The 56,391-nt window shown below is 30.3% G+C and carries 67 protein-coding genes, 1 tRNA gene and 1 pseudogene (2 of these 69 only partly in view); 52 read left to right on the top strand and 17 right to left on the bottom strand.

All coding sequences use genetic code 11. The features are described 5' to 3' along the window. The 14 genes from CSPB_RS08450 to CSPB_RS08380 form a co-directional block, all read left to right on the top strand. Positions 1 to 829: the 3' portion of a PepSY-associated TM helix domain-containing protein gene (locus tag CSPB_RS08450; protein ID WP_089193881.1), read on the top strand. The gene continues 722 nt to the left of window position 1, outside the view; the window shows 829 of its 1,551 coding nt (coding positions 723-1,551); its start codon lies beyond the left edge, outside the window; its stop codon occupies positions 827 to 829. Between the two features lie 202 nt (positions 830 to 1,031). Continuing rightward, positions 1,032 to 3,557, top strand: coding sequence for a TonB-dependent receptor plug domain-containing protein (locus CSPB_RS08440; protein ID WP_089193879.1), 2,526 nt, complete (start codon positions 1,032 to 1,034; stop codon positions 3,555 to 3,557). A gap of 13 nt (positions 3,558 to 3,570) precedes the next feature. Continuing rightward, positions 3,571 to 4,005, top strand: coding sequence for a TonB-system energizer ExbB (gene exbB, locus CSPB_RS08435; RefSeq protein WP_033917175.1), 435 nt, complete (start codon positions 3,571 to 3,573; stop codon positions 4,003 to 4,005). After that, a complete protein-coding gene (locus tag CSPB_RS08430) occupies positions 3,989 to 4,372 on the top strand; it encodes an ExbD/TolR family protein (protein ID WP_052137729.1) in 384 nt (127 codons plus the stop codon). The genes exbB and CSPB_RS08430 overlap by 17 nt, the downstream gene beginning before the upstream one ends. Beyond that, positions 4,369 to 5,163 (top strand): energy transducer TonB, encoded by a 795-nt coding sequence (locus tag CSPB_RS08425; RefSeq protein ID WP_089193878.1) that lies wholly within the window; start codon positions 4,369 to 4,371, stop codon positions 5,161 to 5,163. Before CSPB_RS08430 ends, CSPB_RS08425 begins: the two co-directional genes overlap by 4 nt. Beyond that, entirely contained in the window at positions 5,160 to 6,002 is an 843-nt protein-coding gene (locus tag CSPB_RS08420) for an ABC transporter ATP-binding protein (protein WP_033917177.1), read from the top strand. The genes CSPB_RS08425 and CSPB_RS08420 overlap by 4 nt, the downstream gene beginning before the upstream one ends. Beyond that, positions 6,002 to 6,682 (top strand): hypothetical protein, encoded by a 681-nt coding sequence (locus CSPB_RS08415; RefSeq protein ID WP_089193877.1) that lies wholly within the window; start codon positions 6,002 to 6,004, stop codon positions 6,680 to 6,682. The genes CSPB_RS08420 and CSPB_RS08415 overlap by 1 nt, the downstream gene beginning before the upstream one ends. After that, entirely contained in the window at positions 6,679 to 7,845 is a 1,167-nt protein-coding gene (locus CSPB_RS08410) for a DUF4857 domain-containing protein (RefSeq protein WP_033917179.1), read from the top strand. Before CSPB_RS08415 ends, CSPB_RS08410 begins: the two co-directional genes overlap by 4 nt. 287 nt (positions 7,846 to 8,132) lie before the next feature. Further along, complete coding sequence (pstS, locus tag CSPB_RS08405; RefSeq protein ID WP_033917180.1) at positions 8,133 to 9,155, top strand: phosphate ABC transporter substrate-binding protein PstS; 1,023 nt, start codon at positions 8,133 to 8,135, stop codon at positions 9,153 to 9,155. Positions 9,156 to 9,231: 76 nt separating this feature from the next. After that, the gene (pstC, locus tag CSPB_RS08400; RefSeq protein WP_033917181.1) at positions 9,232 to 10,113 is read left to right on the top strand and encodes a phosphate ABC transporter permease subunit PstC; all 882 of its coding nucleotides are present in this window, start codon (positions 9,232 to 9,234) and stop codon (positions 10,111 to 10,113) included. Next, positions 10,110 to 10,967, top strand: coding sequence for a phosphate ABC transporter permease PstA (pstA, locus tag CSPB_RS08395; RefSeq protein WP_089193876.1), 858 nt, complete (start codon positions 10,110 to 10,112; stop codon positions 10,965 to 10,967). Before pstC ends, pstA begins: the two co-directional genes overlap by 4 nt. A 3-nt stretch (positions 10,968 to 10,970) precedes the next feature. Continuing rightward, positions 10,971 to 11,756 (top strand): phosphate ABC transporter ATP-binding protein PstB, encoded by a 786-nt coding sequence (gene pstB, locus CSPB_RS08390; RefSeq protein ID WP_089193875.1) that lies wholly within the window; start codon positions 10,971 to 10,973, stop codon positions 11,754 to 11,756. A gap of 68 nt (positions 11,757 to 11,824) precedes the next feature. Further along, positions 11,825 to 12,406 (top strand): NAD(P)H-dependent oxidoreductase, encoded by a 582-nt coding sequence (locus tag CSPB_RS08385; protein ID WP_089193874.1) that lies wholly within the window; start codon positions 11,825 to 11,827, stop codon positions 12,404 to 12,406. Between the two features lie 6 nt (positions 12,407 to 12,412). Continuing rightward, positions 12,413 to 12,856 carry a nucleotidyltransferase family protein gene (locus CSPB_RS08380; protein WP_089193873.1) on the top strand — a complete coding sequence of 148 codons (444 nt, stop codon included), beginning with the start codon at positions 12,413 to 12,415 and terminating at the stop codon, positions 12,854 to 12,856. Here CSPB_RS08380 and CSPB_RS08375 read toward each other — a convergent pair. Then, entirely contained in the window at positions 12,833 to 14,077 is a 1,245-nt protein-coding gene (locus tag CSPB_RS08375; protein WP_089193872.1) for an MFS transporter, read from the bottom strand. The genes CSPB_RS08380 and CSPB_RS08375 overlap by 24 nt on opposite strands. 69 nt (positions 14,078 to 14,146) lie before the next feature. On the opposite strand from CSPB_RS08375, the gene CSPB_RS08370 reads away from it, so the two are divergent. Then, a complete protein-coding gene (locus CSPB_RS08370) occupies positions 14,147 to 16,060 on the top strand; it encodes an FUSC family protein (RefSeq protein WP_089193871.1) in 1,914 nt (637 codons plus the stop codon). A 494-nt stretch (positions 16,061 to 16,554) separates the two neighbouring features. Here the strand turns inward: CSPB_RS08370 and CSPB_RS08365 are convergent, their stop codons facing one another. From CSPB_RS08365 to CSPB_RS08300, 14 genes are all read right to left on the bottom strand, one after another. Beyond that, positions 16,555 to 16,764 carry a hypothetical protein gene (locus CSPB_RS08365; protein ID WP_089193870.1) on the bottom strand — a complete coding sequence of 70 codons (210 nt, stop codon included), beginning with the start codon at positions 16,762 to 16,764 and terminating at the stop codon, positions 16,555 to 16,557. Positions 16,765 to 16,838: 74 nt separating this feature from the next. Next, positions 16,839 to 17,060 (bottom strand): hypothetical protein, encoded by a 222-nt coding sequence (locus CSPB_RS08360; RefSeq protein ID WP_151899148.1) that lies wholly within the window; start codon positions 17,058 to 17,060, stop codon positions 16,839 to 16,841. 76 nt (positions 17,061 to 17,136) lie between these two features. Next, a complete protein-coding gene (locus tag CSPB_RS08355; protein WP_089193868.1) occupies positions 17,137 to 17,982 on the bottom strand; it encodes a DmsC/YnfH family molybdoenzyme membrane anchor subunit in 846 nt (281 codons plus the stop codon). After that, positions 17,969 to 18,631, bottom strand: coding sequence for a DMSO/selenate family reductase complex B subunit (locus CSPB_RS08350; protein WP_089193867.1), 663 nt, complete (start codon positions 18,629 to 18,631; stop codon positions 17,969 to 17,971). The genes CSPB_RS08355 and CSPB_RS08350 overlap by 14 nt, the downstream gene beginning before the upstream one ends. 3 nt (positions 18,632 to 18,634) lie before the next feature. Next, the gene (locus CSPB_RS08345; RefSeq protein WP_089193866.1) at positions 18,635 to 21,013 is read right to left on the bottom strand and encodes a DMSO/selenate family reductase complex A subunit; all 2,379 of its coding nucleotides are present in this window, start codon (positions 21,011 to 21,013) and stop codon (positions 18,635 to 18,637) included. Between the two features lie 214 nt (positions 21,014 to 21,227). Continuing rightward, positions 21,228 to 21,315 (bottom strand) — tRNA-Ser (locus CSPB_RS08340). Between the two features lie 333 nt (positions 21,316 to 21,648). Further along, positions 21,649 to 23,562, bottom strand: a complete 1,914-nt coding sequence (gene tkt, locus CSPB_RS08335; RefSeq protein WP_089193865.1) for a transketolase — start codon at positions 23,560 to 23,562, stop codon at positions 21,649 to 21,651. 3 nt (positions 23,563 to 23,565) lie between these two features. Then, positions 23,566 to 24,411: a polyprenyl synthetase family protein gene (locus CSPB_RS08330; protein ID WP_089193864.1), complete on the bottom strand. Its 846-nt coding sequence runs from the start codon at positions 24,409 to 24,411 to the stop codon at positions 23,566 to 23,568. After that, positions 24,408 to 25,532 (bottom strand): DUF7488 domain-containing protein, encoded by a 1,125-nt coding sequence (locus tag CSPB_RS08325; protein ID WP_089193863.1) that lies wholly within the window; start codon positions 25,530 to 25,532, stop codon positions 24,408 to 24,410. Before CSPB_RS08325 ends, CSPB_RS08330 begins: the two co-directional genes overlap by 4 nt. Beyond that, positions 25,533 to 25,844 carry a YbaB/EbfC family nucleoid-associated protein gene (locus CSPB_RS08320; RefSeq protein WP_033917190.1) on the bottom strand — a complete coding sequence of 104 codons (312 nt, stop codon included), beginning with the start codon at positions 25,842 to 25,844 and terminating at the stop codon, positions 25,533 to 25,535. It lies immediately after the preceding gene. 2 nt (positions 25,845 to 25,846) lie between these two features. Beyond that, positions 25,847 to 26,194: an aspartate 1-decarboxylase gene (gene panD, locus CSPB_RS08315; protein ID WP_089183240.1), complete on the bottom strand. Its 348-nt coding sequence runs from the start codon at positions 26,192 to 26,194 to the stop codon at positions 25,847 to 25,849. A gap of 3 nt (positions 26,195 to 26,197) precedes the next feature. Then, positions 26,198 to 27,481 carry a UDP-N-acetylmuramoyl-L-alanyl-D-glutamate--2,6-diaminopimelate ligase gene (locus CSPB_RS08310; protein WP_089193862.1) on the bottom strand — a complete coding sequence of 428 codons (1,284 nt, stop codon included), beginning with the start codon at positions 27,479 to 27,481 and terminating at the stop codon, positions 26,198 to 26,200. Beyond that, positions 27,465 to 28,013: a hypothetical protein gene (locus CSPB_RS08305; protein WP_033917193.1), complete on the bottom strand. Its 549-nt coding sequence runs from the start codon at positions 28,011 to 28,013 to the stop codon at positions 27,465 to 27,467. Before CSPB_RS08305 ends, CSPB_RS08310 begins: the two co-directional genes overlap by 17 nt. Next, the gene (locus CSPB_RS08300) at positions 28,003 to 28,269 is read right to left on the bottom strand and encodes a NifU family protein (protein ID WP_033917194.1); all 267 of its coding nucleotides are present in this window, start codon (positions 28,267 to 28,269) and stop codon (positions 28,003 to 28,005) included. The genes CSPB_RS08305 and CSPB_RS08300 overlap by 11 nt, the downstream gene beginning before the upstream one ends. Before the next feature lie 290 nt (positions 28,270 to 28,559). On the opposite strand from CSPB_RS08300, the gene rpsJ reads away from it, so the two are divergent. The 37 genes and pseudogenes from rpsJ to CSPB_RS08115 all read left to right on the top strand — a co-directional run bounded on the left by rpsJ (position 28,560) and on the right by CSPB_RS08115 (position 55,056). Next, positions 28,560 to 28,871 (top strand): 30S ribosomal protein S10, encoded by a 312-nt coding sequence (gene rpsJ, locus CSPB_RS08295; RefSeq protein ID WP_033917195.1) that lies wholly within the window; start codon positions 28,560 to 28,562, stop codon positions 28,869 to 28,871. An 18-nt stretch (positions 28,872 to 28,889) separates the two neighbouring features. Then, entirely contained in the window at positions 28,890 to 29,468 is a 579-nt protein-coding gene (rplC, locus tag CSPB_RS08290; protein WP_033917196.1) for a 50S ribosomal protein L3, read from the top strand. After that, positions 29,465 to 30,115 carry a 50S ribosomal protein L4 gene (gene rplD, locus CSPB_RS08285; RefSeq protein WP_033917197.1) on the top strand — a complete coding sequence of 217 codons (651 nt, stop codon included), beginning with the start codon at positions 29,465 to 29,467 and terminating at the stop codon, positions 30,113 to 30,115. Before rplC ends, rplD begins: the two co-directional genes overlap by 4 nt. 1 nt (position 30,116) lies before the next feature. Continuing rightward, positions 30,117 to 30,398 (top strand): 50S ribosomal protein L23, encoded by a 282-nt coding sequence (locus CSPB_RS08280; protein WP_089183234.1) that lies wholly within the window; start codon positions 30,117 to 30,119, stop codon positions 30,396 to 30,398. A gap of 2 nt (positions 30,399 to 30,400) precedes the next feature. Next, on the top strand, positions 30,401 to 31,231 hold the full coding sequence (gene rplB, locus CSPB_RS08275) for a 50S ribosomal protein L2 (RefSeq protein ID WP_089183233.1): 831 nt from the start codon (positions 30,401 to 30,403) through the stop codon (positions 31,229 to 31,231). 1 nt (position 31,232) lies between these two features. Beyond that, positions 31,233 to 31,514, top strand: coding sequence for a 30S ribosomal protein S19 (gene rpsS, locus CSPB_RS08270; protein WP_033917200.1), 282 nt, complete (start codon positions 31,233 to 31,235; stop codon positions 31,512 to 31,514). A gap of 8 nt (positions 31,515 to 31,522) precedes the next feature. Beyond that, positions 31,523 to 31,852: pseudogene (gene rplV / locus CSPB_RS08265) on the top strand (50S ribosomal protein L22); the annotation flags it as partial. A 4-nt stretch (positions 31,853 to 31,856) separates the two neighbouring features. Next, positions 31,857 to 32,555, top strand: a complete 699-nt coding sequence (gene rpsC, locus CSPB_RS08260) for a 30S ribosomal protein S3 (RefSeq protein WP_089183232.1) — start codon at positions 31,857 to 31,859, stop codon at positions 32,553 to 32,555. Between the two features lie 2 nt (positions 32,556 to 32,557). Beyond that, positions 32,558 to 32,983, top strand: a complete 426-nt coding sequence (rplP, locus tag CSPB_RS08255) for a 50S ribosomal protein L16 (RefSeq protein ID WP_089183231.1) — start codon at positions 32,558 to 32,560, stop codon at positions 32,981 to 32,983. Beyond that, positions 32,970 to 33,155: a 50S ribosomal protein L29 gene (gene rpmC / locus CSPB_RS08250; RefSeq protein WP_033917204.1), complete on the top strand. Its 186-nt coding sequence runs from the start codon at positions 32,970 to 32,972 to the stop codon at positions 33,153 to 33,155. Before rplP ends, rpmC begins: the two co-directional genes overlap by 14 nt. 10 nt (positions 33,156 to 33,165) lie before the next feature. Next, entirely contained in the window at positions 33,166 to 33,417 is a 252-nt protein-coding gene (gene rpsQ / locus CSPB_RS08245; protein ID WP_033917205.1) for a 30S ribosomal protein S17, read from the top strand. Next, positions 33,417 to 33,785, top strand: a complete 369-nt coding sequence (rplN, locus tag CSPB_RS08240) for a 50S ribosomal protein L14 (protein WP_033917206.1) — start codon at positions 33,417 to 33,419, stop codon at positions 33,783 to 33,785. The genes rpsQ and rplN overlap by 1 nt, the downstream gene beginning before the upstream one ends. After that, positions 33,782 to 34,015: a 50S ribosomal protein L24 gene (gene rplX, locus CSPB_RS08235; RefSeq protein WP_089193861.1), complete on the top strand. Its 234-nt coding sequence runs from the start codon at positions 33,782 to 33,784 to the stop codon at positions 34,013 to 34,015. Before rplN ends, rplX begins: the two co-directional genes overlap by 4 nt. 5 nt (positions 34,016 to 34,020) lie before the next feature. Further along, a complete protein-coding gene (gene rplE / locus CSPB_RS08230; RefSeq protein WP_033917208.1) occupies positions 34,021 to 34,566 on the top strand; it encodes a 50S ribosomal protein L5 in 546 nt (181 codons plus the stop codon). A 1-nt stretch (position 34,567) separates the two neighbouring features. After that, entirely contained in the window at positions 34,568 to 34,753 is a 186-nt protein-coding gene (locus CSPB_RS08225) for a type Z 30S ribosomal protein S14 (protein ID WP_033917209.1), read from the top strand. Positions 34,754 to 34,762: 9 nt separating this feature from the next. Further along, positions 34,763 to 35,158, top strand: a complete 396-nt coding sequence (gene rpsH / locus CSPB_RS08220) for a 30S ribosomal protein S8 (RefSeq protein WP_033917210.1) — start codon at positions 34,763 to 34,765, stop codon at positions 35,156 to 35,158. A 103-nt stretch (positions 35,159 to 35,261) separates the two neighbouring features. After that, the gene (gene rplF / locus CSPB_RS08215) at positions 35,262 to 35,798 is read left to right on the top strand and encodes a 50S ribosomal protein L6 (RefSeq protein ID WP_089193860.1); all 537 of its coding nucleotides are present in this window, start codon (positions 35,262 to 35,264) and stop codon (positions 35,796 to 35,798) included. 9 nt (positions 35,799 to 35,807) lie between these two features. Further along, entirely contained in the window at positions 35,808 to 36,164 is a 357-nt protein-coding gene (rplR, locus tag CSPB_RS08210; RefSeq protein ID WP_033917212.1) for a 50S ribosomal protein L18, read from the top strand. A gap of 11 nt (positions 36,165 to 36,175) precedes the next feature. Continuing rightward, positions 36,176 to 36,619, top strand: a complete 444-nt coding sequence (rpsE, locus tag CSPB_RS08205) for a 30S ribosomal protein S5 (protein ID WP_033917213.1) — start codon at positions 36,176 to 36,178, stop codon at positions 36,617 to 36,619. Positions 36,620 to 36,630: 11 nt separating this feature from the next. Continuing rightward, a complete protein-coding gene (gene rplO, locus CSPB_RS08200) occupies positions 36,631 to 37,032 on the top strand; it encodes a 50S ribosomal protein L15 (protein ID WP_089193859.1) in 402 nt (133 codons plus the stop codon). Further along, positions 37,032 to 38,297: a preprotein translocase subunit SecY gene (gene secY / locus CSPB_RS08195; RefSeq protein WP_089193858.1), complete on the top strand. Its 1,266-nt coding sequence runs from the start codon at positions 37,032 to 37,034 to the stop codon at positions 38,295 to 38,297. The genes rplO and secY overlap by 1 nt, the downstream gene beginning before the upstream one ends. Then, a complete protein-coding gene (gene map / locus CSPB_RS08190; RefSeq protein ID WP_033917216.1) occupies positions 38,297 to 39,055 on the top strand; it encodes a type I methionyl aminopeptidase in 759 nt (252 codons plus the stop codon). The genes secY and map overlap by 1 nt, the downstream gene beginning before the upstream one ends. 164 nt (positions 39,056 to 39,219) lie before the next feature. Continuing rightward, complete coding sequence (locus tag CSPB_RS08185) at positions 39,220 to 39,609, top strand: NAD(P)H-quinone oxidoreductase subunit 3 (protein ID WP_033917217.1); 390 nt, start codon at positions 39,220 to 39,222, stop codon at positions 39,607 to 39,609. Further along, on the top strand, positions 39,591 to 40,100 hold the full coding sequence (locus CSPB_RS08180; RefSeq protein WP_033917218.1) for a NuoB/complex I 20 kDa subunit family protein: 510 nt from the start codon (positions 39,591 to 39,593) through the stop codon (positions 40,098 to 40,100). The genes CSPB_RS08185 and CSPB_RS08180 overlap by 19 nt, the downstream gene beginning before the upstream one ends. Next, positions 40,100 to 40,888: an NADH-quinone oxidoreductase subunit C gene (locus CSPB_RS08175; protein ID WP_089193857.1), complete on the top strand. Its 789-nt coding sequence runs from the start codon at positions 40,100 to 40,102 to the stop codon at positions 40,886 to 40,888. The genes CSPB_RS08180 and CSPB_RS08175 overlap by 1 nt, the downstream gene beginning before the upstream one ends. 2 nt (positions 40,889 to 40,890) lie before the next feature. Further along, on the top strand, positions 40,891 to 42,117 hold the full coding sequence (gene nuoD, locus CSPB_RS08170; protein WP_089193856.1) for an NADH dehydrogenase (quinone) subunit D: 1,227 nt from the start codon (positions 40,891 to 40,893) through the stop codon (positions 42,115 to 42,117). Further along, positions 42,114 to 42,338: an NADH-ubiquinone oxidoreductase subunit E family protein gene (locus CSPB_RS08165; RefSeq protein ID WP_033917221.1), complete on the top strand. Its 225-nt coding sequence runs from the start codon at positions 42,114 to 42,116 to the stop codon at positions 42,336 to 42,338. Before nuoD ends, CSPB_RS08165 begins: the two co-directional genes overlap by 4 nt. A 3-nt stretch (positions 42,339 to 42,341) precedes the next feature. Further along, entirely contained in the window at positions 42,342 to 43,046 is a 705-nt protein-coding gene (locus CSPB_RS08160; protein WP_089193855.1) for a hypothetical protein, read from the top strand. Between the two features lie 3 nt (positions 43,047 to 43,049). After that, positions 43,050 to 45,404 carry an NADH-quinone oxidoreductase subunit G gene (locus tag CSPB_RS08155; protein ID WP_089193943.1) on the top strand — a complete coding sequence of 785 codons (2,355 nt, stop codon included), beginning with the start codon at positions 43,050 to 43,052 and terminating at the stop codon, positions 45,402 to 45,404. Next, positions 45,397 to 46,392 carry an NADH-quinone oxidoreductase subunit NuoH gene (gene nuoH, locus CSPB_RS08150; RefSeq protein ID WP_089193854.1) on the top strand — a complete coding sequence of 332 codons (996 nt, stop codon included), beginning with the start codon at positions 45,397 to 45,399 and terminating at the stop codon, positions 46,390 to 46,392. The genes CSPB_RS08155 and nuoH overlap by 8 nt, the downstream gene beginning before the upstream one ends. Before the next feature lie 10 nt (positions 46,393 to 46,402). Then, complete coding sequence (nuoI, locus tag CSPB_RS08145; protein WP_089193853.1) at positions 46,403 to 46,972, top strand: NADH-quinone oxidoreductase subunit NuoI; 570 nt, start codon at positions 46,403 to 46,405, stop codon at positions 46,970 to 46,972. Positions 46,973 to 46,980: 8 nt separating this feature from the next. Further along, positions 46,981 to 47,508, top strand: coding sequence for an NADH-quinone oxidoreductase subunit J (locus CSPB_RS08140; RefSeq protein WP_089193852.1), 528 nt, complete (start codon positions 46,981 to 46,983; stop codon positions 47,506 to 47,508). Further along, positions 47,505 to 47,807 carry an NADH-quinone oxidoreductase subunit NuoK gene (gene nuoK / locus CSPB_RS08135; protein ID WP_033917226.1) on the top strand — a complete coding sequence of 101 codons (303 nt, stop codon included), beginning with the start codon at positions 47,505 to 47,507 and terminating at the stop codon, positions 47,805 to 47,807. The genes CSPB_RS08140 and nuoK overlap by 4 nt, the downstream gene beginning before the upstream one ends. A gap of 1 nt (position 47,808) precedes the next feature. Next, a complete protein-coding gene (nuoL, locus tag CSPB_RS08130; protein WP_089193851.1) occupies positions 47,809 to 49,638 on the top strand; it encodes an NADH-quinone oxidoreductase subunit L in 1,830 nt (609 codons plus the stop codon). Positions 49,639 to 49,647: 9 nt separating this feature from the next. Then, positions 49,648 to 51,186 carry a complex I subunit 4 family protein gene (locus CSPB_RS08125; RefSeq protein WP_089193850.1) on the top strand — a complete coding sequence of 513 codons (1,539 nt, stop codon included), beginning with the start codon at positions 49,648 to 49,650 and terminating at the stop codon, positions 51,184 to 51,186. Next, positions 51,173 to 52,651 carry an NADH-quinone oxidoreductase subunit NuoN gene (gene nuoN, locus CSPB_RS08120; protein ID WP_227484175.1) on the top strand — a complete coding sequence of 493 codons (1,479 nt, stop codon included), beginning with the start codon at positions 51,173 to 51,175 and terminating at the stop codon, positions 52,649 to 52,651. The genes CSPB_RS08125 and nuoN overlap by 14 nt, the downstream gene beginning before the upstream one ends. Positions 52,652 to 52,677: 26 nt before the next feature. Beyond that, positions 52,678 to 55,056, top strand: a complete 2,379-nt coding sequence (locus tag CSPB_RS08115) for a DUF7494 domain-containing protein (protein ID WP_089193849.1) — start codon at positions 52,678 to 52,680, stop codon at positions 55,054 to 55,056. Positions 55,057 to 55,062: 6 nt separating this feature from the next. Here the strand turns inward: CSPB_RS08115 and CSPB_RS08110 are convergent, their stop codons facing one another. Together CSPB_RS08110 and CSPB_RS08105 are read right to left on the bottom strand one after the other, a co-directional pair. Beyond that, positions 55,063 to 55,302, bottom strand: a complete 240-nt coding sequence (locus CSPB_RS08110; protein ID WP_227484176.1) for a hypothetical protein — start codon at positions 55,300 to 55,302, stop codon at positions 55,063 to 55,065. An 88-nt stretch (positions 55,303 to 55,390) separates the two neighbouring features. Further along, a protein-coding gene (locus CSPB_RS08105) for a heavy metal translocating P-type ATPase (protein ID WP_404813368.1) crosses the window boundary here: on the bottom strand, positions 55,391 to 56,391 show its 3' portion. 1,069 nt of this gene lie beyond the right edge of the window; the window shows 1,001 of its 2,070 coding nt (coding positions 1,070-2,070); the start codon falls outside the window, past its right edge — the gene reads right to left on this strand; it ends in the stop codon at positions 55,391 to 55,393.

The following is a 56,391-nucleotide window of genomic DNA, read 5'->3' as shown; positions in this document are numbered from 1 at the left end:
AGCTAGACGAAAGATCAAGCAAAATAAAGAACAAAATGCTACTGAGACTGTTTCTGAAATTGTTGTAAAGCAAAATCAAAGCTCATATATTCCAACTTTAAGTGATATAAAAAATATAATCGATAAAAAATTAAATGGTAGAGAGCTAAAAAATATTTTAATCCAAAAAGATGCAGTTGATACGGCTTATATCCAACTAAATTTTGATACCAAAAACCCTTTTAGCGAAAATGGACTTTCGTTTAGTGCCGAGCTTTACAACATAAAAACTGGAAAACTAGTAGATATGATGAGTCAAAGAGAGCTAAATACTGAGCAAAAAATATATCAGTTTATGAAAATTTTTCACACAGGAAATTTCAGTGATGAGATGGTTAAATTTATATTTTTTGTTTTTGGAATTTTGGGACTTTTCATGTGCTTTGGCGGGGCTTTGCTTTGGCAAAAAAACTCAAATTCTACATTAACATTTTATCTTGGTAGGTTTTTAAACGGCTCTATTTTTATAGGTTTATTTACAGGCTTTGGGATGTATCTGCTAAGTAATCAGCTTATTAAATTTAACACTCCACTAAGACACAATTTAGAAGTAAATGCATTTTTTATAGCTCTTATTATATCGACTTTACTCTCGGCTATTTTAGTTAAAAGATACGCTTATACCATCTTATCTTTTATAACTTCATTTTTATTTTTAGTAAGTGCGATTATGGCTTTAAAGGCTGGAAGTTACGCAAATTTTAGCTCTTTAAAAGTAACTTTGTTTTGCTTTGTTTTAGTAACTTTTTTTGGATATTTAGGAAAAAAATTTTTAAAAGGTAAAAAATGAGTTTTGTTTTAGGAATTTTGACCATTACATTTGGTTTTTTAAATTTTAATCACAAGAACTATTTTATTGCAGGATGTATGGTTTTAGATTTATATCTTATGCTTTTTAGTAATAACAAATTTTATAGTTTTGTTTATTATTTTTTTGCCTTAGGACTTACCCAGCTCTTTTTTACTGCATACACAACGATAAAGGGAAAATTATGAAAAAAATCATCTGCGTCTTGACCACTTTAACAGCGTTTTCTTATTCAGATGAGATAAATTTACAAGATGTAAATATAGATGCAAGTCTATATAGTTCTAGTGGAATGATTTCGCAGGGTAAATATGGAAGTTCTGTTGTCTACGATAAAAACTATCTAAATAACTCAACCAAGGGCGATGGAACAGTATCTGATGTAATCAAGAGAAACCCAAATGTGAGAGTTAGCAGAGGCGAGAGAACTTCTAAAAATGGAGGTGAGATAACCCCACAAAATATTTCTATAAACGGAGCTTCTTTTTACCAAAATAACTTTATGATTGATGGAGTAAACATTAACAACGATATAAATCCACTTGGTGGCGTTCTTACAGTTGGCGGAGCTGCAAATATCACACCATTTTTATCAAACCCATCTCAAGGTATAAATGTCGATATTGATATTTTAGAAAATATAGAAGTTCAAGATAGTTCAGTTTCAGCAAAGTATGGAAATTTCCAAGGTGGTGTTGTAAATGCTAAAACAAGAGATCCAAGAGCTGGATTTCACGGAAAAGTAAGCTTTCGCTATACATCAGATAGCCTTCAAAAATTTCATATTGCAAAAGAGCATCAAGATGATTTTGAATTTGCAACAACTCCAGATTATCAACCAGACTTTAAAAAATATAAAACAAGCGTGTTGTTTGAGGGATATATAACTGATAACTTTGGACTTATATTTAACTATAATCAAACATACTCTGAAATTTTACAACAAAAATATCATAAAGAATATGTTGATCCAAGCAAAGTTGGAGAAAAAAGAAAATTAAAAAGAAAAAATGAAAATTTCTTTTTAAAAGGTGTTTGGTTTGCAAATGATAATCTAACTATTAGACCAAGCATAATCTATGCACCTTACGAGGCAACTTACTATAGCATGGGTGGAGAAAACGCAAAAGCTGAAGTTGAAGGTGGTGGTTTAACGACAGCTATTGAGTTTGATTATGACTTTGGCTTAGGAAATTTAAAACAAAACTTAAGCTACACGACTAATGAGATGACAAGAAACACAAACACAAACAAAATGTTAGTTTGGAATAAAACAAAAAATCACATGGGATATTCAAGTGCTAAAACGAGAACTTATATAGATGGAATTGGTGGCGATGTTGAACAAGAACAAGAGAAATTTAGCTACAGTGCGGATATGAAATTTAATGAGTTTGATATCGGTATGACTAAACACAATGTCATAACTGGATTTAGCTTAGAAAAAACAGACGCTGCTTATGATATAGCAAAGCCATATTATCGTGCAATTAGTACAAAAAATTTAGGAGCTTTTAGTTGTAATCCAAATGATATATTTTGCACCACAGATAGACCATTAAGCTTTCCAACTTGGACAGGACAGTATTTTGACAAACACTACTATTACTCAGGTAAAACTGATGTGGATATGAAATATTTTAGCTTTTATCTAGAAGATGAGATAAAAATAGATAGATTTACCATAAGACCAGGGATTAGATTTGATAAAAATGACTATATGGGGGATTTAAATGTTGCACCTAGAATTACAGCAAATTTAGACCTGTTTAATGATGATAGAACAAATATCTTTGGTGGATATAATAGATACTATGGAAGAAGTATCTTTGCATATAAATTAAGAGAAAATATGAGTTCTTTAATGCAAACATATACAAGGAATAATCCAAATGATCCTTGGAAATATGATAGTACAAAAGAAAATAACTACAACTTTAGTGAACTTGATGTGCCTTATGATGATGAGTATGCTATTGGGATTTCACAAAAACTTGGAAATTTTGAACTAAGTGCAAAATACTTAAGAAGAGAAGGAAAAGATCTGATAAGAAAATCTAATGCAAAGGCCATGGGATTACCTGAGGGAGATGGTAAAACTTTAGCTAAAAATTACAGTCTCTATACAAACACAGGTAGAAGCAAATCAGATATCTATACTTTAAATCTAAGAAGCTTAAATGAATTTGATATTTTGGGCTCTAAAAATAACTTTGAAATTTCATTTAACTACACTGATACAGATAGAAACTTTAATGACTATGATGATTTATATGATGAGCTTTATCAAAATGCTGGCAAAGTCGTTTATAATGGAAATCTCATCCATAGCTCACAGCTTCCAAATAACTCAAATGACACACCTTGGACGCTAACAGCATCAACTTTTACAAAATTTTCATCTGCGAATTTAACATGGACAAACTTCTTTACACTACAAGGTGGATTTGATGGTGTTGTAAGAGATGGCAGTGTTTATGTAAATAGTAAAAAATATTCAAATTATAAAAGCAAAGATTTTGATGAAGCTTTTGTTTGGGATACTAAATTTACACTAGATATCCCAACTCAAAAAAGACAAGAAGCTTATGTGAGTTTAGATATTTATAATGTTTTAAATACTAAAAATGCTATAACTATTGACAATAACGGTGTTACAGACTATGACAACGGCAGACAATTTTGGTTAGAAGTCGGATATAAATGGTAATTAGGAGGAGAGTTTGGAATTTTTAAGCAGACACATTGACTTTATAATCTTTGGAACGCTTGGTTTTATGGGTTTTGTTGTCATAACACTTGGTATTGAAAGAGTACTATTTTTCTTGATGATAAAAGTAGAAAAATATAAAACATTGCAAGATTTGCAAATAGATGTTAGTAGAAATTTAACAACTATCGGTGTTATTGGTTCAAATGCACCTTATGTTGGTCTTTTAGGTACAGTTGTTGGTATTATCATTGTTTTTTATGATATGGGCAGAAGTGGAAATTTTGAAACAGCGACCATAATGACAGGTCTTTCAACTGCACTTTATGCGACAGCTTTAGGACTTGTGGTTGCCATTCCTAGTCTTGTTATTCATAGTTTTTTTATTAGAAAAGCTCAGCTTAAAATAACTATTTTTGAAAGAGATTGTCTTGAAAATAGAAAATGATTTTAAGCTAAATGTAGTCCCATTAATTGATGTTATGTTGGTTTTGCTCACTATTGTTTTGTGTGCAGCTAGTTTTATTGAGTATAGCAAAGTGGATATGAATCTGCCAAAAAGTGGTACAAGTTCTGATGAGTTTCCAAAACAAAGAGTTGAGATTTCACTTTATGCTGATGGGACTATGAAATTTGATGGCAATTTGGTTGATATCGAAACACTTGAGCTAAATTTAGGAGCTCTTGATAAAAAGACTCCATTAATATTTAAAGGAGATGAGAAGTCGGAATTTAAATATTTTATTGATATTGTTCAGCTTTTAAAAAAGCATGAACTCTCGAATTTTATCATCATGACAGAGGTAAAAAAATGAATAATAATAAAAAAAGACTTTTTGTTTCTATTTTTATCTCGACTTGTATATATGTATCGGCTTTTGCAGCATATCATTATGGAATACAAAATGAAAAAACTAATATTAGCTTTTCTGATAATATAGAAACTAGAAGTGCTTTTAGTGTATCTTTTACTCAAATAGCTAGCAATGATACAAATAAGGATTCTAGTGCAAATTCTGATATAGTAAGTGATGAAATGTCAAACATTGAAAGCATACAAGATGATGTTGTAGAAATATCTGATTCGCAAGAGAGTTCTAAAATTATAGAGTCATCCAAAGATATAATAAAAGAACCAGTTATTATCAAAAAAGAAGTAACAAACAAAAAAATGCAAAAAGAGATAAAAAAAGAGATTCACAAATGCAAAAATGGATGCAAAAAAAGCAGTATTAATCAGAAAAAAACCTCTCTTGTTAAAAGCTCAAATAATGTAAATATAGCAGGTGGTAATACGGCAAGTGGTACAAAAAAAGACAATGATGGAACTAATATAGCTGGGCTTATTTATAAGGCTATTTTAAAATACAAAACATATCCTAAAAAAGCAGAAATTATGGGTATTCAGGGCAGGGTTGTGGTAAGTTTTAAACTTAAAGATAAAGATAACTTTGAAATTTTGCAAGTATCTAGCAGTAGTGGAGCTAATATCCTCGATAAACACGCTCTTGCCATAATAGATAAAGCAAAAGTTGATTTTCCTATTGAAGTTATCGGTACTCAAATAAATGTACCTATAAATTTTAACTCAAAGGAACTAAGATGAATGTGATAGAATGTATAAATTTAACGCATTATTATGGTAAAAAAAAGATATATGAAAATCTAAATTTCAGTGTAGAAAAAGGCAAAGTCGTAGGTCTTTTAGGTAAAAATGGCGTCGGCAAAAGCACAACTATAAATATTTTGATGGGAAATTTAACACCGACTTCAGGAAAATGCTTGATTTATGGTGAAGACAGCACAAATTTAAGTCCTAAAGCAAGAGCAAAGATAGGGCTTTTATATGAAGGATATATAACTTACGATTATTTAAAAGTTAAAAATTTATATGAAATTTACTCAACTCAGTATAAAACAAAATTTAAAAAAGAGTGTTTTTTTGACCTTTTTAAAAAACTTGGAGTTGATATGAATCAAAAAATTTCAACATTATCTTGTGGACAGCGATCGCAAGTCGTTTTAGGACTTATCTTTGCTAGCTCTCCTGAGCTTTTAATCCTTGATGATTACTCTCTTGGGCTTGATACGGGATATAGACGGCTTTTTATTGAATATTTAAGTGATTATTTAAAAAATGGTGAAAAAAGCGTTTTGATGACAACCCATATTGTAAATGACTTGGATAAATTGCTTGATGATATAGTTATCATACAAAAAAATGAGTCACCTCTTATAATGAAATACGATGAATTTAGAGCAAATTTCAAAGGCTACTCGCTTCCAAAAAATGCAAATTTAAATGAAATTTCGGGCATAAAAAGTACTGTTGAGCTTAACAATGAAGTACAAATTTATGGTTTTTTAGACGGTGTTTCAAAGGATGCAAAAGAGTTAAATTTAAGCTTTGAAGATGCATTTTTGGGTTATACAGGGAGATATTGATGTTTAAAAAAGAGTTTTATAAATTTAGAGAATTTTTATATGTATTTATAGCTTTAATTATAAGTTTTTTAATATACATAGCTTTTATTTTTAGAAATTTTGTCATTTCAAATGATGCTGTTGTCTTAAATTTAGGGGTTTTATATACAAAAAACTTTTCATTTTTTGGGCTTGATGTTTTAAACATCATCTTTGCTTTTGTTGTAGGGGTGCTTGTATTTTCAAAAGAGAGGATTAGTGCAAGACTTAGAATAAGTTTGCACTTTCCAAATAGCATTTTAAAAAACATCTCTTATATAGTCCTTGTGGGCTTTTTTTGTATCATATTGGTTTATTTATTAGAATTTATAGTTTTTAACCTGATTTGCAAAATATATTTTCATAATGAACTTATAAAACTTATAAACTCGCACTTGATTTTTAGCTGTTTATTTGGTCTAAATTTATATCTTATGTGCGGTAGTGTCATAATTGAGCCGATTAAAAAAAGAGCCATTGTAAACGCACTTTTTACTCTTGCTGTGTTTTTTTTATATAGCGAGTTCAATCCAAACATTAGCAAAATTCCAAGTTTTTATTATAATCAAAACAGTGGTTTTTATCTTTTGCTTTCATTTATTTATGCGATTTGCACTTTATCTATAGCTTTTGAAAATTATAAAAAAGGTTATATAAAATGAGAAAAATCATACAGATTGTTATACTATCTTTTATTTTGGCTATTTTTTTGCCAAGAGGTATTGATGCACTTTTAAAATCTCCAAAAGAGAGTGCAAGCATAAATTATTCGGAAGTTTATAATGACTTTATAATTCAAACATCAAAGCAAAAAGAGGTGTTGTATTTTAAAGGCAAAGATAAAAATTTAAGCCTTGATGAGTATTTAGACTCTTTGCCATTTTCTTTTTATACATACCTTATCGCAAATAACCGTTTTCCTTATGATGAGTGGAGAAATGCAGATAAAATAAGAGCAAATTCACAAAAATTTAGTATAAAACCTGAAAATTTTAACCAAAAATATCCACCTATCTTTACTATTTTTGAGTCAAATCCGAAATATTTAAAATTAGGATACAACGAATTTGCCATTACTAGTGATAAATCAGGTATTATTTTTACAAATTTAAACACTCTTAAAAAGGATGAAAATTTAAGCAAGGAATTTACAACCACTCTTTTAAATTTGGATTTTAAGTTTCCCATTCAAGCCCATTTTACAAACCCAACTACCAAAAAACCATTTGATGAGGGAGTATTTTTAAAAGATAGTAAAAATGAGCTCTTTCATATAAAAATGAAAAACTTGGCCCCATTTGTCAAAAAAACCAAAATAAAAGATGTAGATTTTATGCTTATTAGTGAAAATGAAAGACGTGAATTTTATGGTGCTATTATTGATAAGAACGGCGTTAGTTTGGTAAGTTATGATAATTATAGTCTTATAAATTTACCAAGCAAACATTATGATCCAGCTACAGATAGGCTTGAGATCTCTATAACACCGATGAGTAAAAGCATGAGTATTAAGAAAAATGACATAGTTTATGTATATTATTTTGATAAAAATTACAATGTTTTAAGGACTTTTGAGTATAAATTTGGCACATTAAACGGACTAAAAATGATAAAAAAGATTGTTTTGCCTTTTGAAATTTTTTTAGCAGATAGTTATGCTTATAAATTTAATATTTCAAATATTAACTTTAAAGTTTTTTGGTTAAATTTATTGCTTTTTGTTTTTGCGTTGTATATTTTTAGAAACAAAAAAGAGAGATTTGCAAAATCAATCCTTGTTTTAATCTTTGGAATTTACGGCTTTTTGAGTGTTTTAGTGGTATAGTTCATATAATAATTGCTTTAAACACTCTTGCTACAAACATCAACATTTTATACTCTTAAAATTTTTAGTTTTTTCAATCAAAGCAACCTTTTCCCAAGATTTGCCATTTTATCAGCTTTCCCAAAACCAATTATTGCTATATCATAGTTCATTGTTAAGATGAAATATTTTATGTATAGAATTAAGGTATACAATAAATAAAATAAAAATATTTTTTTCAAATTGTTTTCAATTTGTAATAAATCTATAATAGAATAATCTGCAAATATCTCAGAAAGGATGTAAAAATGTTAAAAAAATTAACAGGTTTAGTAATAGCGTCAATGGTTGCTGTGGGTAGTGCAAATGCTGCCGATAAAATAATGGGTCAAGGAGCAACTTTCCCGCTTCCAGTTTATAAAGATTGGGCAAAAGGTTACTATAGTGATACAAAAAATCAAGTTACTTATAGTGGCGGTGGAAGTGGAAAAGGCGTGAGTGCAATTACAGACAGAAATGGAGATTTTGGTGGAACAGATTCAGCTTTAAAAAAAGATGAGTTAAAAGATAAAAAATTACTTCAATTTCCAACAGTTATAGGAAGTATAGTTTTAGCTTATAATCTAGATGATATAAAGGATCATGCTCTTAAACTAAATGGTAAAGCAGTTGCTGGTATATTTTCAGGTAAGATAACAAAATGGAATGATCCTGTTTTAACAAAATTAAATCCAGATATTAAACTCCCAGATGCAGATATAGTGCCAGTTGTTAGAAGTGAATCAAGTGGAACGACATTTAATTTTACAAGTTATATTTCAAAAGCAAATGAAGATTGGGCAAAAAATTTCGGTGCACAAAAGACAATAAATTGGGGTGCAAAAGTTACTCCCGCTCAAGGAAATCCACTTGTTGCTAAGACAATTAAGCAAACAAAAAATTCAATTGGTTATATAGAATATGCTTATAAAGTAAAAGAAAATCTAGATGCTGCTACTTTGCAAACAAAAGATGGCGATTGGGCTGAACCAACTGAAGAGAATTTTGCAAAAGCTGCATTAAATTCAAACTTTAGCATTGATGAACATTTTTATGATGTTTTAGCTTATGGAAAAGGTGCAAAATCATATCCTATAGCAGCTGCAACATTTGTTCTTGTTCCTAGTGATAATGTGGAGTCAGCAAAAAAAGTAACTAGATTTTTCAGCTGGGCTTTTGAAAGTCAAAAAGGACAAAAAATGGCTAAAGATTTAGGTTATTTACCTCTTCCTGAAGATACTGTTAAAATGATTAATGAGTATTGGAAAAAATACGGTATTTCTCCAAAATAAGTTTAAGTTTTATCTTAAAATACAAAAACCCTAAATTAAATTTAGGGTTTTTAAATTTAATAACAAAGAATAATTCATGACAAATATTCAAAAAAATGCAAGATTTAGAGAACTTATATTTTGTAGTTTTACTAAAACAGCTTCTATTTTAGTTCTTGTGATACTATTTGCTATTTTTATCGCACTTGTTTATTACTCAATACCTGCTATAAAAGAGTTTGGATTTGAATTTTTGATAAATTCAACTTGGGATGTAAATAAAGGTGAATTTGGAGGTTTTGCTTCCATTTATGGTTCTATTGTATCAACTATAATTGCTATGTTATTAGCAACTCCTGTTGCGATTGGAATAGCTATATTTTTAACTCAAATTGCTCCATTTAGAATTAGAAATTTTTTCAGTATAAATATAGAACTTTTAGCTGCCATTCCTTCTATTGTATATGGTATGTGGGGATTTTTATATTTTGTTCCAATAATACAAAAACTCTTTGGCGGAACAGGCATGGGACTTTTAACTGGTGGAATTGTGCTTTCTATAATGATACTACCATTTATTGCCTCAGTTACAAGAGATAGCATGGAAGCAACTCCTGAAATTTTAAAGGAATCTGCTTATGCCTTGGGTGCAACTCAGTTTGATGTGGTAAAAGATATAATTTTCCCATATTCTAAAGCTGGCATTATAGGTTCAATAATTTTAGCTTTAGGCAGAGCTTTTGGAGAAACAATGGCTGTTGCATTTTTGCTTGGAGGAATTTCTGTTGTGCCAAATAGCATTTTTGATCCAGCAACTAGTATACCAGTTACATTAGCTACGCAATTTGGCGAAGCAATGGGTAATGAAATTTATGAAAGCAGTTTATTTTATCTAGCACTCATACTTTTTGTTATTAGTTTTATAACTATAGCCATAGCTAAATTTGTGTTTTTAAGAGAAAAAAGGGTTATAAAATGAGTGAAGACAGATTTTTGAAATTAAGGCTTCAAGCTACTAAAAAAAGAGTATTTATAAATAATATTGTAAGTACTTTTTCTATATTTTTTGCAATAATTGGTCTTTTATTTCTTTTTTGGATAATATTAACACTAGTTATAAAAGGCATTGATGGTTTTAGTTTTAGGATGTTTTTAACTGATACTATAGAAGGCGGTATTAGAAACGCTTTAGTAGGTCATGCAATTTTGATAACTATAGCTTCTTTAATAGGTATTCCCATTGGGTTATTAGCAGGAACATATTTAAGTGAATATGGTGGTCCAAATGATAAAAAATCAAATTTCGTTAGAAATATGAGCGATATTATGATGAGTACCCCATCTATTGTAATTGGTGCTTTTGCATATGCAATATTAGTAAGTCCTATGAATAGTTATAGTGGTTTAGCTGGATCTATAGCACTTTGTATAATGATGATACCTGTTGTTTTAAAAACAACTGATGATATGTTGACACTTGTGCCACAAACTTTAAGAGAAGCAGCTATTGCACTTGGTGCACCTAAGTATAGAGTCATAGTAGATATAATTTTTCGTGCTGCTAAAAATGGATTAGTAACTGGTATAATACTTTCTATTGCAAGAGTTGCAGGAGAAACAGCACCACTTTTATTTACATCATTTCATAGTGATTTTTTTGTATTAAACCCATTAGAGCCTATGCCATCTCTTACAAATACAATTTATGAGTTTACACAATATCCAGATGAATATCAAAATATAATTGCATGGTCAACAGCGTTTTTATTAGCTGTATTTGTTTTAGGTATAAATATAGTGTGTAGATTTTTAATCAAACAAAAGAAAAGGTAACATATGTCAACTATAACTGAAATTCATGACAAAAAGATTTTAACTATCAAAGATTTTTCATTTTGGTATGCAAGTTCTCAAAGTCCAAATTTAAGGAATATAAATATGCCTGTTGCTATAAATAAAGTAACAGCACTCATTGGGCCAAGTGGATGTGGTAAATCAACACTTATTCGTTCCATAAATAGAATTCACGATCTTTATCCAGGCAATAGATATGAAGGAGAGATACTGTTTCATGATAAAAATATATTAGATCCAAAAACAGATTTAATAGATCTTAGAATAAAAATAGGAATGATTTTTCAACAACCTACAGCTTTTCCTATGAGTATAAAAGATAATGTTGAATATGGTTTAAAACTTCAAGGCATTAAAGATAAAAAAGTTTTATCTGAAATTACTGAAAAATCCCTAAAAGGTGCAAATATCTGGGATGAGGTTAAAGATAGATTAAATGATGATGCTGGCGGTTTGAGTGGTGGACAAAGGCAAAGACTTTGCATTGCTAGAGCGATTGCAGTTAGTCCAGATGTTTTGCTTTTTGATGAGCCAACTTCTGCACTTGATCCAATCTCAACTATAGCTATAGAAGAACTTATTAATAGACTAAAAGAAAAATACACCATAGTTATAGTTACGCACAATATGCAACAAGCTACTAGAATTAGTGATTATACTGCATTTATGTATCTTGGGGATTTGGTTGAATTTGGAGAAACTAAACAGATATTTGAAAATCCTAGAGAAAAACTGCTTCAAGAATATGTTGGTGGTAAATTTGGTTGATAGGTATTTAAAAAATTTTAAAAAATGTATTATATAATCTCTTTAGTATAAAGCTAAGGGTATAGTTTATGAAAAATATTTTACTTATAAATGGTGCTAAATTTTTTGGAAATTCTAGCGGAAGATTAAACCAAACACTTCATGATGTAGCAAAACAAACACTAACAAAAATGAAAAAAAATGTTAGTGAAACTATTATTGATAGTGGTTATGAAGTTTGTGATGAAGTAAAAAAATATTTAAAATCAGATCTTGTTATTTATCAAATGCCTGGCTGGTGGATGGGTGAGCCATGGATTGTAAAAAAATACATCGATGAGGTTTTCTCTAGTAGCGATGGAAAGTTTTTTAAAAATGATGGTAGAAGTAGTGCAAATCCTGCGAAAAACTATGGAAAAGGCGGTTTGCTAAAAAATAAAAAATATATGTTTAGTTTAACTTGGAATGCACCAATTGAAGCATTTAATGATAAAGATGAATTTTTTGGCGGCATTGGCGTAGATAAGGTATATTTACATTTGCATAAAGCTCACGAATTTATAGGTATGAGTGCACTTCCTACATTTATATGCAATGATGTTGTAAAAAATCCTAAAGTAGATGTTTTTATACAAAACTATAAAAAACATCTTATAAAATTTGTTGTGTAAATCAAAATGAATAGTCAAAATAATAGCAGTTTGCCAAGTGATATACAAAAAGAACTTATAGAAGAATTATTGGCTATAAAGCCAAAAGAAATTTGGCTTTTTGGAAGTTATGCAAAAGGTAATCCAAAACCAAGTAGCGATGTAGATCTTTTTGTAGTAAAGAAAAATTTAAAAGAAGAGTTTCACAGGGATTTTGTAAATTTAAGAAATGATCTTAAAAAATTTCAAGATAAATATGGCATAGATATAGATATATTTGTAGATACTAAATCAGGGATTAAAGAAAAAATTGCAAAAGGAGATAGTTTTTATACTTCAGTTTTTGATGGTGCGACTAAAATTTATAGCAAAAAAAGGCAAACCATAAATACTATAAAGAAACAATCAAAACAAAAAAATAAAATAGGTCTTTGGCTTAAACAAAATTTATTTAAAGAAGATGGATTTTAGTATAGGTTTATTTTTATTATATTTGCTATAAAACATTAAAACTAACAAACAAACAATAGCAGATATAGCACAAACAAACAACCCAGCATTTGCTCCAAACTTATTAGTGAAATATCCTGTAAATATAGCTCCAAACGGAACACTTCCTTGAAAAAACAGACTATAAATACTCATAACTCTTCCTCTAAATTCATTTTTGGTATTAAGCTGTATTGTTGAGTTTATGCTAGCTGCTGTTATAACAAAACAAAATCCTGTTAGTGATAAAAATAGTGCAATCACCCAAAAAATTTGCCATATTCCTATGCAAAATAGACTAAAAGCAGTTATGAAAGGTATTGTATTTATAAGTCTTAAGCTAAGTTTTCCATACATTGCTATAAAAAATGCTCCAAAAAATGAGCCTATGCCAAGAAAAGACATTAAATATCCAAAAGTTTGTTCCCCTCCGTCAAGGATAAATTTAGAAAGTGCTGATATGGTTATATTATAATGTGGTATAAACATAGTCATAATTAAAGTTATGAAAAGATTATGTGATATTATTTTTTGATTTTTTACATAATTAAAACCATCTTTAATAGACAATAATACATTGCCTTTATTTTCTTGTTTTGAAATTTTGCGATTTGGTTTTATAAAAAATAAACTTACTATGATGGCTGCAAAACTTATAGCATTAAATATAAAGCAGTATTTTACTCCAAAACTCATCATAACCATACCAGCAAGTCCTGGTCCTAAAACTCTTGCTACATTAAAAGCCATTGAGTTTAATGCAACTGCATTTTGTATATAATCATCGTTATCTACTAGCTCATAAACAAATGAGTGTCTAGCTGGTGCGTCAATACATGAGAAAATACCATTAGCAGTAGCCAACATAAGTATATTTATATATAACGCTTTATCTAAAATCGTCATGATACTAAAACCTATTGCAACTAACATTAGTCCAATTTGTGAAATAAATAGTATATATTTTGTATTAATTTTATCAACTAAAACACCAGAAAATAGCGATAAAATTAGTATTGGTAAAAATTGAGCAACTGCAACAATACTAACTAAAAACGGATCATCTGTTATAGTTAGTGCTAACCAAGGCTGAGCAATGCTTTGCATCCAAGAACCAATCAGTGATATATTCATACCAAACCAATAGTATCTGAAATTTTTGTATTTTAATGATATAAATGGATTTTTAAAATTTTTACTCATTTTGTTATGATATCAAAGTATACTTAATAAAAAAATTTAAGATATAATACGGATTTTGGAGTAAATTTTATGACAAGATTTTTTAATATTATAAAACAAAATGATCCTGCCAATTTTAGTTTTTTATGCTATAAAAGCTGTTGTTGCTGTGCTTTTGTGGCAAATATTTTTTATGGATTTGGTGGGCTTATATGGGCAAGTGCCGCGTCTGTAGGGATATTTTTCCTTATAAATATAAAAGGAAGCACAAAAGATGAAGTTTTTGCTTTTTTTTCTTATATAGCAACTTCCATCGCTTTTGTATATTTTATGGATAATTTTAGAAATCTTGGTTTATATCTTTTTATCCCGACATTTTTTTGGCTCTTTTTCATATCTTTTTGTTCGTGTTTTAATAAAAATTTAAGCTTAGCTTTAATCCAGACAACTTTTGGCGGATTTTTCTTGCTTATTGCTATAAAATATGAAAGCGATAAAACTGCCGTTATGATAGGATTTTTGATAGGTGGCTTAATATCAACATTTTTAAGAGTTGTTAGTTTTACATCACATGGAAAATTTACAAAAAAAGCATTTAGTGCGATTTTAGATGATTTGATAAATTTAAATGTAAATTTATTTGATAACAAATTTAGCAAATTTCAGCAAAAAAGCCTATTACACATAAGTAAATTAAAAGAATTATTTTCCTTAAAAAGTGTTCAGTTTAAAGATCAAAACTTAATAAAAAATCATTCAAGGGCTTTGTTTTATCTATATAAATGTGAAGAAATTTTACATCTTTTAAGCATTATTAGAGCGAGTTATAAACAGGTAAAAGATGATAAGATTATACAAGAATTACAAGATGAAATTTCTTTAAATCTAAAAAATTTAAAATTACTTTTTTTGGACAAAGATATTAAAGTAAAAAACGATGTATTTCTTAAACTAAAAGAGGAAAATAAAGAAGTTATATCATCTTTAGAAATTTTATACCATACATTTAATCTTTTTATATTAGGCGGAGAAAGAAAAATTAGCCTAGAAATAAAGCAAAAAAATAGTATTTTATCGCAAATAAAAAAATCATTTGATTTTACAAATTTGACTTTTAGATATTCGGTAAAATTTGCTTTTGCTGTTTCTTTGGGTGTGTTCATGGCTTTGTATTTTAATGTGGATCATGGATTTTGGATAGCACTTGGTGTTATGACTGTTATGAGATTTAGTGTTGATGATATTAAAAACGCTACAAAAGATACAATTATTGCTACTATTATAGGAATGGTTATTGGAGTTGGTTTGCTTTTGTTATTTGGTGTTAGTTTGATGTTTTATGTTATTGGTTTTATTATGCTGTTTTTAGTATTTTATATTAAACCTTTTAGCTTCTTTTTTTGGATGATTAATTTTATAATTTTACTAACAATGTATTTTGCTCTTGTTAGTGCAGACTATGAGGGACTTATGTTGCTTAGATTTGAAGATATGGCTGTTGGATTTTTAATCTCTATTATAATATCAAGTATATTTTGGAGACATAGATTAAAAGATGAAATAAGACCTATAATAGACAAAATATTAATAAATTTTTCAAATCTCTTATATACAATTATAAATAAAAATTTAGATAACTTCACTAACAATCAAAGTTTGTTGTTATTAAATTTAAAAGATTATAAAAATTCTATAAAAACTACTAAAAGCAAAATATTTGATGATATTTTATGTGAGTTTGAGCATATTGATGTAATGATTTTAAATTTAAAAACTTATTTGCAAAAGCATGATTTTGATGATGAGTTTGTAAATAATGATTTGTTAGCTATAAAAAGTCGATTTGATATGTTAAAAAGCTTAAATGACTATCTTCCATCTTATTTTTTTAGTGATTTTATGAATGATGATAAGAAACTGCTTACTATGATGAATAAAATAACGAATTATCAAGAAAATCTTTATGGTTATATTGACGATGCGAAAAATACAAAAATATGGTGAAATTTTAGTTATATTTATGCTTTTTAAAATAGTATATAACTTTAAAAATTTAATTAGGCAAAATTGTAAGAGATTTGTTAATTATACTCTACTAAAACTACAGCACTACAATGCCTTTATCTGCTTTATTAAATAATAATCTTTTGAGAAAAATTTTGCTTTACGGACATATTTATATTCACAATCAAATTTTATATTTTTAAAATATAACACTAAAATTTCAAATAATCAACAAAAAATATTTTGAAATTTTTGGTTTCTTCCTTTGAACTTATAAACTTTAAATCAACAAACTCTATAAATTTATTTTTAAATTTTCTAAATCTCATGTAAAAATACTTCTCATATGTTTGGTAACATTGCTTATTTTTCATTATACAAATTAAACTGAAATTTAATAATTTAACACCATTAAAGTAGGGGTCGATAAGTTCTCGTAACACAAAGAGAGTTTCTAATTTTTTTTGAGTTGTCGTATAATGTGTTCTTCAATTTTAAGCCAAATTTACATATCTTTTTTTAATTTTTAAGCATAACTCATCTTTTAACAAATTCATATAATCTTCAAATAAATATCCAGATGCCTTGTAGTAAGTTGTGTTAGCACTATCTTGGATTCTTTTGCTAAATTTAAAAGCGTAAGGTAAAATCTCATCTTCTAAAAATTCTTTTGCAATACAAATTCTTATGATTTTTAAAAGCAAATTTCAAAAATAAAAGTTCATTTGAAACACTATCAGATGGAAGCTCTGTAAAATAAGAGTTAAATTTTTTATCTTTATAAATTTGAGCTATTTCTACTGAATTTTGAGTATAAATTTGTGGCAATCTGTTGAGTAGTAAATGAAGCAAAGGGAGAGGCTTTTGTTTCATCTAAATTAGCTATAAAAAGTCTTGTAAAATCAGCATTTATATCTTTAAAGTCATCAAATTTACTTAATAACTCAACCTCTTTTCTAAATGATTCGCTATATCTTTCATAAAAATAATTTTTATGCAAATATAGGCTTTTTATTTTATTAAAAAGCCTTTCATTTGCACTATAAAATATTTGCGCGAAAAATCCCGCACAAAAACTATAACATAACATGAGTATTTACTAATCCATAAAAAATAGCTCTAATTGCTAAGATTCCAAGTATTCCTATAATTAAAGCTAGTCCTGCTATGATTTTGCTTTTGTTTCTAAGATAGATATTAAAATACCAAATTGTCATAGCAAGTCCTACAAGCATAGCACCCAAAAAAATAAACTTAGAGTAGTTTCCTTGAAGCAGATCAAATGGATTTATAATACCTGCTACTTGAACATTTCCTAAATGCAGAGTTTGAAATACTATTGCAACTAAAAGCATACCACCGCCAAATAGTCCAACTAAAAATGCCATCTTTTCTTCATGCTCTTCTTTTGCAAAAAATGTGTGATACATCAATCCGCCTAAGAAAAACATACAAGCATAGAAGTTGATTAATGTTACATCAAATCTCCAAGTTGTAACGGTGCGTTGCATACTTCCATAGGCTCCTGCCATAAAAAATATACATAAAATTCCACTTATTAAAGCTAGATATAAAAATATCTTATTATTTTTATACCAAAGTAAAAGAGCAAAAAGCAGCACAAGTCCTGCAAAAGCAACTTCATTATTCATCCAGCCTATATGCCACTCATGATTTGCATAAAACACTCCCATTCTTCTTATGAAATTTAGTGAGTGAGTTATATCTCCTAAGTGAAATAGTGATGGAAGCATAGCTATACCCATAGCAATAGTAGTAAATATGCCAAATTTTTTAATGTTTGTTCTAATTCCTTGATAATAAGCAGGAGTATAAACAAAAACTAACCCTATAATAGCTTGTGCAAATACTGTAAAAAATAGAAGTGGAATTTCAGCAGCTATAATATCAAACAATATCATCTTTTACTCCTTGATAGCGATGTGGCAGATGCATAACTCCACCTTTATCACCACTTTTTCTAGTGTTTTTCTCAGGTTTTATAACTAAATTTGGTAGTGTTGCACTCTCTTTTATCAAAGGTGCAACGCTTGCTAAATAGCCATGTTTAGCTCTTAAATCAGATATATTTCCATAATCTAGCGCCCTAAATGGACACGAGGCAACGCAGATTGGATCAAGTCCCTCATCAAGTCTATCTATACAGCCATCGCATTTATTCATATGTTTTTCAGTAGCGTTAAATTGTGGTGCACCATATGGACATGCCATAGCACAAGCTTTACAGCCAACACAAATTTTATCATTTACCATAACAATGCCATATCTTGTCTTCATCATAGCACCAGTTGGACAAGCTTTTAAACAGGCTGGATCTACGCAGTGATTACAACTTATAGATGTGTAGTAAGCAAAAACATCATTTGAGATGATAGTGCCTTCTTCATTCATACTATATCCACCACCTTCATACTCATAAACTCTTCTAAAATTTACTCCCACTGGTCTATCTTTGTAATCTTTGCAAGCCATTTGACAGGTTCTGCAACCTACGCACCTGCTTTGATCTATCATAAACCCAAATTGATCATCTTTATTTAATTTACTCATTTATTAAGCCTTTCTTATCTCTACTAAAACAGAATGAACGCCATTTCCCTTAGCTATCGCTGTTGGTTGATCTGATGTTAGAGTATTTATACATCCGCCTACATCAATACCATTTTCAAATTTAGCCCATCCGCCTTGATATGTTAAAGCAGCACCTGGTATTACTCTTGAAGTTACCTTTGCAATTCCACTTATCTTTCCTATGTGATTTTCCACTATAACCTTATCGCCTGTTTTAATATCTCTATTTTTAGCATCAAATTTGCTAATTAAAATTTCTTGTGGATTTAGTTCTCTAATAGCAGGACTATCCCAAAAACTTGAATGTGTTCTTCCCTTGTAATGATATCCATAAAACTGAATTGGATATTTTTCTCTCATTGGATCTCTTGGCCCCATTAGAACATCTTCAAATACCGGAACAGGCTCTATTTGTTGACCTGGTAAAAGTTTCCAAGTTTTTTTCATCTCAGCCAACTTTGTTGAATAAATTTCAATCTTTCCTGTTGGAGTGTTTAGTGGGTTTGATTTGGGGTCTTTGATAAAATTTTCAAGAGCTATTCTTGGTTTTACGGGCTTATCAATTTTCCAAAAACCTTTGGTTTTTATTTCATTATAAGAAGGTAAAAAGCTATATTTTTTTGTTGTGTCATTCCATAACCATTCAAGCCATTCGTCCCAAGTTCTCTTTTCTGTAAATTGTGCTTCAAATTCACGACCACCAAGCTTATTTGCTAAAAGAGTGCAAATTTCATATGGTGTTTTAGTTTCACCAAGTGGCTCTATGGCTTTTTGAGCAAATATTGCATACGGTCTCGTGCTACAATCGCCCATTGTAACTCTAACAATATCATTGTATTCAAAAGACAAAGCGCTAGGCAAAATTATATCTGCATATGAATTTGAGTGAGTTCTTGTAATATTAACATCTATAATTAACTCGCACAAGCTTTCATCTTCTAAAATTTTGCTAGTTGTTTGAATATCTGCATGTTGATTTGTTAGACAATTTCCACCTAAATTAAAGATTATTTTAATAGGAGCTTTCAAGTGGTCTGCATTTCTAACGCCGTGTTCTAGGGCAGTCATCTTTTCACCAAGCCTAACTCCCTCATACCATAAAAAGCATGGAATAGAAGTTTTAACTGGATTATTAAAAGGCAGTGGAGTTGTATCAAAATTCCAACTGCTTCCGCCTCTACCACCTGTATTTCCACCTAAAATACCAACATTTCCTGTCATACAGGCTAGTGTCGCGATAGCTCTACTTGATTGTTCGCCGTTTGCATGGCGTTGTGGTCCCCAACCTTGTTCTATAAAACATGGCTTTGTAGAGGCTATCTCTCTTGCAAGTTTTATAATCCTTGAAGTTGGTATTCTTGTAATTCTCTCTGCCCATTCTGGAGTTTTTGGAGTTTTATCATAGCCTGTTCCTAAAATATAATCCATATAAGAGCTATTCTCTGGGGCATCTTCTGGCAAGGTTTCTTTGCTAAATCCTATACAATATTTATCTAAAAACTCTTTATCATATAAATTTTCTTTGATCATAACATAAGCCATACCTGCTATTAAAGCAGCGTCGGTTCCTGGAGCTATTGGGATCCACTCATCGCTATTTCCTATCATAGTGTCGTTATATTGTGGATCTATACAAATAATTCTTGTGCTATTTTTTTCTCTCATTTGTTGCAAAGAATATCCAATCGATGAGCCACCCATTCTGGTTTCTGCATGATTTGAACCAAATAAAACAGCAAGTTTTGCATGAGCTAAATTTTCAATATCAGACCCTGCACTTGTGCCATAAAAACAAGTTAAACCATTAGCTATTTGAGCGGTCGAATAGCTATTGTGATAATTTAGATAACCGCCAAAAAAACTGAGCAATCTATGATAACTACCATCCAACCAACCTGCCATAGTTGAACCAATAGTGCCTGTGTGATAAAGTATATAAAGTGCTTCATTTCCATACTTTTCTTTTACTTCTTTCATCTTAGAAGCTATTGTATTAATAGCCTCGTCCCAACTAATTCGTTCAAATTTACCCTCTCCTCTTTTTCCAACTCTTTTTAACGGATAAAGAAGTCTATTTGGGTTATAGTATCTATATCTTGTAGAGCGTCCTCTAATACAGGCTCGTATTTGACGATTTTCGTAGGTGTCATCACCATCATCATCTGTTGTCATATGAGTGATGATACCATCTTTTACATGAGCTTTTAGCATACATTTACTGCCACAATTTACTGGACAGCCGCCAATAAAGGTTTTTTCTTCATCATTTTTTAGTGGATTTAGCTCATTTGCTGATGCGCTCATAACATAAGCACCGGTAAGTCCGCTAAGTTTTAAGAAATTTCGTCTATTTACTCTCAAATTATCTCCTTTTCTCAAAATAAAATAATTATACCTCTCACTTATTAACTTAAGCTTAAATTAATTTTTTATATCTAAGTATCTTTGTCGAAGTTAACTTATAGATAGAAGTATAAATGTGTCGTTAAGTTTTTAAATTACGAAATATTTTTAAAATCTAAAATCGAAATTTAAACTTTTTTATTTGGTATTAAGCTAGATTTATTAATTATTGTGGCGGGCAGAGAGAGATTCGAACTCTCGGTGAGTTTCCCCACACACGCGTTCCAGGCGTGCTCCTTCAACCACTCGGACATCTGCCCTACAAGTGGCACATTCTAGCAAATTTAATCTTAAATTAAAATTTTTATAATCTAGCTAATACTTTAGGTTTATGTTTTATAAGTTAGTTTTGATTTAAATAAATGTTATTTTATGAGTTATTAAATTTTGTATTAAAGCCAATAAATCAATGATAATTCTTTATAATAACAATATATAAATTTTTTAATGATTATGCCAATAAGGCATTGTTATCGCAAAATTTGTTGCAAACTAATAACAATATTTCTTGTTTTGTTAGTAGTGTTGTTTTTTAAATTTAGCTAGCAAAAACAAAATTTAATGCTTTTGCTAGCTATAAAGAATATAATGTTTTATTTAATTAAATTTTTTGCAATATCTGCTATATTTTTAGGAGTAAATCCAAAGTGTTCGAATAAATCCTCGGCTTTTGCACTTTTTCCAAAACTTTTCATACCAAAAACTTCATCTGCAAATTTATACCATTCATTGGAATTTGCAGCTTCAACGGCTAAAATGAAACTATGTTCATCAAAAATTTCTTTTATATAGCTTTGTTCTTGTTCGCAAAGCAGATCAAAACAAGGTGCGCTAACAACATTTACGCTTATATTTTCACTCTCTAAAATTTCAGCAGTCTTTAAACATAAACTAACTTCGCTTCCGCTTGCAACAAGTGTTAGTTTTGGTTTGTTTGATTTTTTAAGCAAATAAGCACCATTTTTTACATCTCCGAAAATCGGCTCTCCTATATATTCTAACCCTTGGCGAGAACATACAAAAGCACTAGGCGAGTTTAAACTAAGTGCTTTTTGCCAAGATTTTACATTTTCATTTCCATCAGCTGGTCTAAAAACATAGAAATTTGGCATAGCTCTTAGCATAGATAGTTGTTCTATAGGTTGATGAGTTGGTCCATCTTCTCCTACGCCAATGCTGTCGTGAGTAAATATAAAAAAGTGCTTTAAACCCATTAAAGCAGCCATTCTAGCTGAGTTTTTAAGATAATCGCTAAAAATGAAAAATGTAGCTGAAAAAGGCAAAAATAGACCATATCTTGCAAAGGCGTTATTTATAGCTGCCATTGCATGTTCTCTTATACCAAAGTGTAAATTTTTGCCATGTGGAAAATCACCCATTTCTTTAAGCTCAGTTTTATTTGATGGTGCTAAATCAGCACTCCCACCTAAAAATCCAGGAAGTGCTGCGGCAATAGCGTTTATTATCTCTCCATTGCTATCGCGAGTTGCAATTTTTTTGTTTTTAAAATCAGGATAAGTTATTTTAGAAAAATCAGGATTTTTTAGCTCGTTTAATAATTTTTTCTTATCTTCACTTATGGTTGACACTTCTTTATCCCATAAAGATTGTGCCAAATCACCCTTTTCAACAGCACTTCTAAATCTTATTAATACATCATCACTTACAAAAAATTTCTCATCAGGATTAAATCCTGCGAGTTTTTTTGCTTTTTTTATAAGCTCTTCTCCTAGCGGCGAGCCGTGAGATTTGTGTGAACCTTCTAAATCTGCAGCACCTTTAGCGATAGTTGTATTTGCAATGATTAGATATGGTTTTTCTTTATTTTTGGCTTCATTTATAGCAAATTCTATCTCATCGTAATTATGTCCATTTATCCTTGCAACCTCAAATCCTTGTGCTTCAAAACGAGCTTTTACATCCTCATTCCAAGAAATACTAGTTGAGCCTTCGATTGTTATACAATTTGAGTCATAGATGATAACAAGATTATCTAGGCAGTATCTACCAGCTAACGCACATGCTTCATAACTAATTCCTTCTTGTAAGTCTCCATCACCGCATAAACAATAAATCTTGTGATCTATAATTTTTTTGTTTTCATCATTTAGTAAATTTGCTGCATATTTTGCTGCCATTGCAAAACCAACAGCATTTGCAACACCTTGCCCCAAAGGTCCTGTTGAAATTTCAACTCCATTAGTTTCTATTTCAGGGTGTCCTGGGGTTTTTGAGTTGAGTTGGCGGAAGTTTTTAAGATCATCCATATCTAAATCATATCCACTTAGGTATAAAAAGCTATAAACTAACGCACTTGCATGTCCGCCTGAAAAGACTAATCTGTCGCGGTTTAACCATTTTGGATTTTTAGGGTTGTGCTTTAAATGTTTTGCTAAAACAACCATAATATCTGCAAGTCCCATAGGTGCGCCAGGATGTCCAGAGTTTGCTTTTTGAATCATATCAGCACTTAAAAATCTTATAGTATCAGCCATTTTTTGATACATTTATTATCCTTTTATATATTTGTTTATTAAATTTTTTATCATATTTTGAAATTTATCATCAAATTTAGAAATCTGAGTATAAATTTCATCTATAAGTGAGTTTTTAGCTTCTATTGCACCGTTTAATCCAAGTAAATTTGTAAATGAATTTTTATTAGTATCGTTATTTGTAGGTTTTCCAGCTTCATTGCTCGATGATGTTGCGTCTATTATATCATCTTGAATTTGAAAAGCAAGCCCTAATTTTAGCCCTATGTCATAAATTTCTTTTGTGTTGCTTTGTCCGCTTATGATAGCACCCATTTCAAGTGAAGATGCTATCAATGCGCCTGTTTTGTGTTTATGAAGAAATTTAAGTTCATTTATATCTAAGTGTTTGTTTTCAAAAAAACAATCTATTGCTTGACCCAAAACCATACCATAAATTCCTGCATTTTTCGATAAACTCTGTATACACAAAATTTTCGTTTTATCATCTAAATTTGCATTCGATAATACAAAAAAAGCATGAGTGTTTAATGCATCTCCTGCTAAAATAGCAGTAGCTTCATCATATGTTGTATGAAGAGTTGGCACTCCCCTTCTAAAAGGTGCATTATCCATAGCTGGTAAATCATCATGTATTAGTGAATAAGTGTGGATCATTTCAAGAGCTAAAGCTACATCCATAGCACTATCTAAAAGTTCTGATTTGTAAGCTTCAACCATACTAAGTAAAAGTTGAGCTCTAAAATGTTTTCCGCCAGCTTTTAACATAGTTTTTAATGATTCATCAAAATGAGGATGAAAACTATCAGTGCACGGTAAATTGCTATCTAAGTGTTTAATAAATTTATCTAATACACTCATCTTTTTACCCTTATAAAAAAATGAAAATCATTTCTAGATACTAAGAAATAATATGTATTTCTATCTGCTTTTGCTATAAAATCATTTACGGCTGATAAGTTTTTAAAATTTTGTTGATCTATTTGAATTATTTTATCGCCCCGCTTAAATCCATCTTTTTGTGCCATAGAATCAGATCTAACAGATTTTATTGTAAGGTTATTATTTAGAATTAATCCGTATTTATTTAAAAACTCTAAACCAACATTTTTTGGTTTTGGTGTTACTATTTTTTTAGGTGACTGTTTATCTTGCTGTTGTGCTAAATTTAAATCAAACATAGAAATAAGAGTTTGGTTGGTATCTTCTTTGTTGTTTTCTTCATTTTGAGGTGAAATTTTTATATCAAATTTTATTTTTTCTCCATCTCTTAAAACTTCTACTTTTATGATTGAATCTTTATCTGAAAAAAGTATGATTTCATTCAATTCTCTAAGTGATTTTGGTTTTATATCATTTATACTTAAAACCTCATCGTCTTTTAATAACATTTTACCTTTACCAAATGGATTTACTTCACTTACTATAAATTTATCATCTTTGGTTTTATCAAATTTAACACCTATGTCCCCATAAAACACTTCACTTGATTTAACAAAATGTTCTAAATATCTTGAACCTATAAATTTATCTTTACCAACACTAATTCCCATTACACCGCAACAAGGAGCCGATAAAATTCCAGTTTTATTTGCTTCAAAGCTAAGAGTATCGAGAATTCCAAGATTTTCGCCAAGCTCTTTTATATGCCCCATTTGAGTGTTATTATGCTCTAAAATTCCAACCCAATTACTTTTATCTAACTCTCTTTCATTACCAAGTTTAGCAGGAGCAAGGGCTGTATCGCTAGAAACTAGATAAAGTTGTAAATAAGGATCAAATTTGAGATACTTTTTTGGAGCTTTTTCACCAGTTCTAGGAACTGCAATGAGATTTGGCTTGATAACAAGTCCAAACATCCCATCTATATATACACCAGAATCTTTTAGTTTTTCATAGCAAACATTAAAATCATCTTGAGTAGGTCTAGCCTCTCCAAACAATAAGTTAATACACACAATTAACAATAAAAGCTTTTTCATTTATCCTCCAAATCCGCCTAATCCTCCAAGCATTTTGCTTGCAAGCTGTTTTTTGTTGTCTTCTACCATTTTCATAACATCGTTTATTGCAGATATTATCAAAATTTGCATACTTTCTTTATCTTCAAGTAAACTATCATCTATACTTAAGTCTATGATTTCGCCTTTTCCGTTCGCACTAATATTTACTAATCCACCACCACTTTTTGCACCAAAAGTAAGATTTTCGTTTTCTTTTTCAAATTCTTGTGCCTTTTTTTGAACTTCATTTAATACATCACCCATTTTTGAAAAATCAAATCCCTCAAACATATTTAGCCCTTTATTTCGTTATTTTCATCTACATGTACTATTTTTGGTTTAAATGTTTTTGCTTCGTTGTAATCCATACTTCCATAAGCTATAATTATAACCAAATCATCCTTGCAAACTTTTCTTGCAGCTGCACCATTTAGGCAAATTTCTCCTTTTTTATCACTTTTTATAACATATGTTGAAAATCTCTCGCCGTTGTTTATATTTACAATATCTACTTTTTGATATTCAAGTAAATTTGCTTCTTTCATCAAATTTACATCTATTGAAATAGATCCGACATAGTTTAAATCAGCATCTGTAACCTTAGCTCTATGAATTTTGCTTATCATTACATCTATATTCAAATCTTATCCTTTTACTAAATTTAAAATGGTTTCTTGATCGCTATAATGGTATTTTACACCTTTTATCTCTTGATAATTTTCATCGCCCTTGCCAAGCACGACTACAATTTCGCCATTTTTTGCCATATCTATAGCCATTTTTATGGCTTTTGTTCTATCTTCTTCGCAAGTTGCATTTTTGCTCATATCCATACCAGAACAAATATCGTTTATGATATCAAGTGGTTCTTCAAAGCGCGGATTATCGCTAGTTACTATGCTATATTTTGCATAGTGTTGCACGATTTTGCCCATTAATGGTCTTTTTGTTTTATCTCTGTTGCCACCAGCCCCAAATACTACTATTAGTTCATTATCTTTAAGAGCGTCTAAAACCTTTTCTATTCCATCAGGTGTATGAGCAAAATCAACTATAACTGTTGGGTTATCACAAATTTTTTGAACCCGTCCTTCTACACCTGCGAAATTTGATAGAGCTTTTGAAATCTCTTTGCAAGAGTGTTTTGTTAGCATTTTTATAGCTCCAAGTGCCGCTAATAGGTTATAAAGATTAAATTCTCCTTGTAAGTCGCTACTTAGCTCAAATTTCTCACTTCCATTTTTTAAAACAGCTTCTATTCCGCCTCTTAATGAGTAAGCTTCAACTCCAAAAGTAGCAGGTCTTTTTATAGCATATGTTAAAGCTTCTTTTGGATTGTAAACTATATGTTCATCATCACTATTAATGAGTTTTGGTGTATCATCTGCAAAAAAACTGCTTTTTACCCTTGCATATTTGACCATACTTCCGTGATAATCAAGATGATCTTGTGATAAATTTGTAAATACTTTTAAAGCAAAATTTAACCCTTCTATACGGTTTTGTGCTATTGCATGAGAACTAACTTCCATAACAAAAAAATTACATTTTTCTTCACTTGCTTTTTTTAAATAACTTAGAGTTGTTAAGATTGGCATTGTTGTAAGAGATTTTTCATCTATTCTTTTGTCATTAACAAAGGCACCTCTTGTTCCACAAAGTCCGCATCCATAGCCAAGATCTATTAAAGCAGAATATATGGCAGCTGCAGTTGTAGTTTTGCCATTTGTTCCAGTTATTCCTATAATTTTTATATCTTTATCTATACCAAGTAGCTTTTTAGCTTCGTCTAATGATATAATGCTAGCACCATTTTTTATAGCGTCATTTTCAAATTTAGCATTCATTTGTGTTTTTACAAATTTACAACCTTTTTCGCATTCATTTGAATTATCTGTTATAAAAAAATTATCAAATTCTATTTTCATTTTCTTGCCTTTGTGAAATTTGCTTTATGAGTATATGAAGTCTTTCGTCATCTGGGAAAATTTGTGCAGCACTTTCTAAATAATTAAGCCCAAGCTCTATAAATCCATTTTTTATAAGATTATCTAAAAATTCAAGTAAGTCATCTCTGTTTGATATCATAACTTTACTTGAAAACATGATATTTTCAAATGTATTTTTAAAATCGCCATTATCTTTTACCAAAGACATAAATTCACTATATGAAATCGCATTTTGCATCATTAAATTTAAAGTGGTATTTTCAAATTTTGATTCTAAAATTTCTATAATACTATTTAAATCATCAGTATTTTCTTTATTTTTCATTTTTTTTAAAACTATGTCAAATATCGTTTGGGCTTCATTTTTGTTGGTTTTTGCTAGCTCGCAAATATTTATAAGCATCAATATAAATTTAGAATCCATTGTTTCATAAAGCATAGAAAAACAAGTTTTTGCAAGTTCATAGTTTCCATCATAAAAAGCTTTGATTGCAATATTTTTATATTTCAAATTTCTCACCTACTGGTATATTTACAACTTCTATTTCTGGGTGAATGTCTATTTTTAGTTGTCTTTCAACACCATATTTTAATGTTTGTCCGCTTGATGGGCAACCATGACAGGCACCAATCAATCTAACATAGACTTTTGCATTTTTTATTCCTAAAAATTCCATTCCTCCGCCATCTTTTTCAAGCATAGGAAGTATTTTAGCTAAGCTTATTTTTACTGGTTTTAAAAGCTCTTCATCGCTAAATGGTATCATAATTTTTCCTTACCCATAAAAATAACCTATATAATAGCAAAAATTTCATAACATTTTTATAAACACATTTTATAAGGTTATATACAGAAGATAAAAAATGATTTTTTTGATTTAAAATTTAATTTGATTTAACTATTTTATTTCCTTTTTTTAAGGAAATAAATATGTAAATTTTAGCAAAAAAACACTATATTCCTTGACTTTTGATACTTAATCTTGATAATATACAAATCTTTTTTTAATAAAAAAGGTCGCATGTTCGCGACAAGTTCTTTGTAAAAGGAAAAATCATGGAAAGAATAAGGTTAAAGCTAAAAGCTTACGACCATAGAGTTCTAGATCGCACAGTTGCAGCCATTGTAGAAGCTGTTAAGAGAACAGGTGCGGACGTTAGAGGTCCTGTGCCAATGCCAACAAAAATCAAACGCTACACAGTCTTAAAATCTCCACATGTAAATAAAGATTCACGCGAGCAGTTTGAGATGAAAATTCATGCACGTATGCTTGATATTGTCGCAGCTACGCCGGATACGGTCGATTCACTTACAAAACTTGACCTTGCTCCAGAAGTAAATGTCGAAGTTCGTGCAATGGGCAAGTAAGAAAACAAGGATTAAGTTATGGAATACATTGTAGAAAAAATCGGTATGAGCCGAACTATAGCAACTATTAGCACTCCTGTTACCTTGCTTAAACTTGTAAATACTAAAGTTTGTGAGTTAGCAGAAGGCGGAAAAGCACTTGTAGCTTATGCACAAGGTAAAGCAAACAACAAAGCTATAGCTGGGCAACAAAAAAAATATAATTTAACAGCAGAATTTAATAAATTTGCAACTATCGAAGTAGCAAATAATGAAGCTGGTGATTTAGATGTTTCGCCATTAAGTGAAGCTAAAGTTATAAAAGTAAGTTTTAATGATAAAGGTCGCGGTTATCAAGGTGTTATGAAAAGACACGGATTTGCAGGCGGTCCAAAATCTCATGGTAGTAGATTTCATAGAAGACATGGATCTATCGGTAACTGTGAATGGCCAGGTAGAGTTCAACCAGGTATGAAAATGGCAGGACATATGGGTAATAAAAAAGTAAGCGTTAAAAACGAGTTAATGAGCTTTGATAAAGAAAACGGAATTCTTGTATTAAAAGGCTCAGTTCCTGGATTTAATGGTGCTATGGGTAGAATAAGGATAGTAAAATGAGTAAAATAACCATTTTAGATGATAAATTCAAAAAATCAGGCGAACAAGAGCTTCCTGCATCTTACGCTGAGGTAAACCCACACAACCTATATCTTTATGTAAAATCTTATCTATCATCTGTTCGTGCAAATACAGCACATTCAAAAGGTAGATCAGAAGTAAGTGGTGGAGGTAAAAAACCATGGAGACAAAAAGGTCGTGGTGGTGCAAGAGCTGGCTCAACTAGAACAAATGTTTGGGTAGGCGGTGCTGTTGCATTTGGTCCTACAAACGAGAGAAATTATAATCAAAAAATAAATAAAAAACAAAAAAGATTAGCATTAGAATTTGCTTTAGCACAAAAAGCTGAGTCAAATAGTATTTTTGCAGTTGAAAGCATTTTAATTCCATCTGGAAAGACAAAAGATGCAGTTAGTATGCTAAAAAAACTAAATGTTCGTGATGCACTTATAGTAGGCGATTTTTCAAATGAGAAAAATTTCACTGAAGGTAAAGCAGTAGAAATAGAAAATACATTTTTAGCTTATAGAAATTTACAAAATTGCTATATAGTAGATAAAAGTGAGATAAATGCTTATCTTGTTTCAGTATTTAAAACAGTGATTTTTGAAAAATCAGCACTTGAATCAATAGTAAAAGAGGGCTAAGATGGCAGATATAACAGATATAAAAACAATTATTTATACAGAAAAAACTCTCTCACTTCAAGAAAATGGTGTTGTTGTTATCCAAACTTCACCTAAAATGACTAAAAATGGTTTAAAGGCTGTTTTGAAAGAGTATTTTGGGATTACGCCACTTAGAGTTAATTCCCTAAGACTTGATGGCAAAGTTAAGAAATTTAGAGGAAGAACTGGTGTTAGAAATGACATCAAGAAATTTTATGTCAAGTTGCCTGAAGGCGTAAGTCTTGAAAATATGGAGGCTTAATTATGGCTATAAAAACATATAAACCTTATACTCCAAGTCGTAGATTTATGACAGGACTTAAAAATGATGATATAACAGCTAAACCTAGTGTTAGATCTTTGCTTGTTAAAATACCTGCAACAGCTGGTAGAAATCATAATGGTAGAATAACATCTCGCCATAAAGAAGCAGGTGCTAAAAAGCTTTATCGTATAATAGACTTTAAGCGTCGTAAATTTGGTATAGAAGGCGTAGTTGAAGCTATTGAATATGATCCAAATAGAAATTGTAGAATAGCGCTTATTAGCTATAAAGATGGCGAAAAAAGATATATTATTAAACCAAATGGATTAAATGTTGGAGATGTAGTTGCTTCTGCTGAATCTGGATTAGATATAAAACCAGGAAATGCTATGAAATTAAAAAGCATTCCAATTGGTACAATTATCCACAATATAGAGTTAAAACCAGGAAAAGGTGCTCAAATGGCAAGAAGTGCTGGTGGTTATGCACAACTTATGGGTAAAGAAGATAAATATGTAGTTCTTAGATTACCAAGTGGTGAAATGAGACAAGTTTTAGCCGAATGTATGGCAACCGTAGGTGTTGTTGGTAATGAAGATTGGTCAAATATATCTATAGGTAAAGCAGGCAGAAATCGTCATAGGGGAATTCGTCCTCAAACTAGAGGTTCAGCTATGAACCCAGTAGATCACCCACATGGTGGTGGTGAAGGTAAGAAAAATTCTGGTAGAAATCCTGTTACGCCTTGGGGTCAACCAACTAAAGGTTATAAAACAAGACGCAAAAAAGCAAGTGATAAGCTTATAATTTCAAGAAAGAAAGGAAAATAAGATGGCACGATCACTTAAAAAAGGTCCTTTCGTAGATGATCATGTAATGAAAAAAGTTGTAGCTGCAAAAAAAGCAAATGACAACAAACCTATAAAAACTTGGTCAAGACGCAGTACGATTGTGCCTGACATGATCGGACTTACATTTAATGTCCATAATGGTAAAAGTTTTATTCCTGTGTATGTAACAGAAAATCACATAGGTTATAAATTAGGTGAGTTTGCTCCAACTAGAACATTTAAAGGCCATAAAGGCTCTGTTCAAAAGAAAATAGGCAAGTAGGAGGAAATATGAGTAAATCAACTATTAAATTTATTAGACTTTCTCCAACTAAGGCTAGACTTATAGCAAAGCAAATTCAAGGTATGAATGCTGAGTTTGCACTAGCTACTTTAGAATTTACACCAAATCGTGGTGCTAAATACATAGCAAACGCTATATCATCAGCTGTTGCAAATGGCGGGTTTGAGCCAGAAGAAGTTATAGTTAAGAGTTGTCGTGTGGATGCTGGTCCTGTTCTTAAAAGATTTAGACCAAGAGCAAGAGGAAGTGCGAGTCGCATTAGAAAACCAACTTCTCATATTATGGTAGAAGTAGCAAAAGCTGAAAAGAAGGAAGACTAAGATGGGACAAAAAGTTAATCCAATAGGACTAAGATTAGGAATTAACAGAAACTGGGAATCAAGATGGTTTCCATCAAAAGCATCTTTACCTGAGAATATTTCAGAAGATTATCAAATAAGAAAATTCCTAAAAAAAGAGCTTTATTATGCTGGTATAAGTCAAATTCTAATAGAAAGAACAGCTAAAAAGCTTCGTGTTACTATAGTTGCAGCAAAACCTGGAATTATAATAGGTAAAAAAGGAAGCGATGTTGTTAAACTTGGAGAAAAAGTAAAACAACTTATAAATAAAGATGTAAATATAAATATAAAAGAAGAACATAAGGCTGGTGCTTCAGCTCAACTTGCTGCAGAAAATGTTGCTATGCAATTAGAACGCCGTGTTGCTTTTAGAAGGGCTATGAAAAAAGTTATACAAAATGCACAAAAATCAGGTGCAAAAGGTATAAAAATTTCAGTTGCTGGTCGTTTAGGTGGTGCTGAAATGGCAAGAACTGAGTGGTATTTAGAAGGGCGTGTTCCACTTCATACTCTAAGAGCTAGGATAGATTATGGATTTGCTGAAGCTCATACAACTTATGGAAATATAGGTATAAAAGTGTGGATATTTAAAGGTGAAGTTCTTCAAAAAGGCATTCAAGCTGAAAAAAGAGAAGAATCTGCTCCAAAGAAAACACGCAGATCTAGAAGGAGTAAATAGTCATGTTGATGCCAAAAAGAACAAAATTTCGTAAAATGATGAAAGGTCGCAATCGTGGTTATGCTACTCGTGGAACTCAGCTTGCAACTGGAGATTTTGCCCTAAAAGCTGTTGAGGCTGGTAGAATCAACTCAAGACAAATTGAAGCTGCGCGTATTGCTATGACTCGTTTTGTTAAAAGACAAGCAAAAATCTGGATAAGAGTATTTCCTGATAAACCAATAACTAAAAAACCTTTAGAAACTCGTATGGGTAAAGGTAAAGGCGGAGTTGAAGAGTGGGTAATGAACATTAAACCTGGTAGAATCATATTTGAGATGGCAGGTGTTGATGAGGCTACTGCAAGAGAAGCGTTAGCACTTTCTAAAAGTAAATTGCCTTTTAAAACTAAGTTCGTAAACAGGGAAAGTGAAAATGAATTATACTGAGTTAAAAGATAAAAGTGTTAGCGAACTTAACACTATGTTGGTAGAAAAGAAAAAGTTGCTTTTTGTTTTAAGACAAAAGTTAAAAACTATGCAGTTAAATAACCCTAAAGAGATTAGTCTTTTGAAAAAAGATATCGCTAGAATCAATACTGCAATCAACGCGATTAAATAGGGGGAAAAAGATGGCATTAAAAAGAGAAATTCAAGGCGTTGTAGTTCAAAAATCTGGAGATAAAACAGCTAGCGTTCTTGTTGAAAGACGCGTTATGCATCCTAGATATAGAAAAATTGTTAAGAAATTTAAAAAATATCTAATTCATGATGAAAAAAATGAGACAAAAGCTGGTGATACAGTTGTTGCTATAGAGTGTAGACCACTTAGTAAAACAAAATCATTTAGACTTAAATCTGTAGTTGCAAAAGGAGTAGAATAATGATTCAAAGTTTTACAAGACTTGCAGTTGCAGATAATAGTGGTGCAAAAGAGCTTATGTGTATCAAAGTTTTAGGCGGTTCAAAAAGACGATATGCAACTATAGGCGATATCATAGTTTGTTCAGTAAAAAAAGCTCTTCCAAATGGTAAAGTAAAAAGAGGTCAGGTTGTAAAAGCGGTTATTGTTAGAACTAAAAAAGAGATTCAAAGAGATAATGGTTCTCTTATTAGATTTGATGAAAATGCTGCTGTTATATTGGATGCTAAAAAAGAGCCTGTTGGAACTCGTATTTTTGGTCCTATTGGTAGAGAAGTAAGATATGGTGGATTTATGAAAATAGTTTCACTAGCTCCGGAGGTTCTATAATGACTAAATTTAAAATTAAAAAAGGTGATGAAGTTAAAATTATAGCTGGTGATGACAAAGGAAAAACTGGTAAAGTTTTATCTGTTCTTCCTAAAAAAAATCAAGTTATAGTTGAGGGCTGCAAAGTAGCTAAAAAGGCTGTTAAGCCAAGTGAAAAATTCCAAAATGGTGGTTTTATAAATAAAGAAATGCCTATGGATATTTCAAATGTAGCGAAAGTTGAAGGATAATAGTTATGGCAAGATTAAGAGAAAAATATAACTCATCTATAAAAAATGAATTAGCAAAAGAATTTGATATAAAAAATCCTATGCTAATACCATCTCTTGAAAAAATTGTTATAAGTGTTGGTGTTGGCGATAGCAGTAAAGATCAAAAAGTGCTTCAAAATATGGCAGATACTATATCTTTAATAGCTGGACAAAAATCAGTTGTAACAAATGCTAAGAAATCAGTTGCTGGTTTTAAAGTAAGAGAAGGTTTTCCAGTAGGTATCAAAGTTACTCTTAGAAAAGATAGAATGTATGCATTTTTAGATAAACTAATAAGCATTGCTCTTCCAAGAGTAAAAGATTTTCGCGGTCTTCCTAAAAATGGTTTTGATGGAAGAGGAAACTATAACTTTGGTTTAAATGAGCAATTAATGTTTCCAGAAGTTGAGTATGATAAAATTTTAAAAACTCACGGTATGAACATCGCTTTAGTTACAACAGCTAAAAATGATAAAGAGGCTTTCAAAATGCTTGAGCTTTTTGGTTTGCCTTTTGCAAAAGGAAAATAATATGGCTAAAAAATCTATGATAGCAAAAGCAGCACGCAAACCTAAATTTAAGGTTCGTGGTTATACAAGATGTAAAATTTGCGGTAGACCACATTCTGTTTATAAAGATTTTGGAATTTGTAGAGTTTGCTTGAGAAAAATGGCAAATGAGGGATTAATCCCTGGTCTAAAAAAAGCAAGTTGGTAAGGAGAAAAAATGTTAAATGATTTAATTTCAGACGGACTAACTCGCATTAGAAACGCATATATGAGAAAGCTTGACACTGCAAAATTACTTCATTCAAATGTTGTAGAAGCAGTTTTAACAATCTTGGTAGAAGAGAAATATGTTGAAAACTACAATATAGTTGAAGAAGATAAAAAGAAATTTATCAATGTAGTTTTAAGATATGATGAAAATGGCAAACCTGCTATAAATGAAATAAAAAGGGTTTCAAAACCAGGCAGAAGAATTTATAAAGGCAGGGATGATATAAAAAGATTTAAAAATGGTTATGGAATTAGCATCATCAGTACTAGTAAAGGTGTTTTAAGTAATAAAAAAGCACATTCAGCTGGTGTTGGTGGTGAAGTTTTGTGCACTGTTTGGTAAGAAGTTGAACTGGGATATCCCAGTTTTAAATTCTGCTTTTTTATGGTATTGTGGTATCCATTCGTAAAAGTAGACATACCCTAGACAAGTAAAAAGGAAAAAAATGTCTCGTATAGGTAAGCAACCTATCTCAATTCCAAGTGGAATTGATGTTAGTGTAAAAGATAGTGTAGTAGTATTTAAAAAAGGTAATACTACAAAAGAACTTGACACAAGAGGTCATGTTTGTATTAAAGTTGAAGATGGAAAATTAGTTTTTGCTTCAAAAAGCGATGAAAGACAAGATAGAGCATATTGGGGAACTTATAGAGCTCTTGCAAATAATGTTATAATTGGACTTACAAACGGTTTTGAAAAAAAACTAGAGATAAATGGTGTTGGTTATAAAGCTGCCGTTAAAGGTAAAGTTTTAGAGCTAAATTTAGGTTTTTCACATGTAGTGAACTATCAATTGCCAGAAGGTATTGAAGCTAGTGTTGATAAAAATATTATCACTATTAAAGGTGTTGATAAACAAGTTGTTGGTCAGGTAGCAGCACAGGTTAGAGGATTTAGACCTCCTGAGCCATACAAAGGCAAGGGAGTTAAATATGCTCAAGAGCGTATTATTAGAAAAGCCGGCAAAACAGCTAAGAAGTAGGGGTTTGTGATGGAAGCAAATGTATTAAAAAGAAAAATAAGCTTAAGAGCTAAGAGAAAAAAAAGTATTAGATCTAAAATTTCAGGAACAAACGAATGCCCAAGAGTTTCTATTTTTAAATCAAATAGAACAGTTTATGTTCAAGCTATAGACGATGTTAAGGCTGTAACTGTCGCTAGTTGTAGTGGTAAAAAACTTGGTATAAAAGCAAATATAGAAGGTGCAAAAACACTTGCTAAAGAATTTGCTAATGAGCTAAAAAAATCAAATATAAACAAGGTTGTTTTTGATAGAAATGGTTATTTGTATCACGGTGTTGTAGCGGCTTTTGGCGATAGCCTTAGAGAAAACGGCATAGAACTATAAAGAGGTTAAAGATGGAAAAATATAATAAAGAAGAATTTAGCGAAGTAATAGTTGATATTGGTCGTGTTACAAAGGTTGTTAAAGGCGGTAGAAGATTTAGATTTACAGCTCTTGTTGTTGTAGGAAACAAGAATGGTCTTGTTGGTTTTGGATTTGGTAAAGCAAAAGAAGTTCCAGATGCTATAAGAAAAGCTGTTGATGATGCTTTTAAAAATATTATAAAAGTAAATATCAAAGGTACAACTATAGCTCACGATATAGAAGTTAAATACAATGCTAGTAAAATTTTACTAAAACCTGCTAGCGAAGGTACTGGTGTTATAGCTGGTGGTTCAACTCGTCCTATTATAGAGCTTGCTGGTATTAAAGATATCCTTACAAAATCACTTGGTTCAAATAATTCAGCTAATGTTGTAAGAGCTACCATAAAAGCGTTAAGTATGCTTAAAAACTAAGGAGAATTCGTATGGGATTAGAAAATTTACAAAAAGCGCAGGGTTCAACTCATAAAACTAAAAGAATTGGTCGTGGACAAGGTAGTGGCTGGGGAAAAACAGCTACAAAAGGTGGTAAAGGTCAAACAGCTAGAAAAGGTTATAATGAAAAAAGAGGTTTTGAGGGTGGTCAACAACCGCTTCAAAGAAGACTTCCAAAAGTTGGATTTGTTTCTAAATTTGAAAAACCTTATGTTATTAATGTAGAAAAAATAACAGCCATTAAAGAGCTAAAAGATATAACAATTGAGAGTATAAAAAGTGTTCATAAACTTTCAAAAAGCGTTACTAAAATAAAACTAATAGGATCAACTGCTAAAGATTTAGCAACTAAAATAAAAGACGACAATATTAGCGTTAGTGGACAAAAATAATGAATAAGACATTGACCAACAGGATCTTGATCACGTTGGCATTTTTGTTTGCTTATAGGATACTGGCTTATGTGCCAGTTCCTGGAGTTAATGCTGATGTTATCAAAGAATTTTTTGATTCAAACGCTAATAACGCTCTTGGTATGTTTAATATGTTTAGCGGAAAAGCTGCTGAAAGGCTTAGTGTAATATCTCTTGGTATCATGCCCTACATAACAGCATCTATTGTTATGGAGCTTCTTGCTGCAACTTTCCCAAATTTAGGCAAAATGAAAAAAGAACGCGACGGTATGCAAAAATATATGCAAATTATCCGTTATGTTACTATCTTTATAACTATTGTTCAAGCAGTTGGAGTGAGTATAGGTTTAAATAGTATGCCAAGTAGAAGTGGTGCTAGTGCTATAATGATAGATAATCTTAATTTATTTATAGCTATTTCAGCAATATCTATGCTTTGTGGAACAATGCTTTTAATGTGGATAGGTGAGAGGATTACCCAAAGTGGTATAGGAAATGGTATAAGTTTAATAATTTTTGCAGGTATTGTTAGTGGTATTCCATCAGCAATTGGTGGCACAATAGATCTTGTAAATAATGGAGCACTTAATTTCCTTGTAGTTCTTGCTATACTTGTGATAATAATATTTACAGTAGGTTTTATACTTTACATAGAACTTGGTGAAAGACGCATACCAATAAGCTATTCAAGAAAAGTTATAATACAAAATCAACATAAACGAATAATGAATTATATTCCTATAAAGATAAATTTAAGTGGAGTTATACCCCCTATTTTCGCAAGTGCTGTTTTGATGTTTCCAGGAACTATTTTTCAAGCAAGCACAAATCCATATTTGCAAGCAATAAATGATTTTTTAAGTCCAAACGGATATTTCTTCCATGTTCTTACATTTTTATTTATAATATTTTTTGCATATTTTTACGCATCGATTACATTTAATTCAAAAGATATTAGTGAAAATTTAAAAAGGCAAGGTGGATTTATACCAGGTGTTAGACCAGGAGAGAGTACCGCAAAATATCTTAATGAAGTAGCCAGTAGATTAACTTTTACAGGTTCTATTTATCTTGGTCTTATATCCACAATTCCTTGGTTATTAGTTAAATTTATGGGAGTGCCATTTTATTTTGGAGGAACTTCTGTTCTTATCGTTGTTCAAGTTGCACTTGATACTATGAGAAAAATAGAAGCGCAAAGATATATGAATAAATATCAAACTTTAAGTGCAGTAGGTTTATAATGGCAATTTCTTTAAAAAATGCCAAAGATTTAGAAGGGCTTAGGGTTGCAAATAAGATTGTAGCACAAGCTCTTGATTATACCGGAGAGTTTTTACGATCCGGTATGACCTTGCTTGAGGTTGATAAACTAATAGATGATTTTATAACTTCAAAAGGTGCTTATCCTGCATTTAAAGGACTTTATGATTTTCCAAATGCAGCTTGTCTTTCTTTAAATGAAGTTGTAATTCATGGTATTCCAGATAATACTATTTTAAAGGAAGGCGATATTTTGGGTGTTGATATAGGTAGTAAAATAAATGGCTATTATGGAGATAGTGCTAGAACATACCCAATAGGAAAAATTTCAAAACAAGATGAAGATCTTATAAACTGCTCTAAAGATGCTCTTTATTTTGCTATAGATAATATAAAAGTAGGAATGCATTTTAAAGAGTTAAGCTATAAAATAGAACATTTTATACTAAAAAGAGGCTTTGTTCCTTTAAAAGGATTTTGTGGTCACGGAATAGGAAAAAGACCTCACGAAGAGCCAGAAATTCCAAATTATTTAGAGGGAAATAATCCCAAATCTGGACCAAAGATAAAAAATGGTATGGTGTTTTGTATAGAACCTATGATATGCCAAAAAGATGGCACTCCTGTCATTGGAAGTGATAATTGGAGAGTTACTAGTAAAGACGGACTTAGAACTAGCCATTATGAACACTGTATAGCTATTTTAAACAACAAAGTAGAAATTTTAAGTAGAATTTAAAACTTTTCTCAAAGCTAGTTTATATTTATCCAAAAATCAAAATTTAGATTTCTTTTTTAAATAACTTTTAACTCAAAACATAGTAAAGTTTTTATATTAATAAAATACTCTTATATTTAAGATAAAAATATAAAATTTTATTAGAATTAATCTTTGGAGTAAAAATGCAACATATTTTAAGTGATCATCCGTATTTTGGCGCTTTTTTTATGATGATACTTTCTTTTTTCATATTTGGACTTATAATTTATCTATCCTCTTTAGTAGGTAAAAAATTCTCAAATACAAGCAATGAAAAGCTAAAAACGGCCATCTATGAATCTGGACCTGAGGCCATAAAACAACCAAATCGTATAAATATAAATTTTTATTTATTTGGTCTTCTTTTTATACTATTTGATGTTGAGATTATTTTTATGTTTCCTTGGGCTGTAAATTTTAAAATTTTAGGAATGTTTGGACTTATAGAAATGATTATGTTTTTACTATTTATTTTTTTAGGTTTTATGTATGCTTGGAGTAAAGGAGCGTTTAAATGGCATTCCATCAAGTAGATTACGCAAAAAATGGTGGCTTGCCAATAGTATTGACTACTGTTGATAAGCTAATTCAGTGGGGAAGAAGTAACTCACTTTGGGCTGTTAGTTATGGTTTAGCATGCTGTGCTATCGAAATGATGGCAACTGGTGCTTCAAGGTATGATTTTGATAGATTTGGAACTATTTTTAGGGGTTCTGTTAGACAAAGTGAAGTTATGATAATAGCAGGAACACTTTGTAAAAAACATGCCAAATTTACAAAAAGAATTTACGATATGATGCCTGAGCCAAAATGGGTTATAAGCATGGGAAGTTGTGCAAATACTGGTGGCATGTTTAATACATACTCTGTCGTTCAAGGTTGCGATAGGATAATTCCTGTTGATATTTATATACCAGGTTGTGCTCCTCGTCCTGAAACACTGCAATTTGCTCTTATGATACTTCAAAAAAAGATTAGAAAAGAGACTCCAAAAAGAGCTCAAATTCCAAAAAGGCTTGTTTAATGAGAAGATATTCTAATTTAAAAGATACATCAAAAAAAAATTATTATAAAGATAGATTTTTCAAAGCCAATCAAACACAAAAAATAGATCCCTTGCAAACTTTTTTCAAAGATGAAATCAACACACTTACTAACTTTAATATAATAAATTCTTATGTTGAGTTTAATACACTTGTAATTTATATAAACAGCATTGATAATGTAGATATTATAACAAGTCTAAAAAATTTTGGCTATGAGATGTTGTGTGAGATGAGTGGAATCGATTTTATAGCTCAAAAAAATGGTATTGAAGTGTTTTATGAACTTCTTAGTATTTCTAAAAAAAGAAGAGTAAGAGTTAAAACATTTGTAAAAACTGATGAGATGCTAAAAAGCGTTGCAAATATTTATAAAAGTGCAAATTGGGCAGAGAGAGAACTTTATGATATGATGGGGGTTTTATTTAAAAACCACCCAAATTTAAAACGCCTTATTATGCCAGATGATTGGTTTGATCATCCTTTGCGTAAATCTTATCCATTGCAAGGAGACGAAAGAGCCAAATGGTATGAGATAGATACGATATATGGAAAAGATTTTAGAAATGTGGTTGGTGAAGAAAATAGAGATAGTGGTTTTGTAGATAGCAAAGATACTTTTAATTTTTCTATGCTTTACCATGAAACACCAAAAGGCGAAGATAGACCAATTAAGCCTTATAAACAAGAGTATCAAGAAGAAAATGGCGTTAAATTTGTAAAAAAAATTAAACGAGATAATTGTAAAATTTTGGATAAAAGACCTTAAATATGCAAGATACAAATAGATTAAAACCTTATTTTGAAAATATCGAATTTCAAAAAGAAAATTGTAGAATGATACTAAATTTCGGTCCACAACACCCAGCTGCTCACGGGCAACTCCAGCTTGTTTTAGAACTTGATGGAGAAAAAATAACAAGAGCGATGCCAGGAGTTGGTTATATGCACAGAGGCATAGAAAAAATGGCTGAAAATATGATATACAATGAGTTTATGCCTGTAACTGATAGGATTGATTATATAGCTTCATCATCAAACAACTATGCGTTTATTGGAGCTGTTGAAAAGCTTTGTGGCATTGAAGTGCCAAGAAGAGCTCAAATAATTCGCACAATTTTGCTTGAATTAAATAGAATTGTTTCGCACTTACTCTTTTTAGGAACTCACTCTCTTGACATAGGTGCAATGACAGTGTTTTTGTATGCATTTAGAGAAAGAGAGTATATTTTAGATTTGATTGAAGAGTATTGCGGTGCAAGATTGACTCATAGTTCTATTAAATTTGGTGGAGTTTTTGTTGATTTGACAGATGGATGGGTAGATAAAATGCTTGCATTTTGTGATAAATTTCCAAATGATATCAAAACATATGAAAATTTGCTAGAAGAAAATAGAATTTGGAAAATGAGAACAATTGATGTTGGCATTATATCAAAAGAGATGGCATTAAACTGCGGTTGTAGTGGGATTATGCTAAGAGCTAGTGGCGTTGAGTATGATATAAGAAAAGAAGAGCCATATCTTATATATGATGAGCTAGATTTTGATGTGCCTTATGCAACAAGTGGAGATTGTTATGCTAGATTTAAGCTTTATTTAGAAGAAATGAAGCAATGCATTAGTATTTTAAGACAATGTGCTACTTTATACAGACAAAGTGAACCAAAACTTCTTGCCGATTCACCTGAGTTTGTAAGTGCTTCAAAAGAACAAATTATGACTCAAAACTACTCTTTGATGCAGCATTTTGTATTAGTTACTCAAGGAATGAAGCCACCTTGTGGAGAAATTTATTTCCCAACTGAATCTCCTAAAGGAGAACTTGCTTTTTATATATATTCAACCGGAGAAAGTAGACCTTATAGACTAAAAATACGAACCCCAAGTTTTTGGCATTGTGCTATTTATGAAAATATTTTGCCAGGATGTTATTTATCTGATGTTTCTGCTATAGTTAGTAGCTCAAATATCATTTTAGGCGAGGTTGATAGATGAAAAGATATGACCTAAGAAATCACAAAGATAATACGCTAAATAGACTAAAAGAACTGCTTGATATGATGAAAAGTGATGAAGTTGCGATATTTATGTTTGAAATAAATGATTTTAGCATAGTTGAAAGTTCAGCTAAGATAGTAAAAGAATTTGGCTGTGAGCTTATGAATTCGCTTAAATTTAATCAAGTTGATTGGCAAATTGTAGTGAAAAAGGTGTAAATAATGAAAGTTTTAAGTTTAGTAAATTTACTTAGCATACAAAATAAAAATATTTTAGATATATATAAAAACGATGAGTTATTAGTTATTAGCCCGCTTTATGATGAAAATTTAAAAAATGCTGAGTTTATAAAGTGTGAAATAGGTGCGATAAATTATGTTTTAGCTCTTATTTGCAAGTTTGCTTATGAAAAGAAAAATATACAAAGTTCTTATTTTAGCGATCTTGATGATGGACTAATTAGCGGTGAGTCAAATGTAGGCGAAGAAGAAATTGAAAAAATACTTGAATTTTTAGATACTTGCGATACTATTTTGATAGATGAATCTTTGAAATTTCATAAAGATAGTAAAAATATAGAGACATTTTTGGCAATATTGCAAGAAATTTATTTGCTAAAAATAATAAATTTAAATCAAGAAATCATTACTCCTATTAAGCACAAGTTATCAGAGCTTAAAGAACAAGATGATTTTAATGGTAGTGTGGTTTTTAAATGTATTTGTGATGAATTTAAAGGCGGAAATTATTTTTCAATCTCAGCTAAGATAAAAGATGGTCAAAAAGCAAAAATACAAACTAAAAACCAAACTTATGAAAAAACATTTAAATTAGATCCAAATATAAAAGGAACTATAGGGTTTTTAGGTGTTGATAAAATAGATGATTATTGTTATGAAGTTGTAAAAATATCTAAGGTTTGCTAAATGATAACTATTCGTATAAATGATCAAATTTGTCAGTGCGATGAAGGCGAATATATATTAAATGTAGCTAGAGCAAATGATATTTTTATACCTACTATGTGTTATTTAAGCCAGTGCTCCCCGACGCTAGCTTGTAGACTTTGTATGGGTGAAGTTGATGGCAAGAGAGTTTATACTTGTAATGCCAAAGCAAAAGACGGGATGGTTGTTTATACAAATACACCAGATATTTTAGAAGAACGCAATGCTATAATGCAAACTTACTGCGTAAATCATCCTTTAGAATGTGGCGTTTGTGATAAAAGTGGCGAATGTCATTTACAAAATTTAACTCATCATATGAAAGTTCAGACACAAAATTTCTCTATAAAAGATAGTTTTAAAAAAGTTCAAGATTGGGGTTTTATAAGTTATGATCCAAGTTTATGTGTAGTTTGTGAAAGATGTATTACTGTTTGTAAAGATAAAATAGGCGACAATATCCTTAAAACTACGCCAAGAAATGCAGATCAAGTCCCAAAAGAGTTAAAAGAAACTATGTCAAAAGATGCTCATTTTGTTTGGAGTAAAATGCAAAAAAGTCTTATAGGCAAGATTACTGATGAAAATTGCAATGCATGTGGCGAATGTGCGGCTGTTTGCCCTGTTGGAGCACTTGTTCAAACTCATTTTAAATATACATCAAATGCTTGGGAACTAACAAGCATTCCAGCTTCAAACCCACATTCAAGCGATTGTGAGTTAATATATTATAATGTAAAACAAACCAGCATAGAAGATAAAACTCCTAAAATTTATAGAGTTACTAATGATTATGAATTTGGAGAGATAAATGGTGCTGCTAGATTTGGATATGATTTTCAAAACGATGTAAATAGAAAAGATAGGATTAATTTTCAAAGAATTATAGAAAAAATAAAAAATGGCGAGATAAAAACTATTAAATTTAATAGTTTTATAACAAATGAAGAGGCATTTTTGCTAAATAAATTTAAACATAAATTTGGTATAAAACTCATAAATGAAGAGGCTAAAATTTATCAAAATTTCTTAAAAAACTTTTCTAAAACTTCTGGAAATTCGCTTTATAATGGAGATTTTGAAAATTTAAGAAATGCTGAGTTTATAATTGTAGCTGGCAGTTTTTTAAGAAGTGATAGTCCAAATACAAGCTATAAAATAAACAATGCATTAAAGGTAAACAAAGCTAGTGGTATTTACTTTCATCCACTTGGAGATAAAGTGGTAGATAATTACTCTAAAAACTTTTTAACTTGCAAACACTCTTATAATCAAGATAGTGAAATTTTGCTTTGGATACTTCAAAGATTTGCTTTAAACTTACCTATAAATTTGCAAGATAAATTAACTAAAGAATTTAAAGAAATACAAACCACAAACGAAGATGGAACTCAAAGTTATACCAAAATTTCTAAATTTGCTGATATTTTAGGTTTTGATGAGCAAAAAGTTTTAGCTCTTAGTGATAAAAAAGAAAAGCTATTTTTAGTAATCGGAGAGGATTTTTACTATAGTAAAAATGCTAAGACATTGGCTATGCTTACTGGTTTAGTTCAAAAATACACTCCATTTAAAGTTATTTTGATACCACCTTGTACAAATTCTCTTGGTGTTTCGCTTATTTGTGATTTGGATGAAAAACAAGAAGGTTTTACTCTTGGATATAATGAAAATTGCGATATAACATTTAGTGTATTTGGTGGAGATCTTGATGCGCCTGCCTTAAATCAACAAGAAGGAACATTTTGCAATATAGAAAAAAGAGTTGTTCCAACAAATGCTGCTTTGCCGCATATTGGATATGAACTTAATGATTTTGCAAAAGAGCTTGGTTTTGGAGAGGAATTTGTGATTGATTTTACACCAAAGCTTAGTGAAAATTTGCATTTTAAGAGTATTAAATTTGATGATTTAGAAAATTTTTATGATAATGCCGGAAATTCTCATAGAGGCTACAAACTTCAATCACAAAATTTTCAATCAAAAGATGAAGTTGATTTAAGCGATATTTCGCAAGAAGATATGAGTGAAACCCTGATATATAGGGCAAATCCGGTTTATCAATTTAGTAAATTTACAAATAGAGCGAGTTTGTTAAATGAGAGTGCTTCTTTGTATGCAAGTAATGAGTTTTTAGAAAAATACGGCTTAGACGAAAAAAGCGTGGTTATTATAAAAAAAGATGACATAAAATTTGCTATAAAGGTGAGTTTAGATAAAAATTTAGCAGGAGATATAGCTTATCTTCCTACATTTGATGAAAAAATACCTTTTGGGGATATTTTTTCGCAAAGATTTGCGTCTATAAATTTAACCAAAGGAGGAAGTGATGAGTGATAATGCTTTTATGATACTTGAAGTTGTTGTTAAATCATTGGTAATTTTAGCAATCATTGCTTCACTTGGCGGGCTTGCAACATATGCTGAGAGAAAAGTTTTAGCATATATGCAAAGAAGAATCGGACCTTGGATGGTTGGACCGGCTGGAGTTTTGCAAATAGTTGCTGATATGATAAAACTTTTTTGCAAAGAAGACATTGTCCCAAGAAATGCAAACAAATTTATATTTAAAATAGCTCCTATTGTAACTACAACTGCTGCATTTTCTGCACTTGCGGCTATACCATTTTTACCTGAATTTACTCTTTTTGGCTACACAATAAGACCGATTTTGGCAGATGTTGGTGTTGGAGTGCTTTATGTAATTGGTTGTATGGGTATTTGCGTTTATGGAACCTTGCTTTCTGGTCTTGCAAGTTATAATAAATTTGCACTACTTTCTTCAGCTAGAGCTGTGGCACAACTTCTTTCATTTGAAGCTATTAACTCACTTGCTTTGCTTTCTGTGATAATGGTAGTTGGCTCACTTTCTTTGATAGATATAAACAGTGCTCAAGGTGGTTCAATATTCCACTGGTTTGTTTTTAAACAACCACTTGCTTTTGTTTTGTATTATATGGCTACTTTTGTAGAATCAAATAGAACTCCATTTTGTCTTACAGAAAATGAAACAGAGCTTATTGCTGGAAACTCAACTGAGTATAGCGGTATGAGATTTGGTATGTTTTTCATAGGCGAATATGCAAATATGATAACATCTTCTATACTTTTATCACTCGTGTTTATGGGCGGATTTAACTCGCTTTGGATAATTCCAGGTTGGATTATGATGCTACTTAAATCATCGCTGTTTTTCTTTATATTTTTATGGACAAGGGCGGCATGGCCTCATCTTAGACCAGATCAGATTATGGGGCTTTGTTGGAAGGTTTGTCTTCCGCTTGCTCTTTTAAACATATTTATTACTGTCATTTTTCTTATTTAGGATTAAAACAATGATAAAGTATAAGTTAATAGATCAAAGGCAAAAACCAAAAAATTCTTATGAAAAGTTTTTAAATTTTTGGAGAAATACTTTTAAAGGTGAGCTTTTTGTAGGTTTGTGGGTTGTGCTTAAGCCCATATTACAAAGAGAGTCTCACACTCTTAAATATCCTTTAGAAAAAATGTCTTTGCCGCCACGATACAGAGGTGTTCATAAACTAATGAGACTACTTGAGAGTGAAAATGAGCGTTGTATAGGTTGTGGACTTTGTGAGAAAATTTGTGTTAGCCGCTGCATAAGAATGGATACTTGTTTAGATAAAGATGGCAGAAAAAAAGTTATTAATTACTCTATAAATTTGGGTCGTTGTGTGTATTGTGGGCTTTGTGCTGATGTGTGTCCTGAAATTGCTATAGTATTTGGTGGTGAATATGAAAATACAAGTGAACAAAGAGCATATTTTGGCTTTAAAGAAGATTTTTTAACGAAAAAAGGCACGCAAGTTTGCGAGTTTGAAGGTTATGGTTCTTTAAGCGATGATGCAGATAATCTTGTTAAAAAAACACCACTTTCGTATTAGGAGAGATAATGATAGAAACACTTGGATTTTATTTTTTTACTATATGTTCTCTTGGAATGTTTTTAATAAGTGTATTTTCTAAAAACACATTGTATTCAATGACAGCTTTAGCTGGTGGAATGATATTTATTTCAGGATTTTTCTTTTTGCTTGGTGCAGAGTTTTTAGGTGTTGTGCAAATTATAGTTTATGTAGGGGCTGTTCTTGTACTTTATGCTTTTTCTATGATGTTTTTTGATGCATCTAAACCTGTAAAAGAGCAAAAAAATAATAAGTTGGTTTACACACTTGGCGTGGCAATTTCGCTTTTAGTTGTAATTATAGTTTTAATACCGATTTCTTATAAAATCCCTGTTGTTCCTCAGTATGAGATAGTATCAAATTTAAGTAATGTAAAAACAGTTGGTATGATTTTATTTACAAAGTATCTGATAGTTTTTGAGTTAGCTGCTGTAATGCTGTTAGTTGCTATGATATGCGGTATTTTGTTAGTTCATAAAGATATGGATAAAAATGTTAGCAAGGAGAGTTTATGATAAGCTTAAATCACTATTTGATAGTTGCTATTTTGATGTTTTGTATCGGTATAATCGGTGTTATGAAAAGAAGAAATCTTATAATGTTATTTTTTTCAACAGAGATTATATTAAATGCTGCAAATTTAGCATTAGTAGCAATTGGGACTTATCATAATGATATGAACGGACAGATTTTTGCATTTTTTATAGTAGCAATAGCTGCTTCAGAGATTGCAGTTGGACTCGGACTTATGATTTTATGGTATAAGAAAACTGGCTCTATAGAGTTATCTAGTTTAGAAAATATGAAAGGATAACATGGAAAAATATGCTTTAATTGCGATTTTTATGCCTTTGGTATCTTTTTTGTTTGCAACTCTTTTTTGCCTTGAGAAAAGAAAGCTTTTAGTTGGTATTGTAAGTACAACTTTGATTTTTGCAAGTATGGTTTCATCACTTATTTTGCTAGACTATATTATGGATAACGGAATTTTAAATTTATACATAGCAGATTTCATAAGTATAGCTTCTCTTGATGTGCCCTACGGATTTATGATAGATGAAGTTGGTGTTATAATGATGTGCGTGGTTACATTTGTTGCTAGTGTAGTGCATTTGTATTCTATAGGCTATATGAAACATGATGATGGGTTTAATAAATTTTTTGCTTATCTTGGACTTTTTGTTTTTTCTATGCTTGTTTTAGTAATGAGCAATAATTTTATAGGACTTTTCATAGGATGGGAGGGTGTTGGATTAAGCTCATGGTTGCTTATTGGTTTTTGGTATGAAAATTCTAAATTTTCTTATGCGGCAAATGAAGCTTTTATAATGAACAGAATTGCCGATCTTGGTATGCTAATAGGTATTTTTCTTATATATAAAGAGTGTGGAACGCTTATTTATGGTGATGTTTTTAAAATGATTTCAGATGTTGATTATAAAATTTTAATGTTTATAGGCGCATTTTTATTTATAGGTGCAATGGGAAAAAGTGCACAATTTCCTTTTCATACTTGGCTTGCTGATGCTATGGCTGGACCAACGCCTGTTTCAGCATTAATCCATGCAGCTACAATGGTTACAGCCGGAGTTTATCTTGTAATTAGAGCAAATGATATATTTGGGGCAGTAAATGAACTTAGTCTATTTATAGCGTATCTTGGTGCTTTTGTGGCTGTTTTTGGTGCGTCTATGGCTTTGGTTCAAAATGATTTAAAGAGAATAATAGCATATTCAACACTTTCTCAATTAGGATACATGTTTGTTGCTGCTGGATTTGGAGCGTATTGGATAGCACTTTTTCATCTTGTAACACATGCATTTTTTAAATCACTTCTTTTCCTTTGTGCTGGAAATGTAATGCATTCTATGAAGAATGATACAGATATCAGAAATATGGGCGGGTTATATAATAGTATGAAATTTACGGCTATTTTAATGATAATTGGCTCTGTTGCACTTGCTGGAGTTTATCCTTTTGCTGGATTTTTCTCAAAAGATAAAATTTTAGAAGTTGCATTTAATGAGGCAAATTATGGCATTTTTATAGCCCTTTTCATAGGTGCTATAATGACCGCATTTTATAGTTTTAGACTGATTATGGTTGTATTTTTTGGCTCAAAAAGACATGATTTTATAACTCATGATGCTAGCAAGATTATGCTATTTTCTCTTATTCCTTTGGCATTTTTATCCATAGTTGCTGGATTTATAGAGCATAGTTTTGAGAAATTTAGTCTAATGGCATTACCAGAATATATCATAGATATAGCTAGTGAAGTTTCTATGTTACTTATTGCTTGCACTATGATAAGTGTTGTGGCTGTTATTGTCATAACTATATATTTTTACAAAGATGGTAAATTTAGTAACAAATTTACAAATAATATAATATACAAAATACTTATAAATGAGTATTTTATACCAAATTTATACTCTAAATTTGTTTGTATTTATAAACACTCTTGTTTATTTCTTGCAAGTTTTGATAAAAAAATAATAGATTATAGTGTTGATTTTATAGCTAGTAGTGTATATAAATTTGGTAGTTTTGCAAGCAAAATACAAACAGGAAATCTCTCTTTTATGCTTAAACTTATGGTATTTGGTCTGTTTGTTATGCTGTGTTTAGTGTTTGTGATTTAAGGGGAATTAATGGAACATATTTTAAGTATTTTGATATTTATTCCAGTATTTAGTGCTATTTTGGGATTTTTAGTAGATTATAAAAGTATAAAAATATATGGTATTTTTGTTGCTTTTATAGAATTTATTTTAACTTTATTGATGTGGAGCTTTTATGATCCAAGTCTTGGAGACTTAGCTTTTGTTGAGCAATTTCCTATTTTGAGTAATTTTAATATAAATTATTTTGTAGGCATTGATGGAATATCTCTGTTTTTGATAGTTTTAAGTTCTTTTATAACGCTCATTGCTTTGATAAATTTAAAAGCACAAGATGGCATAAAAAATATAACTATTTGTGTTTTGCTTTTGGAATCTGGACTGATTGGTTTTTTTTCAAGTTTGGATGCTATGTTATTTTATATTTTTTGGGAACTTGCTTTAATACCTATTTTCATAATAATAGGAACATATGGCGGAGAAAAAAGAATTTATGCTTGCGTTAAGTTTTTTATATATACATTTGCAGGCTCTATAATAATGCTTGTTGGTATAATAACTATGGCTTATTTTTACTACAAATCTTTTGGAAAAATAAGTTTTAGCATACTTGATTGGTATTATTTATCGCTACCTATGAAAGTGCAAATTTGGTTATTTTTCTCATTTGTTTTAGCATTTAGCATAAAAACAGCGATTTTTCCTTTTCATACTTGGCTTCCTTATGCATACTCACAATCGCCCATAGTAGGCTCTATTTTGATATCTTCTCTTCTTGCAAAAATGGGAACATATGGTTTTATTCGCATAGTTTTACCAGTTTTTCCAGATGCTAGTGTATATTTTGTAGATTTACTTGCAATACTAGCTTGCATAATGGTAATTTATGCTGGACTTATAGCATTTGCAAAAGACGATATGAAACAACTTGCCGCATACAGCTCTATTTCTCATATGGGTATCATTATGTTAGGTATATTTGCTATAAATGCAGAAGGCATCGGTGGTGCAGTTTTTTTCATGATAAGTCATGGTGTATTAATAACTGGATTTTTTATGATAATTAGCGTTTTATATGATAGAAAACAAACTTATCTTACGGGCGAGTTTAGTGGTATTGCTAAGATAATGCCAAAATTTACTATAATTTTTGTTGTAATTATGCTTGGATTGATAGGTTTGCCGCTTACGATAGGTTTTGTTGGCGAGTTTTTAAGTTTGCTTGGAATGTTTAAAACAAATGCATTTTATGCTTTTCTTGGTGGATTAGGTATTATTATCGGTGCAGCATATATGCTAAATTTATGTAGAAATGTTTTTTTCAAAAAAGCACAAAATAGTTCAAATTTAATACTAAAAGATTTATCATTTAGAGAATACATTTCGCTAATACCAATTTTTCTAGTTGTTATTATCCTTGGAGTATATCCAAAACCACTTCTTGGTGTTATAGGCGATAGTGCTCAAAAAGTTGTAAAAATTATGCATGATAAATCGATAGATATAGACACTAAAGAGTTTATAAAAAAATCAAATTTAATAAAAGGGGTTAAATTTGGAAACAATTAATATGAGTTTAGAGTCTATAAATATAGCCTCTATAGCTGTGCCTGGCATTATGATCATTTTTGCAATTGCCCTTATTTGTTTGAGTATTTTTGTTAAAAATTTATCTAAAACATTTTATGTTTTGGTTTGTATTTTTGCAATTATCTTGGATTTAGGTATTTTATTTAGCTATAAAAATGGCATAAGCGGATTTTTTGGTATGATAAATATGGATGGTATCGCCCTTTTATCACAGATGATTATACTTGTTGCAAGTGCATTTTTTATGGGATTTTTGCTTTGTAAAGAGAGTTTTTTTGAATACGAGATAAAAGAGTATTTTGTGCTATTTTTATTCGTAATAGCTGGTTTTAGCTTTATGGTAAGTTCAAATAATCTTATTCTTATATTAATAGGTTTGGAAACTTCGTCTCTTGCAATTTATACATTAATAGCGCTTAAAAATAAAATATATTCCATAGAAGCTTCTATAAAGTATTTTTCATTAGGTGCTTTATCTAGTGGATTTTACGCTATTGGTGCTGCATTATTATATCTTTTAACTGGGTATTTAGAAATAGATAAAATTTTATCTTTTATAGTGGATGCAAATTTAAAAGAGAGTATTTTACTTTTAGGTGCTAGTGCATTTTTGCTTGCATCTCTTGCATTTAAACTATCTTTGATACCATTTCATACTTGGATAGTTGATGTTTATGAGGGCTCAAGTTCGCCATTGGCTGGATATATGTCAATTGTTCCAAAAATAGCTGCTTTTATCATTATGATTAGGTTTTTTACTCCACTTAGTGATGTACTTTGGATAAAAAATATTATTTTCATAATAGCTATTGTTAGTATGAGTCTTGGAAATATTATGGCTCTTGTTCAAAAAGATGTAAAAAGAATGTTAGCTTATAGCTCTATTTCTCATTCTGGTTTTGTTATTTGTGCTATAGCAATTGGTACAACTGAAGCAAATGTTGGTTTGTTCGCGTATTGGACAATGTTTTTGTTTGCAAACTTAGGGGCTTTTGGAATGCTTTTTGTTACAAGTTCTAATGAGTATTCTTGGGATACTAGATTTGAGCATCCGTATTCAAAATTTGCTGGACTTATCAAAACAATGCCATTTTTTGCGGTAATAATGGCTGTATTTATGTTTTGTCTTGCAGGAATTCCTCCATTTAGTGTTTTTTGGGGCAAAATGTATTTGATAAGTGCTGCTGTGCATAGTGATCATTTTTATTTAGCTGTGATAATGGCTATAAATAGTGCAATAGCGATTTATTACTACTTAAAGCTTGTTGTGATTATGTTTATGCACGAGCCACTTGCAGTTGATAAAAGTGTGTATTTAAAAAATCTATCAAACCCGTTTAAATTTACACTTGCAGTTGCACTGCTTTTTAGTGTGTTTGCTATAATTTTTATTGGACCGCTTAGTAAATTTATAAATTTATTGGTTTCATCAAGTGGGTTTTAGTTTATAAAATTTGATATAATTACTAAATGAAACAGATAATATTACTATTTTTAACAGCAGTTTATGCATTTTCATTTAGTGTTATCTTAAATGGCGGAGAAGAGCAAGGAAGTAGTTATAATGTTTTGCACATACAAAATGATACTCCTTTTTCTTGTGAAGCTAAACTTTTGGAACTAGATAAAAAAATTTATATATGCAATATATCTACAAAAGAAATTTTTAATATTGATGATAAAATAACTTCTTTGGTTGATATAAAATTTAATAAAACAAATAATGGTTATGAAATTATCATAAATCCAAAACAAAACTCCAGACTTCTAAATGTAAATGAAAATCTTTTTGGAAACAATGAGATAAAGAAAAAAGATACTGGTGTATCAACTCATTATTCTATTATCATAGATCCAACTTTAAAAGAGTTTGAAAAAGTAAGTAATGGTATAAATTTCCCTATAACTTATAATGATATGGTTTACCCATCAATTGGTGCATTAGATATCAATAAAATGCCTATACAATACGTAAATGGCGATGATATAGAGCTTTATTTAAATATAAAAAAATTATATGATATGGGATTATATGAGAGAGTTTTTGATGAGACATTAAATGCTTCTAAAATATATCCAAATTCCATTTTTACAAGTGAATTTGAGTTATATAAAATTAGAGCATTAGACAAAATATTATCTTCTCAAAAAGTTTATGATAATTTTAAATTTATAGATATAGTAAATATGGGTAAAAATTGGATTCGAAGTTTTCCATCTGATGAGAATTATCCAGAAGTTTTAGGTATTATTCTTAGAGCATATTTAGCTTTAGATATGGGTGGAGATGCTAGTTATAATCTTGATATTTTAGTAAAAGAACATACTAACTCAAAATGGACAAAATTAGCCATAATAGACTATGCTGGAGCAATCTATAAAGAAGGAAAGAGTAAAGATGCTATAAAGATGCTAGAAAGTGTTCTTTATAGCTCAAATGATATGGAAGTAGCAAGTGAAGCTGCTTTTAAACTTACTGATATAAGCATAGAAAGAGCAAAATTTAACGACGCTAAAGAGTATATTTTAAAGATAATTAATGCAAATAAAGAGTATCTTTTAAAAGATAAAAACACATTAGCCTCATTTGCACAGAATTTTTTTAATAAAAAAATATATGATATATCTTCAAAATTATATGAACTTTATGTAGAGAATTCAAAACGAAGTGATGATTACTACGAGATTGCTCTTAAAAATTTAGGAATATCTCTAATGCGTTTAGGAGAGATAAAAAAAGCCTATGAATATCTTAAAAGATATGAAAAAGAGTTTAAAGATGGCGCTTATATAAAAGATGTAGAAGAAGCACTTGATGAATTATTTTTTGAGATAAATGAAACAAATACAACAAAGTTAAGTAGCTATTATGATACGCTTATGGATAGATATGGAAGCAATGATATAGGCAAAAAGGCTTTATTAGAACAAATAAAGTTATTATCCAAAGATAAAAAATATGATGAAATTTTATTTTACAAAAATAAAGTCATAGACGCTAATGATACAAATTTAACAAATTTACTAAATAATACTGCTTTGATACTAGCAAATGAAAGCTTAGTTAAAAGTGCTTGTGAAAAAACAGTTTATTTAAATGAAAATTTTGATATTCAAAACTCGATAAATAATCAATTTAGACTCTTTGATTGTATGATACAAATGTCTAGATACGATAAAGCTTACAACCTTGCGAATTCTCATATGAATACTAAAAATTTAGAAGATAGAGTTGAATGGCTTATAAGAGTTAGCATATCTTTGTATAAACTTGGTAGATATTATGAGGCTATAAATGCAAGTAATGATACGATAGCAGTCGCTGCAAGTTTAGAGTATAGCGACATAACTCCTAGTCTTTATTACCGTTTTTTATCACTTTTAGAACTTAATCGCTTTGATGAGGCTATACAAACTATAAATGAGTTTGAAAAACTTACAAAAGATGATGCAAAGCTCTTAGAGATGTATGATAAAATAGCAAAATTTGCAGCAAAAAAAGATAATGATAGTGTTGTTTTAATATATTCTAAAAAAGCTATAGATATGCAAAAAAGACTAAATTTAACGCTATTTAGCCCTGGCATAAATTTTTTATATATAAGTTCATTAAATAAAATATCGGATTATAAAAATGCCATAAATGCAGGAAGAGAGATTCTTTCTATGAGATTAGAGCCATCTGATAGACTAAGGGCTCTTTATCAAACTGCTGAGGTTTGTATAAAGATAAAAAATTATGATGAAGCTAAAAAATATGTTGATGAGTGTGCAAATAGCATATTTAATAACTCTTGGAAAGATCTTTGTGTAATTCAAAAAGAAATTCTATCCAAGAGTTTAAATTAATATTGATTAATTTTGATTATAAAGTTTTGTATGGTAATAAGAAAAACCAACGAGTGCGGCACCTGAAACTATATGTAAATTTTTACCAAATTTACTTCTTGTATTAAAAGCACTTAAAACTACAAGCCCCATTGATATTGCCATTCCAAGCTTTGCTATCTCTTTTTTAGTTGTTAGACTAAGAGATTTTTTTGCTATTTTTTCTTTTTTTGGCAAATTTTTGCTTTGCGTTTGAACTTGTTTCATATATCATAACTCCTGTAATTACTAATAAAACTGAATTAAGAATAAAAAATGGCACTTTTAATCCTTAATAATGATATAAATTTTAAATTTACTTTGATTTATTTTCAAAATTTACGCCTTTTATTGAATTTAGCAAAAGTCCTATAGTTGTGCCATTGTGAAGTGCTGCGGTAAGCACAGGACTTAAACGACCAATTGTTGCACCAAATAAAATAGCTGAGTTTATTAAAACAGTGGCTTTAAAGTTTTTATCTATTAATTCCATAGTTTTATTTGCTAGTTCTTTTGCTACTGCAACTGAGTAAATATCATCTTTTAATAAACTAATACCAGCTGTAACTTTTGCAATATCAGCACCTTTTTGCATACTTATACCTACATTTGCTTTTATTAAAGATGGTGCATCATTTATACCATCTCCACAAAATGCAACATTTTTTCCATCTTTTATCAAATTTTCTATAATTTGAGATTTTTGAGTTGGTAAAAGTTCAGCATAAACAGTGTCAATACCTAGTTCATCTGCCACACTGCTAGCTTTATCTTTAACATCGCCTGTTAGCATAACTATCTCTTTTACCCCAAGGCTTTTTAGTTTTTTAATGGTAGTTTTTGCATTAGATCTAATCTCATCTTTTAGTGTGATAATGCCAAGAAGTTTTTTATCATAAGCTACATAAAGCAAAGCATTTCCACTTTTTAGAGCTTTTTGAATCTTAAGTGAATTTTCTTTGAAAGATATTTTTTCATCATCTTCTAAAAAATGCCTACTGCCTATGATTACTTCTTTTTGATTATAATGAGTTTTTATTCCATGAGCTACTATAAACTCAACTTCATCGTGGTGCATATGTTTAAAACCTGAAATTTTAGCAGCATTTACTACAGCTTCAGCTATAGGATGGAAATAATGCTCTTCTACACTTGCAGTTAAATTTAAAAGTTTTTCTTTATTCCATTTTTCATCAAAGCTAATTACATCTTCAACTTTTAAAACCCCATCTGTTAAAGTTCCTGTTTTATCAAATACAAAAACATCAGCAGCTGCTAAAGCTTCTATTGATTTAGCACCTTTTATCAAAATTCCAG

The sequence above is a fragment of the Campylobacter sputorum genome (assembly GCF_002220775.1).
Lineage (GTDB): Bacteria > Campylobacterota > Campylobacteria > Campylobacterales > Campylobacteraceae > Campylobacter_F > Campylobacter_F bovis.
This window is presented reverse-complemented; position numbering and strand designations above follow the sequence as displayed.

What these genes read in the sequence shown, in the direction of transcription:
- CSPB_RS08415 (WP_089193877.1), top strand. Translation starts at nt 6,002, where the DNA reads ATGTTTAAAAAAGAGTTTTATAAATTTAGAGAATTTTTATATGTATTT.
- rplC (WP_033917196.1), top strand. Translation starts at nt 28,890, where the DNA reads ATGGAATACATTGTAGAAAAAATCGGTATGAGCCGAACTATAGCAACT.
- CSPB_RS08175 (WP_089193857.1), top strand. Translation starts at nt 40,100, where the DNA reads ATGAGAAGATATTCTAATTTAAAAGATACATCAAAAAAAAATTATTAT.
- map (WP_033917216.1), top strand. Translation starts at nt 38,297, where the DNA reads ATGGCAATTTCTTTAAAAAATGCCAAAGATTTAGAAGGGCTTAGGGTT.
- rplD (WP_033917197.1), top strand. Translation starts at nt 29,465, where the DNA reads ATGAGTAAAATAACCATTTTAGATGATAAATTCAAAAAATCAGGCGAA.
- rplN (WP_033917206.1), top strand. Translation starts at nt 33,417, where the DNA reads ATGATTCAAAGTTTTACAAGACTTGCAGTTGCAGATAATAGTGGTGCA.
- tkt (WP_089193865.1), bottom strand. Translation starts at nt 23,562, where the DNA reads ATGTATCAAAAAATGGCTGATACTATAAGATTTTTAAGTGCTGATATG.
- CSPB_RS08420 (WP_033917177.1), top strand. Translation starts at nt 5,160, where the DNA reads ATGAATGTGATAGAATGTATAAATTTAACGCATTATTATGGTAAAAAA.
- CSPB_RS08180 (WP_033917218.1), top strand. Translation starts at nt 39,591, where the DNA reads ATGGCATTCCATCAAGTAGATTACGCAAAAAATGGTGGCTTGCCAATA.
- rpsJ (WP_033917195.1), top strand. Translation starts at nt 28,560, where the DNA reads ATGGAAAGAATAAGGTTAAAGCTAAAAGCTTACGACCATAGAGTTCTA.
- rpsS (WP_033917200.1), top strand. Translation starts at nt 31,233, where the DNA reads ATGGCACGATCACTTAAAAAAGGTCCTTTCGTAGATGATCATGTAATG.
- rplE (WP_033917208.1), top strand. Translation starts at nt 34,021, where the DNA reads ATGGCAAGATTAAGAGAAAAATATAACTCATCTATAAAAAATGAATTA.
- CSPB_RS08440 (WP_089193879.1), top strand. Translation starts at nt 1,032, where the DNA reads ATGAAAAAAATCATCTGCGTCTTGACCACTTTAACAGCGTTTTCTTAT.
- CSPB_RS08115 (WP_089193849.1), top strand. Translation starts at nt 52,678, where the DNA reads ATGAAACAGATAATATTACTATTTTTAACAGCAGTTTATGCATTTTCA.
- nuoI (WP_089193853.1), top strand. Translation starts at nt 46,403, where the DNA reads ATGATAAAGTATAAGTTAATAGATCAAAGGCAAAAACCAAAAAATTCT.
- rpsC (WP_089183232.1), top strand. Translation starts at nt 31,857, where the DNA reads ATGGGACAAAAAGTTAATCCAATAGGACTAAGATTAGGAATTAACAGA.
- CSPB_RS08110 (WP_227484176.1), bottom strand. Translation starts at nt 55,302, where the DNA reads ATGAAACAAGTTCAAACGCAAAGCAAAAATTTGCCAAAAAAAGAAAAA.
- CSPB_RS08380 (WP_089193873.1), top strand. Translation starts at nt 12,413, where the DNA reads ATGAATAGTCAAAATAATAGCAGTTTGCCAAGTGATATACAAAAAGAA.
- rplB (WP_089183233.1), top strand. Translation starts at nt 30,401, where the DNA reads ATGGCTATAAAAACATATAAACCTTATACTCCAAGTCGTAGATTTATG.
- pstB (WP_089193875.1), top strand. Translation starts at nt 10,971, where the DNA reads ATGTCAACTATAACTGAAATTCATGACAAAAAGATTTTAACTATCAAA.
- CSPB_RS08280 (WP_089183234.1), top strand. Translation starts at nt 30,117, where the DNA reads ATGGCAGATATAACAGATATAAAAACAATTATTTATACAGAAAAAACT.
- CSPB_RS08310 (WP_089193862.1), bottom strand. Translation starts at nt 27,481, where the DNA reads ATGAAAATAGAATTTGATAATTTTTTTATAACAGATAATTCAAATGAA.
- CSPB_RS08125 (WP_089193850.1), top strand. Translation starts at nt 49,648, where the DNA reads ATGGAACATATTTTAAGTATTTTGATATTTATTCCAGTATTTAGTGCT.
- nuoK (WP_033917226.1), top strand. Translation starts at nt 47,505, where the DNA reads ATGATAAGCTTAAATCACTATTTGATAGTTGCTATTTTGATGTTTTGT.
- CSPB_RS08185 (WP_033917217.1), top strand. Translation starts at nt 39,220, where the DNA reads ATGCAACATATTTTAAGTGATCATCCGTATTTTGGCGCTTTTTTTATG.
- secY (WP_089193858.1), top strand. Translation starts at nt 37,032, where the DNA reads ATGAATAAGACATTGACCAACAGGATCTTGATCACGTTGGCATTTTTG.
- nuoD (WP_089193856.1), top strand. Translation starts at nt 40,891, where the DNA reads ATGCAAGATACAAATAGATTAAAACCTTATTTTGAAAATATCGAATTT.
- rpsE (WP_033917213.1), top strand. Translation starts at nt 36,176, where the DNA reads ATGGAAAAATATAATAAAGAAGAATTTAGCGAAGTAATAGTTGATATT.
- CSPB_RS08375 (WP_089193872.1), bottom strand. Translation starts at nt 14,077, where the DNA reads ATGAGTAAAAATTTTAAAAATCCATTTATATCATTAAAATACAAAAAT.
- CSPB_RS08350 (WP_089193867.1), bottom strand. Translation starts at nt 18,631, where the DNA reads ATGAGTAAATTAAATAAAGATGATCAATTTGGGTTTATGATAGATCAA.
- rplO (WP_089193859.1), top strand. Translation starts at nt 36,631, where the DNA reads ATGGGATTAGAAAATTTACAAAAAGCGCAGGGTTCAACTCATAAAACT.
- nuoH (WP_089193854.1), top strand. Translation starts at nt 45,397, where the DNA reads ATGAGTGATAATGCTTTTATGATACTTGAAGTTGTTGTTAAATCATTG.
- rplF (WP_089193860.1), top strand. Translation starts at nt 35,262, where the DNA reads ATGTCTCGTATAGGTAAGCAACCTATCTCAATTCCAAGTGGAATTGAT.
- rpsQ (WP_033917205.1), top strand. Translation starts at nt 33,166, where the DNA reads ATGGCATTAAAAAGAGAAATTCAAGGCGTTGTAGTTCAAAAATCTGGA.
- CSPB_RS08320 (WP_033917190.1), bottom strand. Translation starts at nt 25,844, where the DNA reads ATGTTTGAGGGATTTGATTTTTCAAAAATGGGTGATGTATTAAATGAA.
- CSPB_RS08370 (WP_089193871.1), top strand. Translation starts at nt 14,147, where the DNA reads ATGACAAGATTTTTTAATATTATAAAACAAAATGATCCTGCCAATTTT.
- rpsH (WP_033917210.1), top strand. Translation starts at nt 34,763, where the DNA reads ATGTTAAATGATTTAATTTCAGACGGACTAACTCGCATTAGAAACGCA.
- rpmC (WP_033917204.1), top strand. Translation starts at nt 32,970, where the DNA reads ATGAATTATACTGAGTTAAAAGATAAAAGTGTTAGCGAACTTAACACT.
- CSPB_RS08410 (WP_033917179.1), top strand. Translation starts at nt 6,679, where the DNA reads ATGAGAAAAATCATACAGATTGTTATACTATCTTTTATTTTGGCTATT.
- CSPB_RS08355 (WP_089193868.1), bottom strand. Translation starts at nt 17,982, where the DNA reads ATGATATTGTTTGATATTATAGCTGCTGAAATTCCACTTCTATTTTTT.
- nuoL (WP_089193851.1), top strand. Translation starts at nt 47,809, where the DNA reads ATGGAAAAATATGCTTTAATTGCGATTTTTATGCCTTTGGTATCTTTT.
- CSPB_RS08330 (WP_089193864.1), bottom strand. Translation starts at nt 24,411, where the DNA reads ATGAGTGTATTAGATAAATTTATTAAACACTTAGATAGCAATTTACCG.
- CSPB_RS08165 (WP_033917221.1), top strand. Translation starts at nt 42,114, where the DNA reads ATGAAAAGATATGACCTAAGAAATCACAAAGATAATACGCTAAATAGA.
- CSPB_RS08325 (WP_089193863.1), bottom strand. Translation starts at nt 25,532, where the DNA reads ATGAAAAAGCTTTTATTGTTAATTGTGTGTATTAACTTATTGTTTGGA.
- CSPB_RS08225 (WP_033917209.1), top strand. Translation starts at nt 34,568, where the DNA reads ATGGCTAAAAAATCTATGATAGCAAAAGCAGCACGCAAACCTAAATTT.
- CSPB_RS08300 (WP_033917194.1), bottom strand. Translation starts at nt 28,269, where the DNA reads ATGATACCATTTAGCGATGAAGAGCTTTTAAAACCAGTAAAAATAAGC.
- rplR (WP_033917212.1), top strand. Translation starts at nt 35,808, where the DNA reads ATGGAAGCAAATGTATTAAAAAGAAAAATAAGCTTAAGAGCTAAGAGA.
- CSPB_RS08160 (WP_089193855.1), top strand. Translation starts at nt 42,342, where the DNA reads ATGAAAGTTTTAAGTTTAGTAAATTTACTTAGCATACAAAATAAAAAT.
- pstS (WP_033917180.1), top strand. Translation starts at nt 8,133, where the DNA reads ATGTTAAAAAAATTAACAGGTTTAGTAATAGCGTCAATGGTTGCTGTG.
- pstC (WP_033917181.1), top strand. Translation starts at nt 9,232, where the DNA reads ATGACAAATATTCAAAAAAATGCAAGATTTAGAGAACTTATATTTTGT.
- pstA (WP_089193876.1), top strand. Translation starts at nt 10,110, where the DNA reads ATGAGTGAAGACAGATTTTTGAAATTAAGGCTTCAAGCTACTAAAAAA.
- CSPB_RS08425 (WP_089193878.1), top strand. Translation starts at nt 4,369, where the DNA reads ATGAATAATAATAAAAAAAGACTTTTTGTTTCTATTTTTATCTCGACT.
- CSPB_RS08385 (WP_089193874.1), top strand. Translation starts at nt 11,825, where the DNA reads ATGAAAAATATTTTACTTATAAATGGTGCTAAATTTTTTGGAAATTCT.
- CSPB_RS08140 (WP_089193852.1), top strand. Translation starts at nt 46,981, where the DNA reads ATGATAGAAACACTTGGATTTTATTTTTTTACTATATGTTCTCTTGGA.
- rplP (WP_089183231.1), top strand. Translation starts at nt 32,558, where the DNA reads ATGTTGATGCCAAAAAGAACAAAATTTCGTAAAATGATGAAAGGTCGC.